Source organism: Flavilitoribacter nigricans DSM 23189 = NBRC 102662, from assembly GCF_002646595.1.
GTDB lineage: Bacteria > Bacteroidota > Bacteroidia > Chitinophagales > Saprospiraceae > Flavilitoribacter > Flavilitoribacter nigricans.
The window spans coordinates 1-57,671 of record NZ_PDUD01000050.1; the positions used below are offsets into that span (position 1 = coordinate 1).

Below are 57,671 nucleotides of genomic sequence, written 5' to 3' on the forward strand. Positions count from 1 at the left end.
TTGCCGATAGCTAGTACCTCCAGCTTTATACAGTGCTTTGATCTGTTTTCGCTGACTTTCGGTCAAGCCTGCATTCTTATGTAATCCCATTGTGGTCTCTTTTGATCACAAATTTAATATAAGTTCTTTTGTCATTACATCTACTCTCTACAATTCAAGATTCGATACTTGAATTAAATAATTTTTTTAATTTGTCCATTATTCGCTCTCTTAACACATAATGATGACTAAAGACCAGGTTTTAGAAACGGCCAAGTCCATGTTTCTTCAGGATAGCCGTAGAAAAGAAGTCCTTGATTTTATGACCCAGAACGGGCTATCCGGCACAGAAGCCGAGATCATGGCATCCAATGCTTACCAGGCCATTAAAGATGAACGTCAGGCCTTAATTCAGGAACAGAAGAAGGAAGAGAAAAAAAGCGGGTGGAACCGCATTATACTGGGAGCACTGATCGTGCTGGTCAGTGTGATCGTGCTATTTGCTACCGGAAAGTTCTATTACTTCATAGCAATCGGCGGTATTGTTCTGATCGTGCAGGGTTATAACAAGCTGTCCTGAGCAAAAAGTCCGGTATGTAAGCCGGACTTTTTCCTGAATCCCGTTTGGAATCCATTCTCTTTTGAGAAATTTCCAAACGGGATCTCCATACCTCTCCTGGCTAAAGCTAGGGTCTGACCGCATTTTCTTTCCAGAATAACTGCTCTGCCCTCGGTTTGAGTTGATGACGCAGATAAAAAGCGGCCTGCATTAATTTAACCAGATTGTTCTTTTTGAATGACTGGCGCAATAATTCGTAACGCTGGTGGGCTTCGAAGAAGTGCTCTGCTACCTCCAGTACAACCGCTTCCATGAGACTGGTCAATACCGGATCCTGGATCTGATAAGCGTCAGATCCTTTGAGTTTAGCCTCCAGCAGTTCCTCTGTATTTTCATCGGTGATACTGATCCGGGCCCGGGTGGATGTTTTGTCGGAATGTTCCGGTACGTTGATCCGCCAATCGTAAAGCTCATCCACTTTCAGGGGCAGTGATTTCAGGTTGACCTGCGCCCAGTTGTCCTTCACCTCACCGGAATACACGATCCCTCCCGATCCGTCCAGGATTTCCAGTACATAGGACTGGCTGACCTGTGGCTGCGACCACTGAAAGATCACGGGCTGTGCCGGTAATTTGCCGAACGGCAAAATAGGAACGATACGGCCTTCTGCATCTCCCCAACCGTCTCCACTCTTTTTCGAACCGCTCAGTTCCCCCCAGCCATCGCCGCTCTTTTTGGAGCCACTCAGTTCACCCCAGCCGTCACCGCTTTTTTTGGAACCGCTGAGTTCGCCCCAGCCGTCACCACTCTTTTTGGAGCCACTGAGTTCTCCCCAGCCATCACCGGAGCCTTTCGAGCCACTCAATTCACCCCAGCCATCACCGGAACCTTTCGAGCCGCTCAATTCGCCCCAACCGTCGCCGGAGCCCTTTGAACCGCTGAGTTCGCCCCAGGCATCGCCATCACCGGCATGGACGGCCAGATCGATCGCCGCCATTAGATAGCGATTGAACTGGGTATCGAAATTCAGTTTTTGCATACCTCCTTCCGGCACGATGTCCGAAAGCCGGTGCTCTCCGGCCTCGTCCAGTCGAATATATTTTCCATTGCTGAAGATCAGGGCCGAAGCGCTCGCAGAGAGTTTTAACGTACCGCTATTCAGCAGTACCGCACCGGCATTTACTTTTTGTTTATCCCCTTCTTCGGTATGGTATTTTACCCGTCCGTATTTGCTGATCAGAATGCTGATCGCGGACATAGATTTAGATGAATTACCCAACATTAGTAAAGGTAAAATAGAGACGGTGGATGTTTTTCCCATTTTTTTAGATCTAGATTTTTGAAAAGGCTCAGTAGATAAACAGCACCGCAAGAGGAGTTTAAAGCGGCGACCATTCCGAGGACAGGGGCAAGCACGTAGCTACAGGAACTGTTACTCCCCAAATATAATGATATTTTCCTAAACTGTGAACCTAGAATTTCACGATCCGTCCGCTATTCCGGTGACCGTCAATATTCCAGCGCCACCAGTACAGACCGGCCGGTTGGGCAGTAAGGTCCAGCTCAAATGGCGTTTGGTTTACCTGTTTTCGTTCCACCAGTTTTCCGGTACTGTCAAAGATCTCCAGCACGGAACCGCTGCTGTTGGTGTCGGAAGTAAAACGAAGCAGCCCCCGACTGGGATTCGGGTAGACCTCAATGCCGAGATCTGCCCGGGGCGTATTCACCGGCGATACCTGCCGGGCGCGCTCCACGGCGGCCAGAGCATCGATCCGGCCATAACCGGTCATGGGATTCGGCACATCCGTATCCGAATACCCGCCGCAACTGACCCGGTCGTAAGCCGGCACGGTGCTTTCCCGCATGATCTGTTCGATCAGGGCCACCTCTCCCGCGAGGTCGGGATTGGCTTCAATGATCAGCGCTACGATACCCGTCACAAAGGGTCCGGCCGCACTCGTGCCCGAAGCGGCCATAAAACCGTCGTTGCGCCGCGCAGAACGGATGTTCACCCCGGGAGCCACCAGATCCGGTTTTATGCGGCCACTCCCGTCGATGGTTACCGGGCCGCGACTACTGAAACCGGCCAGCGTATCGGTGGCGTTGGTGGCTCCTACGGCAAAAGAGCCCGCAAAAATGGCCGAAGGATCGTTAACCGATCCGCAGTCGGGGCCGTCGTTACCGGCCGAAACCACTACGACTACTCCGGCGGCCCGCAGGTTTTCTACCGCCTGTTCCAGAATTCCCCAGTTCTCGGCACTGCAGCCTTCCATGGCCGGGCAGCCCCAGGAATTGTTGATCACGTGGGGGGCCAGTTCCGGCCGGGGATCATTACCATCCAGGTCCGTTGGCGCCAGAAACCACTCAAATCCGGCCAGATAGGTAGCCGGGCTACCGTAGCCGCGTTCCATATTCCGGCAGGCGATCCAGCGGGAAGCAGGGGCTACTCCGATCTGATTGCCCTGCTCGTCATCCCCTACCGAGATGCCCATCGTATAGGTACCGTGGTCGTTATCATCACAGGGAAAATCTACCGAAAGTCCGCAGGGGTTGTTGCTGGGGTCGATCTGCTCGTCGTTGTGCAGGGGGCTGATCTCCGTGATGGCGTCAAACCAGTTATAAGAATGTTCGACCTCCGCTTCACTACCCTGCCAGCCCCGGTATTTTTCTTTCAGTGTGGGATGGGTCCATTCCACGCCCGTATCCTGATTACCGATCACCACACCGGTACCGCGGATGCCCTGGGCCCAGACTTCCGGCACATTGATCAGATCCAGGCCCCACTCCACAGGGCTGCGTCCGGAGGCAGTATGGCCCGGAAGGGGTCTCCACGCGAGCATATCTATCCAGGGATTTGCCTGGATCCGTAGCACTTCCGGCCGAGCGGCGATCCGCAGCAGGAGTTCGCGGTCCAAACGGGTATGCAGAGCGTTGACAATGAGAAAAGATTGGAAAGGACGGCCCGAAGCGCCTATTATACGCTGTACTTCCTGCTGGCTTTCCCGGGAGACTGTTTGCAGTCGTTCGTATACCAGTCGGCCCTTTCGCTCTTTGCCGTGTATCCGGGAAAGGTCATTCAGATCGGCAGTATTCCTGAACAGGATCAGGCACTCTACCTCGGCACTATTTTGGCTGTCTTCCAATAGAGTGGCGGCAATCTTTGCGGCGGGTGCCTGGGCCTGAATGGTAATTAGTATCAGTAAGCTGGCTACGGTAGCCAGGAGCAATTTTTTGTGCATTTGGTTCATAGGGATCCAATCATGTGGGTTACAAATATCGTGGTAATAATGTCGTTCCCTCCGTTTTTGTTCGTGTTTTGCCGGACAAATAACCCAAAACGGAGCCGACAAATATAAACTAATAATAATTTTTGGCTAAAAACTTATGTAACTCAAAGATTTCTTGTAATTTAGGACTTTCCCATCCTACATATCGCACATCCACCAAGTCATCCCACAAATTTGCACTATTTGAACAATGCGTTGCTAACCTCAGCTTAATTCTCTTAAAAATCGCCATCTGTGAAAACACGCTAACATGAGCAACGAGACAGTCTATTACAATGCCTACTCGGGGATGCCCCTCAGGGATAGAATTGCTGTCGTGCAGTTTTTAGAACAGCATGAGAAAACAGAGAAAAAGGAAAATATCTGTGAAGCATTGGACTATGCCCTTAAAGTAAAACCTTCCTTTGGAGGGTTCATCCTGGTTGCCCGAGAGAACGGCAAGATCCGGGGAGTGATCGTATCCAACTGCACGGGTATGACCGGCTACAACGCCAGCCACCTTTTCGTTTTCGCTACCTATAACCATAAGTCCGACTGCGATCGGAATACCATGCTGGGTCTAATGCGCGAAGCTATTCGCTACGCCAAAGGGCAGGTAGCTATGCACATTTCTCCCGACCATCCGGCACTAACGCTTTTCCAGCAACTCGGATTTAAATCTGAACTACTCGCGCTAAGGCTCGACAGCACCGTTTCTATGGCAGTAGCCTAGCACCGGAGTATTGCGGGCCTCTCCATATTTGTAACCCAACTTAAAGACGCTATTTTGAACCGGAAATTACTTTATTTCGGTCTATCAGTTCTGGTAGCCGCTTTCTCTGCTTGTGGAAACAGTTCCGAAACGCCCGACCCGGCCTACGTGCAGGAGGTCGATGCCTGGCATCAGGACCGGGTGGCCGCACTGATGGCCCCGGATAGCTGGGTAGCCCTGGCCGGCCTGTTCTGGCTGGAACCAGGAGATAACCCTTTTGGCAGTGCTTCCGGACTGCCAGTGGTTTTTCCGGAAAAAGCACCGGATACTCTGGGCACTTTCCGTCTGGAGGGAGATTCCGTTTCCATGATCATGGCTACGGGCTTACCGGCTCAGGTAGACGGCCAATCCGTGCAGCGCTATACCCTTACCGGAATGGAAACCTCACCGGTAGTTCACTTCGAAGATCTGAGCTGGATCCTTATCCAGCGTACGGACAAATACGGGATCCGTCTCTGGGACGGCAAGCATCCCAAAATTGCGGATACCGTACACATTGAACGTTTTCCGATAAATACCGATTGGCGTATTTCGGCCCGTTGGATCCCCGACAGTACCGGCCAGACCATCCGCATGCGCAATGTGTTGGACATGGAAATGGATATGGAGACCGAGGGGCGGCTCCATTTCGAGTACCAGGGCCAGAGCTACGAGTTAACCGCACTGGACGGCGGCGAAAACGAGTTTTTCATGGTCTTCGCCGACGCTACCAGTGGAGCGGAAACGTATCCCGGTGGGCGTTATCTCTACGTAGACCGGCCGGACGAACAGGGCAATACCTATCTGGATTTTAACAAAGCCTATAATCCGCCCTGTGCATTCACTGAATTTGCGACCTGCCTGCTGCCACCGGCCGAAAACCGGCTGGACCTGGCCATCACCGCCGGGGAACTCAACTACGGCGATCACTGATCAACTGACCTGCAGGATCATTCCACTTTGTACGGGGCCGTTGCCCAGCGCATTCAGGTAAATGAGCTTTTGCACGGTCGTCCGGTATTGCCGGGCGATGGTGCTCAGGGTTTCCCTTCTACTGACTTTGTGATAAACTTTCCGGACCAGCGTGGGCTGCGGCCGGGCATTCACGCCGGCGCCGTGGTCAGCCGGTAGGTAAGCGGCCAGCACAACTGCCGGAGATTGGCCGGAAGGAGCAAACTGGTCGTTATCAAAACCTGAATCAATCTTTCCCGGGTAGGGCGTGTACCGGTTCCCGGAGCTATGATCGGCCGTCAGCGCTCCGGAACGGTTTGCGGTCTGATCGTGCCGGATCCCGTAGTGCTCATTGGTCTTCTGTTCGGAGTAGGCCAACTGGTGATCGTAGGTGCCGGTGGACGGATCCCGGTACTGGTACCCGAATTCCGACCTAGGCTGAGCGTTCATTCTTTCCACGGAAGGGATCTGGGAATGAAAAACGGTCTCGTCGTTCGGTTCATTGGTGGATAGCGCATCGTTCATCGCGGTGGTTTCGACCACGTCGGTGGTCCAGTACCTGGCCGGAAGGCTGCCTTTCATGTAGAATATGGCATCATAACGATACAGGCCGTAGTCCTCAATGGTCCGGATCAGTTTTTCGGCGTACGCGCCACCGTTGGAAAAACCGGTCAGTTGCAAACCGTTGGCCCACCCGTAATAGTCGGTAGTGGCCAGTTGGAACAACATCCGGTACCGCTGGATCTTATCCGGTGCAATGATAAGATTGGAGTGATCCCGGAAGCTGGCGGCTGCGTTGGGGTACACCCGAAAGCAACCCGGCTCCAGTTCACCGTCTGCATTGTACGTCAATTGGGAGAAGGTGGACCCGGTCCAGCTTTTTCCGCACTGAATACCGAAGTGGTTGTTGGCGGAAAGGGCCAGTTCGTTATGCCCGGCTCCGGATTCCAGCAAGGCCTGAGCGAGAATAATACTGGCCGGAATACCGGTGCGCAGCATTTCCCGAACGGCGATGTCTTTGTGGTTTTGAAGGTAATCTAACTGAGTAGAATGTGGTTGTGCTGAAAGGGTGGTGACATGGCATAGTAGCCACGCCATCAGGTAGATGCATGTTTTCATTGTATACGGGGTTTGTTCTATTTCTCCATCAATTTAATAAAACCGGACCACTAAATCAAGTTACTTCAGACGGAAGATCATATTAAATCGACTTTGAATAGAACGCATTTTACAAATGAATGATTCCCCCTAAACCCCGGATAATGAATTTGTTAGCGATATTAAAATAAAAAGTGATAAGATGCCGGTAGCTATCCTGCACATCTTATCACTTTAAATTTTAACCTGTAAGATCCTCTTCAATAATGATTTAAATACACAATATGGTTTCTTCGATGATTATCATTACGGTCGGTCAGCGGCTGTCGACGTACCGGTTAAACTACGAGCTACCAATTGTGGGAGGATCCGTTTTTCGCAGCGGAAAATTGATTTATTCCTCTTTGCGATTTTGTCGGTTATGTCGGCTCTTTTCCAGTTTCTCCATTTGCTCTTCCAGGGCTTCCATTTGCTCTTCGAACCTTTTTTCCAGAGACTCCTGCAATTTTTCCATCTCCACCTCCATGGGTTCGAACCGGGCTTCCATCAGTTTTTCCATCTCTTCGCTCATCGCGTCCATCTGCTCCTCCAGGGCTTTTCTTTCCGGACTGTTCTCGTAGGCCTCCATCTCTTTTTCCAGCGCTTCGAAAGCCGCTTCGTACTGCTTTTCGAAGGCTTCGTGCTTTTCGTCAAAGATATTGGAAAGGGAATCCATTTTATGCTCCAGCATTTCCGGATTATTTTCGAATTTGCGTTGCATCTCTTCGGCCATCCGGGAAAAATCGCCGGACATGCGTTCCATTTCCGCCTGCATTTTCTGGAAACCTTCGGACTGCATCAGTTCCTGATGTCGTTTTTCCACTTCCTGCATGACCTTCTGCTGTTCCTGCATCAGTTTTTCGTAGCCGCCCTGTTCCTTCATCAACTTCTCCTGCATCGCCTGCATTTCCACCTCGTATTTTTTGGTGAGTTCCTGAATGCGCTGCATTTCCTGGCTGCTCATCATTTCCTGTTGGAGCTTTTCCATTTCAAGCTGTAGCTTCCGCATCTGCTCCCGGTATTTCTCATCCGGAATGGTATCCCGGAAAGACCGCAGTAAAGCCAGCGTCTGGGTCGGCAAGGCCCGTAAGGCAGCGGTTTCCAGTTTTTTCAGTTGGGCTGCTCCGGGCAGAGCAGCGACGATGTTACTTACCGGATTCGTAGCCTGGGCTAATACCGCTGCGGTAGCAGGTTCCACCTTTTTCGTGGGTTTCTGCTGCACATCGGCGATTTTTGGTAAGGTCTGCCTAACATCCAAACGCTCCACGGGATCGAGATTTTCAATACCGATATTTTCCCAGTAGTTTCCCGGCTCGGTCACTTCTTCGCTGTTGCGGAAGGCCAGCAGACCGGTAGCCATGCAGAAAAACAACAGACTCCAGAGTCCTTTACCGATGATCCGGACACTGCTTTCTCCTCCCAGTAGCCTTTGTACACGGCCGAGGATACCCTGCGGGCGTCCGTTGAAAGCCAGGCCCAATTGACCGCCCTGCATTCTCCATTCTTCCAACTGCGCCAGCGTCTTTACCAATGTCAGACGGTCTCCCGTAATATTTACGGCCAGCTCATCGCAACAGTGTTCGCGTTCTTCCCGGATCTGGGCGGAGATCCACCAAACGGCCGGATTGAAGAACAACAGCACTTCTACGGCAGATTGAATAAGATTGACGAGGTAATCCATGCGGCGAACGTGGGCCAGTTCGTGCGCCAGCACACATTCTACCTGTTGGGGAGACAAGCCAGATAGCATACCGACCGGCAACAGGATCACCGGTTTAAACCAGCCGACGAGCATCGGGCCGCTGACCCGCAGGCTCTCCCGCATCTCTACGGGTTGCAATATGCCCATCTGCCATTTGAGGCTGTTGAGTTTTTCGCTCCAGCTATTGCTTACCGGCTGGGTATTGACCGATCTCAGTCGTTGCAGATAAGCCAGTTCTCCCAGCATACGGATCGCCATCAGGGCTACCCCCACCAGCCACACCTGCAGCAGGATAGGAAATAATTTGCCCAGATAACCGGATTCGGCGGGAAGCTGCGGGGCCGATTCATTTAGGAAAAAAGTTCCGGGTCCCGCACCCTTTCCATCTGCGATAACATTGGAAGCGGAGGCCGGCTCGTAATAAATATAGAAGGTACAAATAACGGAGCCCAGCAATAAAAGAAGGGCGCCTACACTCATCTGGTACCGCAGTGCGGGTGAGTGTTGCCGGGTTTTTCCCAGCATAAAAGCTAACAGTAGGGTGATAATGGCACCTTGCCAAAGAGAATGTAAAATGGTCCAGCCTCCGGCTTGCACCAATGCGTCGGGTAATATTTGATTGAACATGCTTATTGCTCTTTTTCGAGGTTTTCGATCATTTTTTTAATCTGATCCAGATCTTCGGCACTGGTAGATTTACTGCCCAGTGCGTGCAGGACCAGTTTGAGGGGCGAACCTGCGAATACCGTATTCACTACCTTATCTACCATATCTTCACGGATCATTTCCGCTTCGATGACTGCCTGGTAAATGTGGGTCTTCCGGGAAGTATCCCGTTTCAGAAAACCTTTCTCGGTCATTACCTGCATGGTCTTCAAGGTGGTTGTGTATACTACATCCCGTTGTTCGCTGAGTGCTGCGTGTACTTCACGTACACTGGATGATCCGTTTTGCCACAGTACGGCGAGGATATCCAGTTCCGCATCAGTAGGTTTTTTCATGGTCATTAGATTAATCTACGATAATTATCGTACGACAAATATATACGATAACTATCGTAGATGCAAGGTCTCTCTGTTTTTTCTTGCGAAAACCAAAAAGAAAACAAGTATAAAAAACTGGTTTACTGACTATTACAAAAATATACGAAATTATAAAATGAATGGATGAAAGCTTTAAAAGAGGTAGGTTTTGATGAAAATCATTAGGATAGATAGGACCTTTGTGATCTTTTTGAGATCAGTTTTCTTCCATAGTATTCATTCGGTAGTGATCACGAACAATGCTGCGCAAATATGATTGGCTTGGGAAGCCTCACTTAGCACCTTTTTTGATTGCTTCAATTTTGCTCGACTTTAGCATTTTATTTTGCGTCCAGTAAATAGAGTAGGAAAACGGACACTATAGATCAATATATGGCCAGGGCTAAGCCCTTCGATGTAAAATCCGTTACTGATCTACAGATATTTTCGCAGCTACGCCGCTGACATGAGTAAGGGCATCGCCCTGTAATATTTGTAGCTGCATGATGGAGATCAGATCGGGGAAGGGCATCGCCCTGGAGATAAAATGGGATTTCCCCACCAAGTGCAGGGCTGTTCAGTTCTATAAAAACGCAATGCGAATTTTTCAATTACAATGTCAAGCACAATAGCAAGCAAAAGGCAGCTTTCTGCTCCGATTTTGACCTTTTCGCCTGATTTTGAGTTATTGAAATTGCTATTGCCATTGAAATTGCCATTTTTTATATTCAATAATTTGAGAACTGAACAGCCCTACCCCACCAAGTGAGATATCGCTTTTCCACCCCCTCCGCCCCCGCCAGCGGGGGAAAGTCCTCAATTGGCTCCTTGTACTCCAAAAAATAATTTACATAGTTTTATTTCCTACGGTACCATAGCCCCACAGCATTACATAATCTAATCATCATAACATCAAATCCTCAACCTATTCCCAGGAATAGATCAAGTTTAACTCCGCCGAGTTCCCGAAAGCCGACCGGTACACCCCAAGCGGAATATCGAAGCCGATCCCGATCTTAAACTGCCCGGCATAAATATTCAGGCTCTCCCCCAGGATCATACCCGTTTCCAGATGCAGTCTGGCCGAAAAAGCCGCTCCGGTGCCACTACCCGCACCCAGGCCTACCCAGTAAAAATCACTGATCTGATAACGCAGGTTAGCATCTATACTGACGGGGCTCCCCGGTACATAGCGGATCCAGGCGGAGGGTTCGAGGAATGAGGCCTCCGTGCCGAACCAACTCACGGGGATGTAACCGCCGACCACACCGTACATATGCTGGATCCGCTGGATATTGAACTCATTATTGGTGGTATCCCGGAAAGTCGTATTGAGGCCGAATACCTGGGGTACGGAAATGCCGGCGTAAAACAGGTCACTGTGGTAATAAAAGGCACCCAGACTGAAATCGGGGTGATAGATCAGGTCCCGTTCCAGTGGCCCCAGTTCGGCATCGGCAAACTGGATATCCGAAAGATTGGCCCGGTACTGCACGATGCCTGCGTTCAGTCCGAAAACCAGTGCCTGTTCCGTTCGCCGTCCCATCTCGATGCGGTAAGCGAACTGGCCGTACAATCCGGTTTGATCGATCAGTCCGGTCTGATGCCGGATGATGTGTCCTCCGGTTACGATCTGATCGTACTCGGGTAGCACCGCTTCAAAATTAAGCACCTGGGTATTCGGGCTTCCTTCGGCATTCCACCACTGCTGCCGGTAGGAGGCCCCGGCCGAGAAGTACCATTCGTTCACCAGATAATTATTGGACAAACTGGCCGGATTGATCACATTCCAGTGATCCCGGTAAATGGTAAAGGCCGGTAACTGCTGAGCTTCAGCCCGGCAAAAACAAAACAGCATCGCGATGAAGAAGAGTTGAGTGATGCCGATCTTATAAGGAGCAAATAGGTTTTTCATGATCTTGGGTTTTGGGTATGTATGGATCCGAACCGGGAGTTTACACGCCGGCTACGGATCGCAGGCAGTCGGTTCCACCTGATTACCTGACGACGTAAACTGTTTGGGTTCGTTCAAAACTGCCTTCCGGCACAATGGTTTCCAAATGACAGTAATAAGCGCCCTGCGGCACCGGCTGTCCTTTAAAGGTTCCCTTCCAGGGATCGGAGTTTGTATAATCGTTGGATTGGAAGATGATCTCTCCCCACTGATTGGCAATGGTCAGTTGCAGTCGCAGGTCTGAATCGCCGGGCGTATAGCCCAGCACGGTCAGTTCATCGTTGCGACCATCGCCGTCCGGAGTAATGCCCTCCGGCAGATAGGGTAAATTGAGTACTTCAATATTTACCGTAGCCGTATCGCAGGCTCCCGCGCAGCTTCCTCCCAGATAGCAGACCTGGTACACAAATTCGACGGTTCCGCGCCGCTGCTCATTTTCGTAAAAGCGAAATCCGTTTGGTAAGGTTTCCAGGATACCGAAGGCCGGTTCCGTCAGTGCGGTCAGCTCGATATCGGCACCGGCAGCGATATTGTCGTTTTTCAATACGTCCATGAAGATCTCCGTGTTGGCCCTTTCCAGCACAAAAGCGTCCGGTTGGGCAAACAGGGCACTCTCGTACACCACCCGCACCGTATCACTGCCAACCGAGCCGCATTCGGAAATTTCTACCGTCCAGACAAACAGATTCTCTCCGGGTACCAGATCGGATACCGTAGTGTTTGCACTGCCGGAATTATTGATACGTGCTCCGGATAAGCTGGTCCAGAAACCCGTGCCCGTTCCGGGGTTACAGGCCTGCAAACTCGTCACCCGTTCGCAAACGGTCTGATCGTCCCCCGCACAAATGGTCGTACCGACCGGCAGGCCGTTTACGATCAGGGTGAAGGGGCCGGTTTGGTCGTTCAGGCAATCTCCGTCCCGGACCATAACGTAGTAATCCCCGGCATCGGCCGTCTGGATGTCCGGCAGCACGACCATCGGTTCGTTGGTCCGGAGAGTATCCCGATTTGGGGTGATCCAGAAGTAATCCACACTACCGAGGTTGTTGGTACTCAGGATCAGTTCTTCACCCTGGCAAAGTTCTTCTTCACCCTGCAGGAAATTCAGTACACCGGTCAGGCTCTCCCGGAATATGATGCTTACACTATTGGATTCACTCAGGCAGGGATCGGCGGGATCCACCGCTCCGGCCGGACCGGTCGCATTGCCCGCCCGGGCCGCCGCCAGATACTGGGTATTGAGCGACATCGAAGCGGGATCATAGGTAAATACCGGTTCGTTATAGGTTTTAATTACCACTCCGGACATTTCTTTCAAAACGAAGACCAGAGCATCATTGGGGTCCAGGAACTGATCTCCGTTGTGAACCAGTTCAACCGGGCTGCTGCTACAGGCCTGCACACCTCCCCCGAATACTTCCTCCAGACTACCCGCATCGGTCGTGCATTCGCCGCCACCCGTGAGGGTGATCCCGATCCGGAAGCGGACCGTGGTCGAACAGCCGTTGGCGTCATTCAACTGCAGCGAATAATTACCGCTTTGCAAGCCGTCAACTACCGCATTTCCGGCGGCTGCCTGACTGGACGTACCGGCGGATGGGCCCGTCCAGCTGTAATCATACGGCGGCTGTCCTCCGTTAACACTGAATTCCGCCCGCCCGTCGGCAGCACCGGCCATAGAGGCGGAATCAAGTTGCACGATAGCCACGGCCGGTCCCGCCAGAATAGTGACCGTTACGGCCGCGGAAGCTGCGCAACCGTTCGCATCCGTCACCTGGTACAGGAGGTCGACGGTACCCGGCTGGGCCGATCCGGCATCGATATTGAGCGTTTGGAAATTATTATTAGACAAGGTATAGTTACTGGCCGAACCACTGGCCTGGTCGAACCATTCGTGGGTATATGGCTCGGTGCCACCGGTAGGAAGTCCGGAAATTTCTCCGGTATTGCCCACGCAGATCGAGATCGGGTTGGCACCCGCTCCCGGTCCGCCGGGGCTGCTAAGGGTAACCGTAGCGGAAGGGCCGCTGCAGCCATTTCCGTCGGTAATCACGATATCCGTGTAAACTCCATCTCCCAAATTATCTACCCGGATCTCCCCCGCAGCGGAAGCATCCTGCGCAATGGACACGACTGCACCCGCAAATGTATAACTCCCGTCGTAAGGCGTACCGGGATTCAATCCGCTGATCACAATGCTACCGTCCGGATCGCCGCAGGTACTCGGATTAATGCCCGTCACGGTGTAGTCAGGAGCTGGAATGATACGAAAATCCATATTATCGGATACCGGGGGACAGCCGGCACTTCCGTTCGTAGTCAGCGTAAGCGTCGCACCCTGGCCGCTGATATCATTGGGGCCGGGTGTATATGCGGTAGTCGGATCGTTGCTGTCCAGGAAGGTGCCGTCTCCGTCGGTGCTCCACTGGGCGCTGGTTGCCGTTCCACCGAAACTTCCCGCCAGGTCTACCGGCTGTCCTTCACATACGATCTGGGACGGACCGGCATCAACCGTAGCATTATTTTCCGAATAGGTAATCGTCATCTGATCCCTCACATCGGGGCACTGTCCGGTGGGATCCACGCCCAACAGCGTCAGCACTACGCTGGTTACTCCGGTGGGCGGTGTGTATTCCGCATTGAGATCCAGGTTATCCGGCGTAAAGGTACCACCAGGCACCGAGGCCGACCAGCCGCCGGATACGCCGCTCCCGCCGATGACTCCCGCTAAAGTAGTGGGCGCATCCGTGCAGACCGTTTGATCCGGGCCGGCATCAACCGTCACCCCTTCGGTATAGGTAATGATCATGTCGTCACTGAGGTTCGGGCATTCCGCTGTACCGCTGGTGGTGGTTAAGGTTAGGGTCACCGTGGTGATGCCCGCCGGAGGCGTATAGGTGGCATTCAGGGTGTTGGCATCCGGCGTAAAAGTTCCACCGGCCACCGAGGCCGACCAGATGCCGGGACCAGCCGGATCACCGCCGACCGTGCCCTGTAGATTGGCCGTCACTCCGGCGCAGAGGGTTTGGTCCGGGCCGGCATTCGGTGCGTCCGGGCTGGTGTTGACGCTGACCTGCACCCGGTCCGTAGCCGTACAGCCCTGCGCATCCGTTACCGTAACATCGTAAATGGTCGTAGTAGCCGGACTAACCGTGATGCTGGCGCCGGCACCGCCGGGTTCCCACTGGAAGGTATAGGAGCCCGCGCCGCCGGTAGCTACTGCCGTGAGCGTAATTTCTTCTCCGGCGCAGATCACCTGATCCGGTCCGGCATCCAGAGTCGGAGCCGCCGTATAGGTGATCACCATATCGTCAGTGAGATTAGGACATTCGGCCGTCCCATTGGTCGTACTTAAGGTGAGGGTAACCGTAGTAGCCCCCGCGGGAGGCGTATAGGTGGCATTCAGGGTATTGGCATCCGGCGAAAACGTTCCGCCCGCAACCGAAGCCGACCACAGGCCGGGTGCCGCCGGATCTCCGCCGATCGTGCCCTGCAAACTCGCCGTTTCTCCCACACAAAGGCTCTGATCCGGACCCGCATCGGGCGTTGCCGGGCTGGGGTTGACACTCACCTGCACCCGGTCCGTATCCGTACAGCCCTGCGCATCCGTTACCGTAACATCGTATATGGTGGTGGTCGCCGGACTGACTGTGATACTTGCACCGGCACCACCGGGTTCCCACTGAAAAGTATAAGAGCCCGCTCCACCGGTAGCCACCGCCGTGAGGGTAATTTCCTCGCCGGCGCAGATCGCCTGATCCGGTCCGGCATCCAGAGTCGGAGCCGCCGTATAGGTAATGATCATATCGTCACTGAGATTAGGGCATTCGGCCGTCCCGTTGGTCGTCGTCAAGGTCAGGGTCACCGTAGTGGCCCCCGCCGGAGGCGTATAGGTCGCATCGAGGGTATTGGCATCCGGCGAAAACGTTCCGCCCGCAACCGAAGCCGACCAGACACCGGGGCCCGCCGGGTCTCCGCCGATCGTCCCCTGTAAACTGGCCGTTTCTCCCGCACAAAGGCTTTGATCCGGGCCCGCATCGGGCGGCTGGGGGGCGGCAACTACCCGCACGATCACCTGATCGACGTCCTCACATCCCTGGGTATCCGTGGCGGTAACGTTGTATACGGTACTTTCCGTCGGGCTGACGGTGATGGTTGTTCCGGCACCGCCGGGCTCCCACAGAAACGTGTACGGACCCGTGCCACCCGTTGCGGTAGCGCTGAGAGTAGTTGATTCTCCGGAGCAGATCGTCTGATCCGGTCCGGCATTCGCGGTGGGACCGGGTATTTCCAGCACATCTCCGGAATCAACGGCCAAACAGCCGTTAACATCTTCGATCGTTACAGTATAGACTCCCGGAGGAAGGTTGGAGATCGTTTGCGAAGTTCCTCCGTTACTCCACTGATAATTGTAGGGCGCGTCCCCACCGGTCGGATTCGCCGTCAGGCTGCCGCTATTGCCTCCGACGCAACTGGGGGTCTCATCGATATTTCCGAGTATGACGCCACAACTGATCGTCTGACAGGCCGCGTAATTGGAAGTAGTTGGGAAAGCGGCATTGGTCGTAATGGTGGCCGTCACTACATCCCCGTTACTAACGGAACCCGCAACATTCAGACTCCAGCTACCGTCGGCAGCGGAGGTCGTCACCCCGACGAAGGTCCGGCCCTGACAGGGGTTAGGCGTTCCGGCCGGGCAATTGGGATCCTGAATGAATACTTCTACCGTACCGCCGCCAATGCTGCTGGTACCGGCTATTTCCGCCAAACTGGCGGTGGTTATATCTAAGGTAATGGGACTGAACATACGGAGAATCCCGGCTGTAAAATTGCAAAAGAGACTGTTCCGGGAAATAGCCGTAGGAATACTCGCCGGTACCCGGATCCCCCAGGTGTTAAAGGCAATGGTATTATTGGTGATCGAACCCCGGCTGGTATTATTGGTGATGAATACCCCGCTGGCACTGTTGCCCAGGAAGAGCGTTCCGGCCGGATTGGTGCCGATCACATTACTGGAGATATTGAAAAAGACCTGACCGTCCGTTCGGATAGCATCACTGCCGTTACTGGCGATGGCGTTATCGGTCACATCCAAAGTGGGGATACCGGGCAGCAAGCTCGTATAGTTGATACCGGAGCCTCCATTACCCAGGCCGGAACTAAAAGAAGGGTCGGTACCGATATAACTCCCGTCCACGACCAGGTCGGTATTGATCGGGATCAGGATACCGTTGTTCCCGTTATCCACAATAATGGAATTACTGATATCACAACTTATGGTTGCGAAGGTGACGCCGGCATTAATACCATTGCCGGTAAAATTCTGGATCCGTAAACCGCTGATCCCGGCATTATCCGCCATTAGGCTGAAACCGTCTACCGTGCCGGCCAGCAGACTTCCGTCGACGATGACGTCTCCCAGGCTGTAGCCGTTCCCTACCAATCCGTCTATTTGGGTATCGGCACCCGTAATCGGGGGCAGTGGGGTGCCTCGTACAAAGATGGTGTAAGGCGCCGCTCCCGCGCTGAATGCAAATCTGATGTTACTGGCAGTACCGTCACTATTGGCGGCGTTAATGGCCTCGCGGAGGCTACAGTCACCGGCATCACAAGAGCCGTTCGTATCCACCGTTTTGGTGACAATATACGTCATGGTCGGCTGGCTGTAAGCGACCGTACCCGCCATTAATGCCAGGACAAAAAATAGAGATCTGACCAAGATGGGTTGCACAAGTAAGGTTATCGATCGCATAGCTTTCCCGGGTACAAGTAGGGTTTTTGGATTGATGGTGTTCGTTTTCATTTTTTCGGTTTCTTGGAACGGGCCAGGTTAGGTTAGAAAGTCAGAGATCAAAGCGGGGAAAAAGCCAGGATGTTCCAAACTGTGAAATACTGCATACATCGCTGTAATTCACGCTTATAAACATCCTGACCTTCTGATTCCCTATCCATTATCCGCCGATCGCAAAAATGGACATGTTCGCCCGGTCCAGCTGGTTTTCCGGCATAAACGGTGTCTGATTCGTCGTAGCGTTCGGCTTCTGGGTTTTGATCAGGTTGGGTACCCGCCGGCGTAAAAAGTCGTACAGTTCTCCCAGCGTCAGGATGCTGTTGTTATCGATATCTGCCTGAAAGGCACCGTTTTCATCCATGCAGGCTTTGTTGGCAAATCCTTCCAGGATTGCCTCGGTAAAGGCACCGTTCTCCCAGCGCGGATCCTCATAGGACAATTCATTGGACCGGCAGGACGTCAGCGTGCTCATCCCCGGGTGCATCGCGGCCAGTTTGGTCAGTGCGTCCGCGCGGGCCACGTCGGTGAGGGATTTACTATCCGCTGCGCCACTGTGGCAGGCATCGATCATTACTACCTTTTTGCAGTTGATCTTCTCCAGTTCCTGTACCACATCCTGTTGGAAATTGATCGTCCGGGTCCTTTCGTAGCGGGGATCGTAATTGGATGGCAGGAGCAGGAATCCGCCCTGTCCGTTTTTACCGTGGGAGGAAACAAACACCATCAGTACGTCATTACTGAGAATGCGTTGGGCCGCCGCGGGATTCCGGTGCTGGTAGACCAGATCCGCAATGGCTTCCCGGATGCGGTCTGCTTCCGTTTCTTCGGTCGTTACCAGCTTGCGGATAATGACCTGGCCGAAAAGCTTGTCCGGACCGGCCTGCCCTTCAAAGGCATTGGCAAAATCCGCAGCATCTTTGGCCGTGAATTTTAGGTCCTGGTGGCTCGGGCCGATCGCCAGTACGTGCAAATTAGGCTGACGCGGCTCGTAGTAGATCAACATCGTTTTGGAGGTAAATTCGTTCTCCCCGGTTTTCACCCGGATCTGTACTTCATTTTCTCCCGGTTCCAGATGCACTTTGGTCTCATACACATAGATGTATTCGCCATTCTGGCTCTGGTTATCACTTTCGTAGAGGTCTACTTCATCCATTTTGGATCCGTCCAGCGCCTGGTTGTTCCGGTACACGGTAAAACTCTGCTGCTGCACCGGTACGGGCGCACTGACGCCCATCTGGATGCTGTAGATATTGCCTTCGGAGATGATGTTCTTGATGTCTGTTTTATTCTGGTTGGGCTGCGTCAGGATCATGGTCACATGATTGCCCGTAGACAACGCTCGGTCCAGGGTTTTCCGGTACTCTTTTCCGTTCATCCGCACCGTACAGACGATGCTCATACTGGAGGAACGGAAAGTGGACGTTCTTTTGAAACGCAACTGTGCTTTTTTCGAACCGTGCGGCGGGATACTTTCAATATTGGTGATCCGGGAGCCAACCGCTTCCAGTCCGGCCGGCAGATCAAAAATGACGGATACGGGCGTAGCCGCAAAGTCGCCCGGGTTTTGTAACTCAACGGTCAGGCTCTGCTCGTCGGAAGTTCGGCTTTCGGAGAAATCATAGTCCGCAAATTCAACGGCCGCATCAACCGGTTTTTTCGTTTTTATCTTGGTATCGAACTGACTCACCTGCGTGTTTCCGGCCATGATCGAAACGCCGAGCGTGCTCTCCCCCGTCTCCAACTGGCTGGCGGCCATAACCGGTATCCGCACCTCTTTGGCCCCACCGTTAGGCAACTCGGCCACATAGTTGCTTTCCCAGAAATTGAGGCCCGCCACGGTTTGCTGGCGATTTACCCGGATCTGCAGACCGTTGAGGTCGGCGCCGGTCCGGTTGGTCAGCGTAAAGGACAGGTAGGTCCGATCGTCTGGTTTCAGCTGTCCGTCGCTGGTGTGCAGCTTTGTTTGGGAAAATTCCAGTCCGGCCTGCTTGGCTCCGGCAACCGCCGAGCCGTAAACAGACTGCTGACTTTCCCAGCGAACCAGCCAGGCAGAATTACCTCCGGGTCCTTTGGAAGCCGTACGTCCGGCCATGACCAGACTACCATCGTGCAGAAAATGCACGTGATTGGCGAGATCTTCTTTATTATCACCGTAGGGGAATTCCGACTGACGGATCCCACCGGCATCCGTGCGCACCAAAAAGGCAACGTACTGCCGGGCGCCGGAACGGTGAGACTGCGTGCCTCCCCCGATGATCAGGTTCCCTTCCGGGCTTTCATCCAGGGTATTGGCCAGGTCATCATCCTTACCGCCATAGGTTTGTTCCCACTGCATGAATCCGGAGTTGCTCACTTTGACCAGCCACATATCCATGCCGCCGGCACCTTTGGAGGTAGTGAGTCCACAAAATGCGATGCCCCCGTCGCGGGTAACGATCACATCGGCCACTTCCTCCCAGTCGCGATCTCCGAAAAATTTCACCCAGCTCTGCGAGCCGTCGGGTAGGGTGCGCAGTACATAAACGTCGCCCTTATCGCCCAGGGAGGATTTCTGAGCGTTGCCAACCAGCACCACGCCGCCGTCCGGCATGAGGGCCATACTTTTTACCGCTTCGAAATTACCGCGGCCGAGTTCTTTCTCCCAGATGATCTGTTGGCCGTCGATCTTTACCAGCCAGATATCTCCGCTGCGGGCGTCGTTCTTATAACCGGCCGCCAGCACGGAACCATCGGGTAGCAGCACCAGCTTGCGGAACATATCCTCCCCACTGCTGCCGAAATCTTTACGCCACACTTCGCGACCGCGTTCGTCGGTCTTGATCAGCCAGGCATCGCCTTTGCCCTGGCCCGAAGATTCGGTATAGCCGGCCAGGAGAAAATGCCCGTCAAAGGTCTGGACGACATCCATAATGCGATCGTCCTTGCTGCCGCCTAAGCGGACTTCGGCGATCTTGCCGCCGGTGCTGAAATCGGCGATCACCAGAAAACCGTCCGTACCACCGGCGGTTTTCGAGCGGGTTTCCCCAACGGCCACGAGATAGCCGTTGGTAGCTTCAATAACTTTGTGAAATTCGTCATCGTTATTCCCGCCGTAGGTCAGCTCCCAGTCCGGATCTCCGGGCTGGGCCAACAGTAATGCAGGAATGATCAAGTTCAGGAAAAGGATTAGCTTCTTCATAGCGGTCATGACTATTGGGAATTTGGGGGTTACACATCCCTTTACAGCTTATCACTGTGCTGCCGCAGCAACAAGGGATAATCAAAATTAATTAACAAATGACTGGTTTTCAAATGGTCTTTCTGCAAACCAGAATTGCAAGCGTTGTGTGTGGATAGTGACAGGTAGAGGTCAGCGGGATTCGGCAGAATCCGCGATCAATATAAGGGGAACAATGTAGCCTTCCGAGCGTGTCCTTGCTGCAAAGATAGCGAGATTTTTCCCATACTCAATATCTGAAGGCGGTATTAAATGTTTTCCCATGAGCTGCTGAAGGCGTTGCATGGGCTGATCGTTGCTTTCTGCCATCCTGGTACAGATGAATTTCAGACCTCTTATTTTTCGTTTGGAGAACAGTATATACAGGACATCCCGGCCGGGTCGACTGATGCGGAGTGCCTTATTCGGCCCGGGAATAGTGACCCGGCTTTCGGGTTCTACCACCAGCGCCGATTCGTTGGTACCGGCAAATTTTTTATTCAGCGATCCCTTCCGCGGCCAGTGAATGTGTACCTGCCCCCCCTGATCTACCGTAAAAGCATAGAGATAGATATTGGAAGAACGGGTAGCCGCCGACAACTGGAATAGCTGTCCGGTCGTCCATTGCTGCCGGGTGCGGTAGAGGCCCTGCTCACCGGCCAGTGCCGTATTTTTGAAGATGGGCTCGCCGCCGCTGACGCCGGTCAGGTGTTTCAACTGACTGCTACCAGCCATTTTAACCAGTTCGCGTACCGGAGCGGGAGCATTGGGAGTAGTAGCTGTTTGGGGAGCACTGCCGAGGCTGCCGATCAGGATATAGGCGTATTTGCAGTATTCGGCAAAGTGCTCGTATTTCACCCGGATATAGCCCTTATCGCCCCAACTGGTGCCCCAACTGTTGAACAGCAGAAAAGCCTGCACTTCGTCGTCATAGCCTACTACCGTCATGGCGTGACCGCCCGCCGGATTGGTATTGCCGAGATCCGGCCACCAAAAAGTGGCATCACTCAACTGATAGAAATTCTGCCGGATCTCCATACCGATGATCACCGGTTCTTTCTGGGCCAGCGCCCGCTTTACTTTCCAGATCTTGGTCTGGGCGTTGTCTTTGCGTCCGAATAAGGTAAGATAGTCGCTGATGGTATCCCGGCGGGCCATTTCGATCACGGCCGGTGCCGGTTGTTTTTCACAATCTTCTACATTAAAATCAAATACATTGGCCGGGCAATCGCCGGTGGTTTGCAGCAGTTCCATTGCCGCCGACAAGCGGGAACCCTGGCGGCAGCTGCCTTCCCGGATCTGGTTGTAAATAAACAGCGCCGAATAAGCGTTAGCCGTGATGGTGGTCTTGTCCGTCCATCCGGCCCGGATGGCCCGGCGGATGGTCAGTGCACCGTAACCTACGGCCCAGCCCACGCAGGAAAAAATATCGCCCTGGTTGCGCACTTCCGGGCAAAACGGGGAAAGATCCACCCGCACGGGCAGATCCAGATCCTTGCTGCCGTCGTAGGCAGGCATACGGCTGAGGGTATCGTAAACTTCATCGTCAAACAGCAGGCCGGTGGCGGGTTCCTGGGCCATAGCCGGCATACTCAACACCAGTAGGAACAAGCTACTGAACCAAATAATCTTTTTCATGATAGCGTGGGCTTTTGCTGTTATGTGTTGGCAGGCATCGGGATGTACCCATGAAAAAGTTTTTTTTTGCCGGCTTCCCGCCATGACCTCAAACAAAAAGAGAGTGGAACCAATACCATCGGCCCACTCCCTGATCTATCTCCAATTCACAACTTTTTTATACCGCTACGGCAGGTCTTTCGTACTGCCGGATAAATTTGGTTTTAGGTACCTGACTTCTGATGCCCTGGGCGATCTCCATGCCGGCATCGTAAAGTGCTACGTACTGTTCCGGGCTTTTGCCGGCCAGCAGGATAAGGTAGTGATAGTCTTCATCGAAAGCCACCCGCAACCAGAGGCCGCTGAGCTTTTCGCCGCGCAGGGTGCACGCCACTTTCTGGCTGACCACACCTTCTTCGGTCTCGCTGCCGTGTCCCTGGGGATAGACCTGAATATCCAGGTCACCATCGGCCAGCGGTTTAGTTAATTCCAGCGCTTTTGCGGAGATTTTTTCTATATGTAGATAGCTGGATCCGTCATCCTTACCTCCGATCCAGACTTTATCGGTCCCAACATAAATCCGGAAATTCTGGGGTAAGCGTAAATTTATTCGGCTTATTCGGTCAAAAACCTCATTAAACCCTAAAATGTGTTGCACTACTGATTGATTTTTCATAATATTGGGTTTTAATGGCAAAACTAGTCTCAACTAGCTTACTCCGAAAGGCGACACGATCAGAACAGCCTTATTTTTGAGCGGTTGGTCGTTATAAATGATCGGACCGTTTCCGCTTTCTTTTTTTATCTAGACATCAATTACAATCAAAAGTTTGGCTAAAGCATAGCCTGAAAATGCGCATCCACGCAAGCTATGCACCATTATGCTGTATGCAGTACAGCTGATCATCATTTATTATTCAATAAACTAATGCAACATCCATGCACCTAGAAGGTACGCATTCACTTAACGCACCACCTCAAGAAATCTGGAATTTACTGATGGATCCGGAGACCCTCGCCCGCATCACCCCCGCCATTTCCCGACTGGAACCACTCGGGGACGACAAGTACAAAGCCGTAGCGGAAGTTAAACTCGGGCCGGTAAAAGGATCTTTCGAAGGACAAATGGCGGTGGCCGACAAAAAAGAACCCGAGCATTTCACGCTGCTCATCGAGCAAAAAAGCCGGATGGGCAACGCCAACGCAGAAGGCAGGATCCAGCTCAACCCCATTGGAGATAACCAGACTGAAGTCAATTTTACCGGAGATGCAAAACTTTCCGGCACCCTGGCCCGCATGGGACAACGCGTGCTGGGCGGCGTCGCCAACTCCATGGTAAAGCAGTTCTTTCAGAATCTGGAATCAGAACTTAAAGCAAACGCATAAAATCATTATGCCCTTTTTCAAATAAAAATCGATACCGATATGGCAACAACAATTAATGTCAGTGTAAATGGCAAAAAGTATCAGGATGAAGTAGAAGGCCGTTTATTACTGGTTCACTATCTGCGCGATAAACTCCGTCTGACCGGTACGCACGTCGGTTGTGACACCAGCAGTTGCGGTGCCTGTACCATTCTGGTCGACGGCAAAGCCGTTAAATCCTGCACCATGCTGGCTGCCCAGGCCGACGGCGCTACCATCAAGACCATCGAAGGCATGGCCGAAAAGGGAAAACTGCACCCGCTTCAGGAAGGATTCAAGGAAAAACACGGATTACAGTGCGGTTTCTGCACACCGGGCATGATCATGACTGCCGCCAATTTGCTGGAAGACAACCCGCATCCCAGCGATGAAGAGATCAGACACGCTTTGGAAGGCAACTTCTGCCGCTGCACCGGCTACCACAACATTGTGGAGGCGATCAAATACGCAGCCGACAAATCAAAAGGTGGAGATATAGAACACGCCGATGCAAAAGAGCTCGAAAAACCGCTATTCGAAGTACCATCGTGAGGTAAGCGGACGGGAGTAAAAGCAACTCCCGTTTAGGCCGGTCCTATCTGACCGTCAAATCGTCAACGGTCCGCCTAATTAAATTCCATTCATTAATCTTTTGACCTCAACTCATATGACTTATATAGGAAAATCTGTTAAACGCGTTGAAGACCAACGCTTTCTTACAGGCAAGGGAAATTACACCGATGATATCGTTCTTCCGGGTATGACCTACGCCTACATCGTGCGCAGTCCCTATGCACACGCAAAAATAAATGGGGTAGACACCAGTGAGGCTGCTGCCCTGGAAGGTGTGGTTGCCATATTTACGGGAGAAGACGTCAAGGAAATTGGCGGAGTACCCTGTGGCTGGCAGGTGAACTTCAAAAACGGAGACACCATGAAGGAACCGCCGCACCCCCTGATGGTAAGAGATAAAGCCCGCCACGTAGGTGATGCCGTTGCCATGATCATTGCCGAGAGCAAGGAGATCGCCCGCGATGCGGCCGACCTGGTAGATGTGGATTACGAAGAACTGCCCGCCGTGGTCAATGCGGCCGAAGCCGTGAAAGACGGCGCACCGCTGGTACACGACGATGTACCTAAGAACATGTGTTATGACTGGGAACTGGGTAATCCCAAAGAGGAAGTGGACGCCGCAATCGAGTCCGCCCACCACGTCACTACCCTCGAATTTGTCAACCAACGGGTAGCCCCCAATCCGATCGAGCCCCGTGCGGCTATCGGTCACTTCGAAGCTGCCCGGGATCACTATACCTTATATACGACTTCTCAGAACCCACACCTTACCCGTCTGCTGCTCAGCGCCTTTACCCTTGGGCTACCCGAGCATAAAGTACGCGTAGTAGCACCCGACGTAGGCGGCGGATTCGGCAGTAAGATCTTCCACTACACGGAAGAGGCACTCGTGATCTGGGCTTCCCAGCAAATCGAACGCCCGGTGAAATGGACCTCCGATCGCAGTGAGGCCTTCATGACCGACGCTCAGGGCCGGGACCACGTTACCAAAGCCGAAATGGGCTTCGACGAAGAAGGCAACATTGTTGGTTTGCGGATCAATACCTTCGCCAACCTGGGGGCCTATCTTTCGACTTTTTCTACCTGTGTACCCACCTGGCTGCACGGTACGCTCCTGCAGGGGGTATACACTACCCCGAAGATCCACATAGATTTGACGGCGGTGTTCACTAATACCGTAGCGGTGGATGCCTACCGGGGTGCCGGCCGGCCGGAAGCGACCTATCTACTGGAACGCCTGATCGACACCGGAGCGCTGGAAATGGGTATGGACCCCGCTGATCTGCGATTCAAGAACTTCATTCCTCCATTCGATGGTGTGGAGCAGGAAGGTTATATGACCCAGGTAGCTCTGCAGTACGACAGTGGTAACTACGAAGGGGTGCTGAAGCGTGCCCTGGAAATGGTGGGCTACGAGAATTTCCGCAAAGAACAGGAGGAAGGCCGCAAGAACGGTAAGCTGATGGGTATCGGTTTCTCCACGTACATTGAGGCCTGCGGTATTGCTCCGTCGGCAGTAGTGGGATCGCTTGGCGCCCGGGCCGGTCTGTACGAATCCGCGCAGGTGCGGGTACAACCGACGGGTAAGGTGAGCGTGTATACCGGTTCTCACTCCCACGGACAGGGTCACGAAACGACCTTCGCCCAGGTAGTTGCCGACAAACTCGGCATTCCGCTGGAAGACGTGGAGATCGTACACGGTGACTCCGAAGCCGTAGCCTTCGGTATGGGAACTTACGGTTCGCGAAGTCTGGCCGTAGGTGGATCCGCCATCGTTAAGAGTATCGATAAAGTATTGGAAAAAGGAGCCAAGATCGCCGCGCACAAACTGGAAGCAGCGGTAGACGACCTGGAATTCGCTGAAGGTAAATGGACCGTAAAGGGTACAGATAAGTCTATCGGTTTTGCCGATATCTCCCTCACGGCCTACGTACCGCACGACTATCCCGAGAATCTGGAACCCGGTATGGATTTCTCCAGCTTCTACGATCCGGCCAACTTCACCTACCCGTTCGGTGCCCACGTGGCCATGGTCGAAGTGGATAAGGACACCGGTAAAGTGACCCTCAAACGTTTTGTAGCGGTAGATGACGTAGGGAACGTGATCAACCCCATGATCGTAGAAGGCCAGATCCACGGCGGACTCGCCCAGGGTATCGGTCAGGCGCTTTTCGAAGAGACCATCTACGATGAGAACGGCCAGCTGATCAACGGTTCCTACATGGACTATACGATGCCGCGGGCGGATGATCTGCCTTCTTTCGAAGTGGACCGTCAGGTAACACCCTGTCCTCATAACCCACTGGGTGTGAAAGGAGCCGGTGAAGCCGGTACGATCGGATCTACTCCGGCGGTAGTGAATGCGGTCATGGACGCGCTTAAGCCCTTCGGCATTAAGAACCTGGCCATGCCGTTGACACCGGAACGGGTCTGGCGGTATATGCAGGAATGATGATGGGATGATCTAATGATCTGATCATTCAGTAATTGAATCATTAATTAACGAATCTTCTAATTCCAATATAAAATGGTAGCTACTTCATTTGATTACCAAAAGGCTACATCGGTAGAACAGGCGATCAGTCTGTTGCAATCCCACGATGGTGATGCCAAATTGCTGGCCGGGGGACACAGTTTGATCCCAACGATGAAACTGCGGCTGAACAGTCCGGCACTTTTAATAGATGTTTCCAAAATTGAAGAACTTCGCGGCATCCGGGAAGAGGATGGTCACATTGTGATCGGAGCCATGACCACGCATTACGAGATCGCTTCTTCCGATCTGCTGGCGAAAAAAGCGCCGATGTTCGTAGAGGCGGCCAAGGTGATTGGCGATATTCAGGTGCGCAATAAAGGTACCATCGGTGGTAGCCTCGCGCACGCCGACCCCGCTGCGGACTGGCCCGCCGTAGTGATCGCTTCCGGCGCCAAGATCAAGATACACGGCCCGGACGGTGCCCGGACGGTTGACGCCGACGATTTCTTTACCGGCTTCTATACTACTGCGGTCGGCGAAAACGATGTACTCACCAGTATTCACGTACCGGTACCGCCTAAGGGCAGTAAATCCACTTATGCGAAATTTCCGCAGCCGGCTTCGCGTTACGCACTGGTTGGTTGTGCGGTACAGCTGACCATGGACGGCAATAAAGTATCCGACTGTAGCATCGGTTTCACCGGTGTATCGGATGCCGCTTTCCGGGACAGCAATGCCGAAGCGGCCCTCAAAGGGAAGGAACTATCGGGTGAATCCATCCAGGCCGCTGCTGATGCCTGCGCCGACGGCGTAGATATCATGAGCGACCATTTCGCTTCGGAAGACTACCGCAAACACCTTGCCGGTGTATTCCTCAAGCGAGCGTTGGAGAACCTGAAATAAGATTTTTTCAACGGTAAACGGTTGATGGCAGATAATGGGTCGTAATTTACCCGTTGACCGCCATCAACCGTAAATTTTTCACCGTACATCGTCAACTGTCATTAATGCAACATCCGGAACTCGAGCGACTCCAGCAATTACTACAGGATCAGGCTTACATTACGGACCAATCTATTGTACTTTCGGTCTTTCTGGCCCGGCAACTGAATAAACCACTCCTGGTGGAAGGTCCCGCCGGGGTTGGTAAAACGGAGATCGCCAAGGTGATGGCCCGGGCCATGGATACCGAACTGATCCGGCTACAGTGCTACGAAGGGCTGGATGCTACCCACGCGCTGTACGAATGGAATTACCAGCATCAGCTGCTTTATCTGAAAATGCTGGAAAAGCAGGATACTTCTCCCGAAGAGATGGAACGCTCCCTCTTCGATGATCGTTTTCTGCTGAAGCGGCCGCTTTTGCAGGCCATCACGCACCACAAGGCACCCTTGCTGCTCATCGATGAAGTGGACCGGGCGGACGAAGAATTTGAAAGTTTCCTACTGGAGGTCCTGTCCGACTGGCAGATCTCCATACCCGAGATCGGTACTATCAAAGCGACCCATATCCCGCAGGTGATCCTCACCAGTAACCGGGTACGCGAACTTTCCGAAGCCCTGCGCCGGCGTTGTCTGTACCTCTGGATCGACTACCCGGATTACGACAAGGAACTGGCCATCGTCCGGCAAAAGGTACCGGATATCGATGCCCGCCTGAGCGAGCAGATCTGCGGATTTATGCAGGAAGTGAGAAAACAACGCCTGGAAAAAGTACCGGGCGTAGCCGAAACCCTGGACTGGGCCATGGCGCTCGCCAATCTGCACATCGATCACCTGGATAAGGAACTGGTGAGTGCTACCCTGGGTATCATTCTGAAAGACTGGCAGGATATCCGCCAGACTCAAATGTCTCTATCCGAATTATTCGAACGCGTAGGCGCTATTTCCAAACTGGATGTCAATGGATAGGGAGCTCATCGTCCGGCGCACTTCCCTCAGTGAAAATATTCTGGGTTTCTGCCGGTATTTACGCCACAAGGATTTTCGGATCGGTCCCGCCGAAGAGGCCGATGCCCTACTGGCCATGGAAACCCTGGGTCCATTCGCCAATCCGGATATTTTCCGGCTCAGCCTGCGGGCCGTTCTGGCCCGTACCCGGGCCCAGCAACTGGTATTTGACGAGCTGTATTCGGAATACTGGTGCGAACTGGAAAAAGCCGTCGATTCCAAGATCAAGGACGCTCCCGAAGAAAAACCCAAACCGAAACCCGCCGCCGGCAATTTTCAATCCATCAAGGACTGGCTCAATAAAAACAATAAGAAGGACGAAGAATCCGAGGCCGCGGCCTATTCTGCCCTGGCTACTTCCGGCAAAAAAAGCTTTGAAGGTTTTTCCGATGATGAATTGACGGAGATCATGCGGATCATCCGCCGGGCGGCCAAGCCGCTCACGCTGCAGTTCAACCGCAGAAAACAGCGTGCCCGACGCCCGGGCGATTTTGACCTGCGCCAAACTCTCCGCCGCAATCTGCGCCGCGGTGGCGACATCCTCGAACTCGTCTACAACAAACCGAAGAAACACCGGCCACAGCTCGTATTGCTGTGTGATGTCAGTAAATCCATGGATCTGTACAGTAAATTCCTGGTACAGTTCATGTACGGCTTTCAACGGGTGGTATCCCGGGTAGAAACTTTTGTATTCAGCACTTCGCTCCAGCGCATTACCAACCAGCTCAATAAAAATAGTTTTGAACACACGCTGGAAGAACTTTCCCTGACGGTACCCGGATGGTCCGGCGGTACGCGGATCGGTGAGTCCCTGCAAACTTTTGTGGAAGATTACGGTCGCCGGTTGCTCAGTCGCCGTACGCTGGTGCTGATCATGAGTGACGGATGGGATACGGGTGAGCCGGAAGTGATGGAAGCAGCGATGGCCTCGATCCACCGTCAGGCTTCCAAAGTTATTTGGGTAAACCCACTGGCGGGTAGCCCCGGATACGAACCGACCGTGCGGGGCCTGCAGGCTGCCCTCCCCTATATCGATCTGTTTGTGGCCGCTTACGATGTGGAAAGTTTGCGCCGAAATCTAATCATTTAGGATCGCTAAATTCAATTACTCGATCAACTGGTACAAACCGGGCAGGTTCCGGCCCAGACCGTTATAATCCATTCCGTAGCCCACCACAAAATCCGGTGGGATCTCAAAACCGACGAAATCGATATTTACCGGAAATTCATGCGCCTCCGGTTTACTGAGTAAGGTCGCAATGGCAATGGAAGCCGGCCCGAGTTGTTGCAGATCGGGTACGAACTGGTGCATGGTGCGGCCGGAGTCCACGATATCCTCGACGATGATCAGGTGCCGATCCCGTACATCGACATTCAGGCCGATGAGGGTTTTCACATCTCCGCTGGAGACGGTATCCTGGTAGGAAGACAATTTGATAAAACTGATCTCACACGGAAAATCGCAGGCCCGCAGGAGATCCGCGGCGAACATAAAGGCCCCGTTCAGGACCCCCAGAAAAAGCGGACACTTATCAGCGTGGGACTCCGCCATTGCGCCGGCCATTTCTCCGATCCGTTGTTGGATCTCAGTGGCGGTCAGATAGGGGCCAAACTCGAGTTCGTGCAGTTTTACCGTTGCCATAATAATGATTTTAGCCTACGGTCGGGTAAATGTGAATGTCCCCATTTACCCGATCGTAGACAGACTATGCTAATCCAATCCGTATTTATCCAACAGGTAGACCAGAGCCGTCATCGCTCCGGCTCCCAGTTCCATTTCGCGTTTGTTCACGGTCTCGAATCGATCCGCATCTGTATGGTGATAATCAAAGTACCGTTGAGAATCCGGGTAGAGCCCGAATAATAATCCTCCCTGACTCTTCAGGCCACTGATATCCGCTCCGGAGCCGCCGGGGCTCAGGGTGAGGCCATAGGGTTCCAGTAGTGGCAGCCAGCGGGTAGCTTTTTTGAATTTCTTCTTGAATACGTCATCGCGACCCTCCGCGGTGAAGCCCCGGGGCGTAAAACCGCCGCGATCCGATTCAATGGCCGCCATGTGGTATTCATTTTTATCGTCGGAAGCCTGCCAGTAGGTACGGCCGCCGACCAGCCCGTTCTCTTCGTTCATGAACAGGACGCAGCGGATGGTGCGTTTGGGTTGATAGCCCAACTGGCGCAGGGTTTGCAGTACGGCCATGGATTGCACGCAGCCCGTGCCGTCATCGTGGGCGCCTTCCCCCAGATCCCAGGAATCGAGATGGCCGCCGACCACGATGATCTCATCCGGGAATTCGCTGCCTTTGATCTCACCGATCACATTATAGGAGATCTTGTTGGACAACATACGGGAATCGGAATACATATACACCCGAACCGATTCGTTCTCCAGCAACTGGCTCAGCAGGTTGGCGTCTTTTGTGGTGATGGCGATGGCCGGTATGGCGGGATAATCCGGGTCATACCGCAGAGAGCCGGTATGTGGGACGTCATCCAGGCTGGTGGTCATGGACCGCACCAGTACGCCCACCGCTCCGTAACGGGCCGCGCGGGAAGCGCCGGAACCGCGTTGATCGACCGCTCCGCCGTAAGCGCGGAAGGTATTGATGTGGGTAGGATCAAGCGGGCGATTAAAAAATACGATCTTACCGGCCACTCCGGCTTCACCCAGTGCGTCGACTTCATCTAAGGTTTTTACTTCCACTACTTCGGCCGTGATGCCCCCAGCGGGAGTTCCGATGGAATTACCCAGGGCGACGCCCTTGAGCGGTAGGCTTCCGATCTGGCTGGAATTAACGACCCGCACGATCTCCTGTTTTCCACGCTCCCAGTGGGGAACCTCACAGGGCTGCAACCAGACCGAATCCAGTTGCAGGGTATCCATGATCTGCCGGGTATAATTGACGGCGGCGGCAGCCTGGGGCGACCCGCTCAGACGGGCCCCGATGCCTTTACAGAGATCGTATAACCAGTCATAAGCATTACTACTGGTGAGTGCATGGTCAAAGATGGACCGGATGTAAAATGCGTCTTCGTCCTTTTGGTTGCTCTGGGCATCAGCCAAAAGGGGTAAAATCAGGAATAGGCATAGTGTAAAATGCACCTTTAGCCGAAATTTTGACATTATTGTTCAGTGTTAGAAAAAAATTTAAAAAAAATCGAAAAAAAAGTTCCCGGAATTAAACAACCGGATATAAAGCAAAACCTCTAAAAGGCATTAAAAAATCATTTTACAAAATTCGTTTTTTCAGAATCTTATTTCATAATTCTTACAAAAACCGGTTTTTGTACCGAAATGCCGCACTGGTGTTTTTCCCTACCCGGGGCTCCCATTTTAAAAAATCTCGTTTCAATGGTTTTTTTTAAAAAAAATCGACTATTTTAGTAGACACAATTGAACGAGTTATTAATTTTTTTGCTAAATTTGTAATTGTAAAAATTACACAAAGTACTGGAAGCAGTACTTACTCAATACGAAAACAGTTCACTGTTAATAAATAATTTGGTTTTATTTGGTTAGGGCTGAGGTAGTGCTATGGTGGCGCTGCCTCTTTTTTTTTGCCCTTAATCGATTGGCCGTTGACTGCCAGATAGTTAGGGATTGGATTGGGCCTGGTGCAGGTTTAGTCGTATACTTTTCCTTGCCGGACCGCGATCATTTCCGGATCTCTACGTCGATCAACACCTCCCGCGGGTCCGATCCGATCGTCTTTTGCCGGCTTTCGATCCGGTAACTCCGCCCCGGGCGGTACCACAGATCCTGCTCCGTACTGGCAATAGCCGATTTGGAGCGGTTCCTGATCTGGATCTCTTCTACTTCATTATTCCGATAACTCACCCGCAGCAGTCGCGTATTCAGCGAGGTGTCCAATGCGGTATAGTTTACGATCTGTACACCTCCGTTTTCCCGGAGGCTATCCACCTGATATTTGTCTATCCAGGAGGGCCGGTTGATATCCGAACGACGGAAGATCTGGAACTCTTTTTGGTAATCCGTGGATTCGATCCGTTGCTCCTCGGATGCTCCGTCCACCGTGACCATCTTTTGCAAGGTTGGCTGCAGACTGTCCATACGGGCGATCTCGCGGTCAAAATAAGCTTCCAGTTTGAAGAAAGGGGTAGCGCTTACCTCCGGGGCGGAGCTATCGGTCTCCACACCACATGCGGCGGTAAGCGCTATCAGTAGAAATGAATAAAAATAAGCTTTCGCTTTCAGCATTTATCTATCGGTTAAGCAGTATTTGTCCGTCCATTTCCGGCGGGATGGGAATACCCATCAGAGTAAGAATGGTAGGAGCGATATCACCCAGTTTACCATTCTTCAGGTCCAGATTACGCTGATCTTTGCTCAGATAGAATACCGGCACCGGATTTGTGGTATGAGCCGTATTCGGTGATCCGTCTTCGTTGATCATATAATCGGAATTGCCGTGGTCTGCGATCACGATGGCCACATAATCGTGGGCCAGTGCTACGTCCATCAGTTCCCGCAGACAATCGTCTACCGTTTCCGCGGCAACTTTAGCGGCTTCAAAATCCCCGGTATGCCCCACCATATCGGTATTGGCGTAGTTCAGGCAAATGAAGTCCGGCTGGTGCTCGCGAATATCGGCAGTAATGGCCGCGGTGATCTGAAGGGCACTCATCTCCGGTTGCAGGTCATACGTTGCCACTTTCGGTGAAGGGATCAGGATCCTCCTTTCGTGCGGGAATTCATTTTCCCGGCCACCGGAAAAGAAAAAGGTCACGTGCGGATATTTTTCCGTCTCCGCGATCCGTACCTGGGATCTTTCGGCCTTTGCCAGTACTTCTCCCAGCGTATTCTTCAGATTATCTTTGGTGAATAACACCTGCACTCCCCGAAAAGATTCATCGTAACGCGTCATGGTTACATAATCCACGTTGAGTTTGTGCATTCCGTGTTCCGGCTTGTCACTCTGCGTGAGCACTTCGGAAATTTCCCGCGGGCGATCCGTCCGGAAATTAAAACAGATTAACAAATCTCCGTCCGCTAAGGTTGCGATCGGCGACTCCTGGTCGTCTACACAAACAATAGGCTTGATGAATTCATCGGTTTCGCCCGCATCGTATTTCGATTTTACCACCGCAACGGCGTCCTGCGTAGCTTCGCCTTCCCCTTTCACCATCAGGTCGTAGGCCAGTTTGATCCGCTCCCAGCGATTGTCGCGATCCATCGCGTAGTAGCGGCCGATCACGGACGCCAGTTGCACCGGCTGCCCGGTGATGTGCCCCTGAAGCTCCTCCAGAAAACCGGCACCGCTTTTGGGATCACAGTCCCGTCCGTCCAGGAAAGCGTGGATAAAGACGTTTTCCAGGCCCTGATTGGTGGCTACATCACAAAGCGCCTTGAGGTGATTGATGTGGGAGTGTACTCCGCCATCGGAGAGCAGGCCCATGAAATGAACATTGCTGCCTTTTTCCTTAGCTGCTTGCAGGGCATTAACGAGCGTTTCGTTCTTTTGGAACTCACCGTCACGGATCGCTTTATTGATCCGGGCCAGCTCCTGGTACACGATACGTCCGGCACCGATATTCAGGTGACCGACTTCGGAATTACCCATCTGGCCTTCCGGCAAACCTACTTCCTCACCGAAAGTGATCAGCTCGGCGTGGGGATAAGCATTAAACAGACTGTCAACATAAGGCGTATTACCCTGCGCAATTGCGCTGCGGGCGGGATCGGGGCCCAGGCCCCATCCATCCAGTATAACGAGAATTACTTTTTGTTTTTCCATGCGGGCAAAAATAAGGAAGTTGGCAGGATATACTAAGGCAAACGACTTAAAAGATGTTATTACCGGCCCCGGAGCAGGATCCGGTCCGAAATTTAATGTTCCCTTTACCTGCAGGCGCTTTTCCGGGCAGGCGGAGGCTGCTTTTCGGACCACTTCGGCGGCCCGGTCGGCCTTCCGAATGCCCGGCCCCGCCACCTTCCGGGACACTTCCCGGTCAATCTCACCGCTCAGCATGACCAATATCATTCTTTCCTTGCCGATAGAATTGGAATTTAGTAACCGATAAACGTGGCTATCCGGGTACTCGGTAATAGAGTCCGGACGGCCGCTGCTTATCGTTTTTGTCATCCATTTCTTCACTTAAAACACACCGCCATGATCAAGTACCTGGAAATAAGAGATCTCATGACCTATCCGGTCGTTACCGTTCATCCCAGCGATAAAATGGAAAAGGCCGCGGTAATTTTCGATAATGAGCCCTTCCATCACATCCCGGTAGTCGATGATGAGCGAAAGGTAGTGGGTATGATCAGCCGGCACGACTACAATAAGATCCTCAATGCTTTTACCGTATTCAATACGGAAAACAGCCGGCGATCCAACGAAACGATCCTGAAAGCCCTGCTGACCCGGGATGTAATGACCAAGCAACTGGCCACCATTAACGCGAACGATCCGATTGAAAAAGCAGTCGGCATGTTCCAGGAAAACCGCTTCCACGCTTTACCCGTGGTCAATGACGATAAACAACTGGAAGGCATAATCACTACCTATGACCTGCTGAATTATGCTTTCAATGAGAGATTGTGAGTGGGGAGATTTGGACTTTGAGGCGTTTGGATATTGAAAGAAATGCGTGAGCACTTCCCCTATCCTACCATCCAAACGTCCCAGGATCCAAACCTGCTATCCTCCTAACCTACTGCAAAACCATCCGCCATGAAAGCTACACGGAAAATATTAGTGGCGCTGGATGCGGGCCAATTCGAAGAAAGCCTGCAGAAACACACGGCGCTGTTTGCCAACAAATTAGGTGCCCGGCAAATACTGGGTGTCCACATTGTACCGGTATTGAAAATTGCCGATTCGGTCACGGTCGATGCCCGGCATCCACTGTCACCGGCCGCTCCGGCAGTAGAAATGATCCGGGAAAGAGTGGCCGCTCAGACCGATGTACTGAAAAAGTGTTGCCAACACGCGGAAGTGGGCATCGCTATCCGGGAAGGCCAGCCCTATCAATCGCTGGTCCGGCTGGCGGATGAAATGGATGCGGACCTGCTGATCATGAGTCGGAAGAAAGCCTCCAGCGGCAGCGGCATCACCTCCCGGAAAATTGCCCGGAAAGTCAGTAGTGATCTGCTGTTCGTACCCGAACGGATCTCGACTACGATCGAAAATATTCTGGTGGCGGTCGACTTTTCCGAAAATTCCGCCCGCGCGGTAGAAAAAGCGCTTTACCTGGCGGATCAGCTGCACCTGCAGCAGGCAATCAACGTACTCAACATCGTCGATATACCGCCTCTGAACCGGATCGGAGATCTGGATGTCTACCATCTGGCCGGAAAATCGGTGCTGGAAATCTCCCAGGAGCGCTACGAGCACTTTCTGGAAAAGTACGATATCGATCGCTCCCGCTTAAACCCCATCTTTGTAGAAAGCTGGGACGAAGACCTGGGACTTACTATTCGCTCCACCGCGCACGAACTCGGGGCGGACCTGGTCGTACTCGGCGCCCACGGGCACAGTGCCCTTCAGCGTTTCTTCCTGGGCAGCGTTACCGAAAACCTGGTTGAGCTGGATAAGCAGCACCTGATCTGGATCATTCGCTGATCGCTTCCGAAAAATAGTAATGGACCGCCTGATTGGAGTCACAGCAGTGGCTCCAGCAGGCGTACGATGGACTCCCGGATCTTATCCCGCCGGGGGCGTTTTTGAAATGCTTCCGGATCCAGTTGTTTGCAATTCACCAGATCTGCTTCCAGTTGTTGTTTGAGTTCCCGGGAAATGACGGGATCATACAGCAGCGCATTCACTTCGAAATTGTGTTCAAAACTCCGCTCGTCCACATTAGCGGTGCCGATGGAGGCCACGTCATCCGCAATGATGATCTTGCTGTGCAGAAATCCATTGTAGTAAAAGAAAACTTCCACGCCGGCCTCCATCAACTCTTCCAGATAAGCCCGCACACTCCATTTGAGGATAATGGAATCCGAATTGTAGGGTAAAATGAGGCGCACGTGCACTCCACTCAGCGCTGCAGTCTTCATCGCAAACAGGATATTCTCTCCCGGAATAAAGTAGGGTGTTGCCATGATCACGTAACGATGGGCACCGGTGATCATCGCAAAGTATTGCTGTTTAATATTCGCAAAGGTATTATTCGGGCCGCCGGCGATGATCTGCGCGTAGGTATTGCCCTGGGCCTGCAACCGGGGGAAGAGGTCGCCCTGCTCGATCAGATATTTTCCGCTGACAAAATACCAGTCGGTCAGGAAAACGAACTGTAGTCCGCTCACGGCGGGTCCTTCCAGGCGCAGGTGGGTATCCCGCCAATGCCCCAGCTCGGGGTCCCCGTGGATATATTTATCGGAGATATTGATCCCTCCGGTAAAACCGATCCGGCCGTCGACCACTACGATCTTGCGGTGATTGCGGTAGTTGATCTTATTGAAAAACCGCCAGATGCTCAGCGGCACGAAAGGATGGATATCTATACCGCTGGCACGGATCTTTTTCAGAAAGGTCCGACTCAGGAACCAGCTCCCAAAGCCGTCGAAGATCACGCGTACCACCACACCTTCTTTTTTCTTCTGGGCCAGCAGCGCAAACAGCTGATCGGCCATTTCCCCTTCCTCAATGATGTAGTACAGGATGCTAATCGACTGCTCAGCCTGCCGGATCGCTTCCATAATGGACTGGAAGGTCACGGTTCCGTCCTGCAGCACCTCGACCTTATTACCGGCAGTGAGCAGGGAATAACCGTTCTGGGCGAGCAGCGCGATCAGTCGGTTGTTGGCACGGAGGATAGGATCGCGGGCGATATCGGACCGGTCGTAATTTTCGTGCTGACTTTGTACATAACGGTGGAAGGCTTCGACCTCGGGCGAGTGTTTGATCTGGAACAGTCGACGCTTGCGGACGCGTTTGCCGAATAAAAAATAACTGCCGATCCCGATCACCGGAGCGACAATGATAAAAAGGGTCCAGGCCAGGGAACGGGCCGGACTGCCCCTTTCCAGCAAAACCGTGAGTATTACCCGGGCGAGTACAACGGCATAAAGCACAAAACCAAGGATCCGGAGTATCTCCATATATTAGCGTACGACCAGAATAGGAATTCCTTCGCAATAATCCACGAAGTCTTCGGTCACACTACCGTACAAAAAATGGTGCATAGCGGAATGTCCCTGCGCGCCGATAATGACCAGGTCCGGTTGTTCTTCTTCCGTGTATTCCCACAAGTGGCGGAAAACATTCCCGTAGTGGTCATCCAGAAAAACAATGGGCACTTCTGCTTCCGAAACCGATAATTGCTCCAGGATCTTATCGTAGGCCTTGCGGGCCGCCAGGAGCGCCTCGGCCCGATAACTGGCTACCTGGCTCAGGCCGTAGTAATGATCGGCGGTTAATGTACGGATCAGGTGAACCACCTGGATCCCGGCCTCCGGATAGTGTTTTCTCACCAGTAGCGCCTGCTCCAGTGCACGTACGGAGTTCTCCGAAAAATCCATTGGTACTAAGATACGGTTTATTGTGGAAGGCGGGTTTTCGGGGATCAAAAATAAGTTGCAGCCGACCTGCCGGGCGGCCCGGCGGGCCGTGATCCCACTGCCGGTGCTTTTTCTTTTTTTACCGAAGATGAGCAGGTTCGCATCCTTTACTTCGGCCCAGTGGGCCAGTTTCCGGTACGGTTTTCCCTCGATCACCTCAATCGCCGTTTCCAGAGACTTTCGGTGCCGGATATGCCGATCAATGGACTGTTGCAGCTTTTTTTCTACGGCCTCATCCACCGGCACATCGGTGGTGAACTTATTATGAAAGACCAGATCCGGATCTTGGGGTGCCCCGAAGTCCGGAATGATGTGGATAAAGTACAGTTTATTCAGTTCAAAAATATCCCGCGCCAGATCGGTCATTTTCAGGATACTCTGGTCTACTTCACTCATATCGAGGGCAACAACAGCTCTTTTTATCGGCTTCATGCTTGGGTTGGATTTTATGCCTGATCGTTAACAATAGCGGCGGAGTGGCCGCCTTTCCGGTTTTGTTTTTCCAGCGTCCAGTGATCGGAGGCGCTGGTCTGCATCCAGAGATGTCCGGACTGACGGAACACCTGTACGTTCAGACCGTAATCGTCAAAAAACAGTTTTTCCAGTTGCCGCACTTCCAGTTCGCCGTCAATCTGCAGATCACCTTCCCGGTGTTTGGACCGCACCTCACCGATGGTGAGCTGAGGGTCCAGCTTTTCTTCCGCCCGGGAGCCTTCGCCGGCCTGGTGCTGCCCCGCATAGAATTCGATCTTCAGGAATGGAAAATCCTCCTGAAATTCTTCCTGTACCTGGATCAGCCTTTTGTTATCCGTGATTTTCATGGCTTTTCTTTCAAAAGTAGCCGCCCTGCCGGGAGAATGTCATGATTTTACTTAACGGTATCCATGATCCTTATCACCTTTCGGCAATTGATAGGGATCATTCCCGGGAATGACCCAACTGATCACGTTTTAGCCGGATTGGGCGTACATTGAGTAAGTACCAAAATTTACAGCCATGTGGAGAGCCAACATCAAAAACCGAACCTTCGATCGAATGGGAGAAGAATGGGCTCCCGTCATCGACCCCAACCACTTCCTGGGTAGAAGTGCATTTGACATCCCTTATCCGGCAGATAAAAAAGTACCCGATGCCACCCTCCTGCGTAAGGATGATCTGCTGATCCTGGAAATCGCCTTACCTGACTACCGGAAGGAAAATCTGGAAGTTGAAGTACATAATGACCTCTTGTTCATTAAAGGTAAAAAAGAAGGCGTGATGGCTACCGTCACTTCCGAATACGTAGCTCAGGAAATGCAACGCGACAATTTCGAGCGGATCTTCAAGCTCGCCCCGTCTATCGCCCACGAAGGCGTGAAGGCCGAATTCCGGGATGGTCTGTTACGGATCAAATTTTACGACGTACCCGCAGAAGAGGAACGTACCCACCGGAAAGTAGCCATTCTTTAAACCCGGTATAACCCCTTATTGATACCTGCCTCACCACCGATGCCAACGGCCATCCGGAGTGGGGCAGGAAAATTATTCGTTCAAATAGCTCCCAAACAGATCCAGAAAAGTTCTCACCATCACCAGCTGCCGGTCCAGCTCCGGACCCTCCGACAGCTGCATCGCCTTAAATACATTGATCTTCAGGCGGACATTCGCCCGGTATAGTTTGTAGTACTCGAATAACTTTTCATCCGGCCCGTTATTGACACAGATGTAGCGCTGGTTGTAAGCCTCAAGCAGGCCGTCACTCAGGTCCGTTTGTCCTTTTGCATCCAGGTCCATACACAGGAAGGCCAGCTCGTTGAGGACATCCAGTTTTCGCAGGTGGTCGTTGAATTCTATGCAGTCAAAAATTACCGGTTTTTCGAGCAGAAAGATGTTTTTGGCGTGCAGGTCCCCGTGACCGTCAACGGTAAATCCCTCCAGGTGCCTTTCGTAGATACGGTCCTGCAAACTCTTCAGCACCTGTTTCGAATGCTCCTCTCCCTTGTGCAGCAGCAAAGCCGCATCCGCGCCCCAGTGCTTTTCAATAAACGGGGCCACCCGCAGGAAATCGGCAAAATCCTGGTGCATACTGTGAATGTTGGGGTGGGCCGTCACCACTTCGGTGGACATGTGAAAATCCGTCAGTTGCTCTGCCAGTTGTTCCATGTGCGCCATGGTGACCAGGTCATTTTCCAGCATCAGATCCATCTGCCGGTCCGAGTCCAGTCGTTTCATCTTTACCGCATAGTCGATCACCGTACCTTCCTCGCCGCCCAGACTGAGTACGCCGGTATAATCTTCCCGCAGGATCGGTACAACATCTAGATAGACCCCATCGGTCAGCCGGCGGTTCAGGAAGAGTTCCCGGTCGCAATAAAACTTGCGTTTTTCCAGCGTAGAAAAATTGAGGAAAGTATAATCAACCGGCTTTTTAATCTTATAGACATTTTTGTCCGTGAGGAGCACCCAGGAGATGTGGGTCTCTACCAGTTGGGCCTCCGGCAGCAAGCGGGGATTGCCCTGGATCAGGGCCTGTACATCAGCATGTTTCATAAGTTCCCTTCTTTGAGATAGCCCTCCGCCCGTTTCAGCATTTCCTCGAGGTTCAGGTCGTCCGAATACAGTTCCAAATGCGGTACTTCCAGGGGTTCGTAAGCTTTCTTTATTTTTTCGTAGACCGAAAAATCGGCTTCACTGTATGCCCGCTTTCGGTTTACCCGGCGGCGGATGAGCGTTTCATCGCTTTTTAATTCAATCCATTTCAGTATGTCGGCCCGGCTTCGGATCAACTCCAGATACGGCCGGCGATATGCTGCCTGGTGAAAGGTAGCATCCACGATCACGGTTGCTCCATCTTCCAGCAGGCGGGAGGTGCGGTGGAACATTTCGCGGTAGATGTCTGCTTTGGTTTCGGCGTCGTACCGGCCCCGCCTGTTCAATTCATCGCGAACCATATCACTATTCAGATGATGCACCGACAATCGTTTGGCCAGTGCCCGGGCCAGCGTGGTTTTGCCCGTCCCCGGTAGTCCACTGATGATGATCAACATAGTAATTCTATTTTCCGGAAAGTGTTCAAGCGTTCTCTGATAAGATCCATCTTTCTTAACAAATATACACCGGTAAATATCATACCCTTCGATGACTTTTCCAGCCAAATCCGTTTGGACCTGATGAATGATACCCTCCGGGCTGATATTCGTCATTACAACTCCTGGGCGCAGAGCCTACCTTCGTAACAACGAAAACCAAAAATGACTGTTATGGATATCAAGGCTCCCGTTTCTACCATTATGACCACAGATCTGGTAACCGTTGCACCAGAAGACAAACTGGCGGAAGTAAAAAATGCTTTCGACAATTTCCGGATCCACCACCTGCTGGTAGTGGATAGCGAAGAAAATCTGGTAGGCATCATCAGTAAAACCGATCTCTTACATTTTCTCGATTTTATTGATAAAGATAGCAACGAGCCCTATCTGACCGAATTGCGGCTGAAAAATTACCGGGCGGAAGAGATCATGGTCCGCGAGCCCTTCACGGTCAGTGAAAGCGATACCATTAAAGCCGTTTTGGAAGTGTTTAAAGAAAATCTCTTCCACGCTTTACCCATTACCAGGGCCGGTAAGCTGACGGGGATCGTCACTACGCACGACGTGATCAAAGCGTTGCTGGAAAAACACGCTTTGCTGACCAGTTGAGATTGATACCGGTTCCGAAGTAAATGCTCCGGCAGCCGGATAGAAAATACAGACAAGGTTTTTTAGTCAAGATGATCAGTTTGTAATAGTTTTTGAGCTAGTCATGATTGCAAAACATGAGTTGTATCCCGGGCACAGGTTTAGGATTAAGTGCCCGGGATAACTCATGTTTTTTTTTGGAAGGAGCACAGGTCAGGGCCGGCTGAACGCCACTCCACATCCTTTGCTCCTAATCCCGTCTGCTTAGGCAACAGCTTCTTCCTTTGGCTGTTTTTCCAGGTACTTTTCGATCAGGTCGGGTACTTTTTCAAAGGCAGCCGCCAGGCCCTTATTCGTCCGGGTACTCACAAAAGAGATGGAATCGCCCTGGCTGACCAGGAACCCGATGGGTTCGATGCCGATACCGGCGCCCAATCCGCCACCTTCGCCGTGGCCCTGTTGGGGAGCATCACCTTCACCACCTCCGGTACCGAATCCCATTCCGACCCGGATAACGGGGATACATTGGAATTCACCCAGTTGGAAAGCTTCACCGATCACCGTGCTGGTTTTCGCTTCGGATCTCATGAATTGGGTGATCTGGTCGATCATTTCTTTAAATTGGATTTCCATAGTAGGGGTATTTGATGAAACAATTCGGATGGCGGCTAATGCCGCAACCGCTTATTTTTCCGGATACCGGCTTTTTTTCAGAATGCGGTACGCAGCAGTGCGTAAACCAGCCGGTATAGTCGATTTTCTACGATCAGCAGCAGATCATTCCGTCCCTGGAAATTGATCCGCCAGTCCCGTTGACCGGCCGGATTGGTCACCCGGAAAAGTGGGAACAAATACGCGTTCCACACGTAATCACCGGTATCCAGCTCCCAGTGAAACCGGATCAGGTGAAAGGAGCGCCACAGGCGATAGACCAATTGCCGGGGGTGACGGGGTTTCCAGCTTTTTTTCCGGGCCTTTCCCTTTTTGGATTGATCTGCTTTTTTCCCGGACGTCCACCACTCCGCGACGGACCAGGAGCGGGTGAAGAACGGCGCTTCCAGGCGAAAGGCCCATCTACCCGCTTCGGGAGCCAGCCGGGCCCGGAGCAGCCCCCACCAGTGCAATTGCAGTACCCGGCGGGCATCGTTCCATTCAATGTGCAGATAGATCGGGGAAATAAGTATCCAGAGCAGAAAGGCAAAGAAAAGGCCGAAGAGGATGATCCATAACATGACGGGCCAATTTGGTTTTTGGAATTGCTCAGGAGCTGATCGGACCCGGTATCTGAAGTGGATGTTTGTTCACTTTTACCCTGATCTCAAAAACCAGATCCAAACAGCTTCTCAGCAAAAAACACTTTTAACGTGCTCTAAATTAAGGCCTTATTCTATCGAATGCTATGACCATTGCCCAATGGAGCACTGATTGCGATCATGGGACAAAGCGAAAAAAGGGTGATGAGCACCCATTGACGAAGATCAACCCTTACGTTGTGCGCCGTCATTTCGGCGGGGTGGTTTCCGGACTTATATTAGCCAGCGTAAAACCAACATTCCTTAACCAAAAAACCGAATACAATGAAAAAGGCTAATGGAACCGGTTTGGTACCTACCTTCAAATCCTGGATGGAGGATTTTTGGGGCGCCGACAATGTATTTGCCGATGATTTTTTCCGTCTGAGGAAAAACTGGATGCCGGCGGTTAACATCAAGGATGAAAAGAACTCCTTCGAAATTGACCTGGCCGCACCGGGCCTGAAAAAGGATGACTTTACGGTAAAAGTTGAGAACGGCATGTTGTGCATTTCCGCCGAAAAGGAAGAAAGCAAAGAAGAAGCCGAAGCGGATTATACCCGTAAGGAATTCAGCTATCGCTCTTTTGAACGTTCTTTCGCACTGCCGGAAAACGTCGATGCCGAACACATCTCCGCCAAGTACGCAGATGGTATCCTGAAACTCGTTTTGAAAAAATTGGTAACCAAAGCCGAAACACCTAAAAAGATCAAAGTAGGTTAAGGACATGTTTAAAATTCGTTTTTGATGGCGAAAGTGATCAGATAATGGTTCTCACGAAGGGATTTTTGAGCTTCATAGCAGCGCTACGGAGCGAAAAAATGCCAAAGTGAGGTTCATTAGATGGTCATTTGGAGTCCAAAGGATGAAATTTAAACATGTTCTAAATGGCCGGGCAAACTGACTGAGTTGTCCGCACCATAAGCTACTGTAATCCACCCGACTGAGGTGCACCGTATTTCACAACTCCAAAAGACCTTATTGACGACCGATGAGACCTTCGTTCGACGGGCTGCGGCAACGGACGAAGGCCTTGTTGTTTTTAGCACCTGCCTAGCGGTCAAAAGCATTTCCCGCCTCATCGCTTCGGGCCGCACGGACCGCAAACGGTAAGAATGACCGAAGCTGCCCGATATTTAGTTCCGGGCGCGAATAATTCGTAACTTGCGGCCGTTCTTATAGAGCATCCCCGGGATGTTTACTTCTCAAAAAAATCAATAAGTGTAAACATGGTATTGAGTCTGCAACGACTGATCATCCACGAACTGGAAAAAGAGGCCGAAGCTACCGAGGCAACAGTATTCCTGGCGGAAGAAGTGCAACCCCGCGACGAAAAAGCCCAGCAACTCGTCGACCGCCTGAACGGAGCATTTACGGGCAAAATGGATGTCCTGCAGGGCTATCTCAGTTCCCCGGAAGATGCGCTTTTCCCCGGCTATTTTCAGGAGTGGCTGGACAGCGGTCTGTCGGAAGCGGGATTTGTAGACTTCTCCAAAAATACCATGAACGCACTGCAGTTGGCGCTCCAGGGTGTTGTGGGCGCCAAAGGCGGTTATCTGGCTTACGCCGAATACCGTTATTTTGACACCCACTATCTGGGAATTTTTCTGGTGCGCAATACCGAAGGTATCGTTTTCCAGAAACCGGAAGAGGCTACCCGCTTTCTACTGGAAACGATCACTTATCTGAATATCGACAAACTGGCACTGGCCTGCCGCATCCAGATCGATGCGTTCCAGCAGGGAGAAAACCGCTGTGTAGAACTGATCAAACACGCCAAGAGCCAGAAGTCCATCTCCGATTATTTCGTAAACTGGATCGGCCTGGATCAGGCGGAAAGCAGCAAAAAACTAACCAGTGCCTTTCTGGAAGTGGTCAACCATCTTCCCCTGCCGGTAGACGAAGACAGCGGCCAGCCGATCACGGAGGGCGAGTTTCGGGAAAAGGTGATGAACTTTGCCCTGGAAAGCCCCCGTCAGACCATCGAAGTGGAGCAGTTTGACAAAACCTTCTACGGCAACCAACAGCCCACCAAAGAATACATGGAGGAGAACGAGATCGAACTGGATCAGAATTTCCGTTTCGACGAAAACACCCTGCGCAAATTCTACAATGGCCGCGTCTACGCCGACGGCATCGCCCTGAGTTTTAACCGCAGCCACCTCCAGCGCCATCAGATCGAAATTGAAGGAGACTCTATCATTATTCGTTCCGAAGCACTGGTGGAGAAGCTGATGCAGATGATGGAAGAATAGATGCGGACCGGTACCACCGGTTCGCCGACGCCCGAGTTTTCTAGCATTAGATACTGCTATAACCGATAATATCCGGGAACACAACAACCCATGCACAAGCGCGACTGGATCTGGTTCGGCCTCGCCTGGCTAACGTGTATTGTTTTGGTCAATCCGATCGGAGCATTTCCACTGAATGATGACTGGGGCTACGCCCTGGTGGTCAAACACCTGGTGGAAACCGGTGAGTACCGGCCGGGCACCTGGCCGGTAATGACGCTATTTACCCAGGTATGCTGGGGCGCCGCTTTTGCCTGGCTTTTCGGCTTTTCCTTCTCCATTTTGCGCATTTCTACCCTGGTGCTGGCGATCAGCGGCAGCTACTGGATCTTTCGGGAATGTCTGCGGTTGGGCAGCAGTCGTTACTGGGCGTGGATCGTACTGGCCGGTCTGGCGCTGAATCCACTCTACTTTCACCTGTCCTTTTCTTTTATGACGGATGTCCCCTTCACGGTAGCCATCATCGGGGCGATCCTGTTGTACCGCCGGGCACTCGAAACCGACCGGATCGGATACTGGCTGGCGGCCGGTCTGGCCACCATCGCCGCTACCCTGATCCGGCAACCGGCTCTGTTGCTCGCTCCGGCTTTTGGCCTCGCGGCTGTACTGCGACGCCCGGACTGGAGATCCCTTATCCGGACCATCCTGCTCGTCGGCCTTACCTACGGGGCGTTGCTCTGGTACGTTCATTTTGTGGGTCTGGAAGGAGAAACACCCGGCGCTCCCGGTTCCCTGCAGCCTTTGCTGCGCCGACTGCGCTTCCCACTTTTCTGGACACTCCTGACGCACCGGGGTGGCATGATCCTCTGGTACGTTTCGGTATTTTTATTTCCGCCGATCCTGCTGCGTAGCATTTCTCTGATCGCCGATTTCCGGACTACCAGAAAATGGGTGCCGTTGGGAGCCGCGCTGGTTACTATCCTTTTATTGGCCATTTTCTCCTGGCAGGAGATCCCCGTGGGAAATATTGTGGAATTTTTTGGACTGGGTCCTACGGCCATGGTCGGCCGCGACACGCGCTATATGGATGCGCCGGTCGTCTATTCCGCGATCTGGCCGCTTTTTCAGTTGGCCGGTTACGGCATCATGGCCTTATTGCTCTGGCTGGCCTACGACCGGCTACAACAGTTCTCGAACTGGCCGAAGTGGCCGGACAGAACTTTCTGGAAACTCGGGCTGGTGTTTTTCATTCTGGCCTACTCGCTTTATCTGCTGCTTGATAAATACCATTTTGATCGCTACCAGCTCGTCATCCTGCCGGCCTTGCTTTTATTGCTCACCCCCGGCCGGCCCCAAACCTATCCACGGTGGGCCAGGGTGGCCATCCTGGTCTTTCTGATCGCTATGGGCCTTTTTTCGGTAGGCGCCACCCGCGATAACCTGGCCTGGAATCGTGTACGCTGGACCGTCCTGCAATCCATGATCCAGGAAGAGGGCATTCCGGCGGATCAGATCAACGGGGGTATGGAATTCAACGGCTGGTACGCCACTGCGCCCCAGAACCCCTTTTCCTTTGATCACAAAAGCTGGTGGTTCGTAGCCGAAGATCAGTATGTGCTGAGTTTTTCCCGGGACCTGCCCTGCACGATCCGCAATCGGGCCTATCCGGTACGAAGCTGGTGGCCGGGGCCGGACACCCTTTATGTACACGAGCGCGCCCCGGTGGTGCGCCGGGATACGATCTTTTCCGACCTCGAACAGGTGGTCTCGGACAGTAATTACCTTCAGTCTAATTTTCCGGAATTCCCTCTGGCCGGGGTCGAAAACCGGGTGACCGACCGGCGCCACAGTGGCCAACATGCTTTCTTTCTGACGCCCCAAAACCCTTACGCCGGAAAGATCCGTCTGCAACCGGTACAGGCCTGCGAGGCGATCACCATTACCGCCTGGAGGCTGGGTAACGACCGATCAGCCGGGATCGTGGCTTCCGCTCCCAATCCGGATGATTTCCACACGTTTCAGAATATTTTTACGGAAAATGCCCGGGCCGACGGCTGGCACCGCCTGCGGCATGAGATCCGACTGCCGGAGGATTATCCTTCGGACCAGCTCGACATTTACCTCTGGAACCCGGTGATCGATTCGATCTGGATGGATGATGTTCGGGTGATCTGGAGACGTGTACAATAAGTCGGGAACTTATTTACTTTTCAACAGGTCAAAAATGTCCCGCTCAATGATCCCTTTCAGTACACTTTCATCCAGAGGTAGCTGTTCGCTCAATTCTTGAATATACTTTTCGCTATTACGAACCGGGTAATCGGAACCGAACAGGAATCGCTCCGCTCCGATAGCGGTGATCATTTCGGCCAGATCCGACAGGGGGCGTTCGCCCGGAATATCTTTATCGGAGACCGTGCCGGACAGTTCAAAGTAGATCCGGTGTTTGCCGCTGGTCTCATCCTCAGCAAAATAATCCCGGAAAACGGCCAGCAGATCGTGGGTATAGTCGAAGTAGGCTCCTCCCCCACCGGTATGGGCAAAAATGATGGTCAGAGGATCGGCATCTTTGAGCAAGTTGTCAATGAATTGCCGCGCGTATTCGGCTCCCGCCTGCAGGTCCCAGGCATTGTTGTGGATCAGCAGGGGAATACTACGGGCTGCAGCCAGATCAAAAATCGCTTTTAAGTGGTTGAGGTGCGTGGTATCGTCGAGCCGGATCCGGTTGCCCTGCAGGTGCAGTTTTATCCCGTGCAATTTCAGTTCTTCGTCGCATCTGACGATTTCCTGCAGACTAAAGTCCTGCAGTGGATGCACGCCATAAAAACCGATCAACCGGTCGGGGTAGCGGTGTACGATGGTGCTGAGCAGATCATTTTCCCGCTGTACGACCTGCTCGCTACCGGCCTTATCTTCCCGGTCGCGATCATCGTACGCGTAACCGGCGGAGATCAACAACATCTTGGCCCGGCTGTTTTGCTGCAGGATCCGGTCGATATCCCGGTAAGAGCTTTTGTCGGTTTCCAGGATCTGAAATCCCGAGCCCGCCATATCGTAGCCCTGCAGTTCCAGATTTTCCAGGAGGGCTTCGCTGAAGATATGGACATGGTAATCGACGATCTTCAGATCGTCGGCTGCCAGTTGCCCGTTACTGGTCTGGAACGAGACCAGATACAGAAAGATAAGCGCGAGGTATTTCATCGAGGTATAGTTTAGCTTACGCTATATCGGAATTTTGCTCCAAAAAACGAACCTTGTTAACCTTCCTAACTTTTCATTCACCCTTACCGATCATTCCCTTTCCTGGATATAGGAAAAGCCTTTGCCCGCTTCACCGAGCACTGTAACTTCAATTCGGTCGGCAGTTAAAAGCCGGTACTGGATCTTTTTCGGGAAATCGTGCTGCGCATTCTCGAAGGAAAAGCGGTCGGTCAGGGCTTCGTTCAGGCTGAAGCGGATAGTAGCGCCTTCATTCTGATCGGGAACCGTCGCTTCGTATACCAGCCGGCCATTTCGCAAGCGGATCTCCAGCCTCTCGGTAATTTGTTGCTCCGCTCCCGTTCCGCGGTAAGCGTAGCCACGGAAACCTCTTTTACCGTTTTTCTCCCATACTTCGTACTGCTCTTTACCGCTCACTTTCCAGGTGCCGGTCAGGAAATCCAGACGCTCCGTTTTGGCGGCAGAACAGGAAAGAAACAAACCCAGCCAGATCAGTAGTGAAAATTTCCAACACCACTCGGATCCGCTCCAGCCCGGCCGGGCAGTGGCGAGCACCCCATTCTTAAGGCCGGTCTGCTTCTGGTGTGGATATTTCATACTACCGATTCGTTGCCTTTCGGATCTGGACATTATACTCGATTATTTGAATCAAAAATTGCACTGCAAAAACTTGGCAGGAACTATTTTAAAGATAGCATATCTGTGCAATTATCCTGCGCCCTTCCGTATCTTTGCCCCATGGATGCCACCTATACCATTAAGTTGCCGCAGTTCGAAGGTCCTTTCGATCTGCTTCTGTTCTTTATCGAGCGCGATGAGCTGGATATCAACGATATTCCCATTGCCAAGATCACGGACGACTTTCTGGAATACATTCGCCACATGGAATCTATGGATATTGATCTGGCGAGTGAATTCATCCTGGTGGCCGCTACGCTCTGCCGCATCAAGGCCAAACTGCTGCTTCCGCGCAAACCCGTTGACGAAGACGGAAACGAGATCGACCCACGGGAAGAACTGGTACAACGCCTTCTGGAATACAAGCGCTACAAAAGTGTATTGGAGGAAATGCGGATCCTCGAAGAGAGACGGTCCCAGCAAAATGACCGGGGGAACATCACCCGGGAACTCAAACAGATCGCGACCAAGGCCCTGGTGGACGTGGAATTGGAGTCTGTCACTCTCTTTGGCCTGCTCAAAGCTTTCGAGCGGGTGATGCAACGCTTCGATGATAAAAACCCCGGCACCATCCACGAGATCGTACAGTTCAGCTATACGATCGAAGAACAACAGCAGCACATCTTTTCCCAGATCACCAGCAACACCCGGGCTTCCTTCAAACAGGTCTTCAGCGAATGCCGCAACCGCATCCACGCCATCGTTACTTTTCTGGCCATGCTGGAACTGCTGAACATGGAAAAGATCCGGATCACCGTCGGCGAAGGCGTCAATAATTTCTGGCTGGAACCTATCCCGGAAGGGATTGAAGAAGAGGTGGAGGTAGAAGAGGAAGAAGAGACCTACCAGGGACCGGCCAACGAAATTTCCTCAGACGAAGAAGAATAAGATTACCTTCCTGAAAAAAAATAATCAGCTTTCGACCGGGCGGTCAAAAGCTGATTGTGTACGACTTTAGATTGCAGGGAAGATGGGAACAAGAGAAGATGACAGCAAAACGATTTGATTTGATGACACAAAGGTCGCCAGACTCTTTTAACTGTAGATTAAGCGAATTTTAAGTTTTAGTGATCATCCAAACCGGGCCGAAGATCCGTATCTCCCCTTCCCGGTACGCTTCACCTTTACTGTGTATTCTTCGCCAGACGGGCCAGCCCCTGCTGAGCTTCCGTGTAATCGGGAGCCAGGTTGAGCGCATGCTGGTAATCGGCTTTTGCCTGGCCGGTATTCCCCAATAATTCCGCGGTAAGTCCCCGGTAGTAGTAGCCCTTAATGTAAAGCGGATAGACTTCCACTGCAATATTGAAATGTTCGTATGCCTTTTCTATGGAATCCTGTTTCAGGTAAATCACGCCGGTATTGAAATAGCCTTCCTCGTACTGCCGGTCGAGGCGGTTGATCTGTTTGTACAGGGCTTTGGCCGCTTCGAGTTCCCCCTGGTCCCGCAGGTAGTCCGCTTTAGCGTGCAGCGGAATGATGGCTCCGGGGCCGGGAGGCGCTTCATCGATGGCATTGTTAAAATAACGTTCCGCCAGCGGACTGCCGATCGAAGCGTGGAGCTGGCCCAGACTGATCCAGCCGTCTACCATTGCCGGTTCGATCTCCACCGCCGTTTGGAAGCTGTTGATGGCGCGGGTGGTATCCCCGGTCTCCTTGAGATTCATGCCCATCATAAAAAAAGCATCCGGATTGCGCGGCTCCAGTTTTAATACCTTATCCAGCGTGGAAAAAGATGCCTCGTATTGCTTCAGGATATACTGGAATTCGCTTAATTTCAACAGGGTCGGTATTCGTTCCGGGTAGAGCGCTGCGGCTCGCTCCATCGTACGCAGCGCCAGTCGGCTGCGGAAATAATCCATGTATACATCCGCCAGCATATGGTGGTAAACTACATTGGTCGAATCGATGCTCAAAGCCCGTTGCAGGTCCTGAATGGCTTCATCGTAGCCTTCTTTTTCGTAATACAGCTCTGCCCGCTTGGCGTACAAACTATGATCGTCGCCCCGCTGGGCGATCAGTGCGCTGACATCATCGATGGCCGGATCACCGCTCGCAACCGGCGCGGTAGCGGGCGCTTCGGAAGGTGCATTATTGCAGGCCACTGCGAAAAAAGTTAGCAGAACAAACAGATATCGGAAATAACTCAAGTGCAATTTATTTTTGTTGTGTGATTGAAACGTACCGGCCGGGAATTCTCGTATAATTTTTTCCCGAACCGAATAAGGGTATATCATCCTTCAGGGGTATTATCAGTGCATCAGTGGAGCCATTGAACGCCCAATGCACTATTGAGCATGTTCTGTCCCAGCACCAATTATACCATCACTGAATATTCAAGAAAGAACTACAATGAAAGCAATTCCTTCGTTTTCCGTACCGCTCCGATCTTTCATCGGCATCAGTGTGCTTTTACTCCTGACACTATCCGCCTGCCGGAAAGATCCGGATATGACCACGCCGGATCCCGATCCGGAACCGGAAGGACTCTATTTCCCGCCGCTGGACGGGAATGATTGGGCCACCCAGTCGCCCGCTTCCCTGGGCTGGAATACCGCAAAAATACCGGATTTACTTCAATTCCTGGAAGACGGCAATACCCGGGCATTTATCGTGCTGAAAGACGGAAAGATCGTGCTGGAGGAATATTTTGGTAAAGACCTGCTCGGCATCGCCGATTTTTCGGCCGGCTCCAACTGGTACTGGGCTTCGGCGGCCAAAACGCTGACGGCCTTCACCGTCGGACTGGCGCAGGAAGAAGGGCATCTGAACATCGCGGATCGTTCGGACGATTATCTCGGGGAGCAATGGGCCGACATCAGCGACGTCCAAATGAAAGCCATCACCGTTCGTCACCATCTGACCATGACCACCGGCCTGGATGACAGCGTGGACAACAAGGATTGTACGGAGCCCGAATGTCTGGTTTACCTGGCGGATGCCGGCACCCGCTGGGCCTACCATAATGCCCCCTACACGATCCTGGATCAGGTGGTAGAAGGCGCCACCCAACAGAATTTTGACGACTATTTCCACAGTCGGCTCACGAGCCGGATCGGCATGGACGGTTTCTGGACTTATGTGGACTACAATCACCTTTATTTCAGTACCGCCCGTTCCATGGCCCGTTTTGGATTGCTGAATCTGAATAAAGGGAAATGGGACGACACTCCGATCATGACCGATGCCAACTACTACGAGGAGATGGTTAACACTTCCCAGGACATCAACCCCAGTTACGGTTACCTCTGGTGGCTCAACGGAAAATCCGCTTATAAACTGCCCGGCTTTCAGATCCGGATCAACGGCAGTATCGCCCCCGATGCTCCGGCGGATATGTTTGCGGGGCTGGGGAAGAACGGCCAGTATCTGAATATCGTTCCCAGTCAGAATCTGATCGTCATCCGCATGGGAGAAAACCCGTCCAATGCACTGGTTCCGATCGTCTACCTAAATGATTTGTGGAAAATGCTGAATGAAATTATCCGGTAGCCAAAGTCAAAACAACTTCCCCTGGATGGCGTCCGGCAACAGCCGGAAAGACCGCCGGTGGTGCACGGTAGCCCCGTGCGACAGAATGGCTTTGCGGTGAGCCGCCGTTGGGTAGCCCTTATTCCGGTCCCAGGCGTACTGCGGGTGGGCATCGTGTAATTCCCGCATCAGGTCATCCCGGTAAGTTTTTGCCAGGATGGATGCGGCAGCTATGGACAAAAAACGGCCATCGCCCTTGATCATACAGTGGAAGGGCAGATCCTGATAGCGATGAAAACGATTACCGTCGATCAGCAGGCTCTCCGGCCGGACCTTTAACTGATCCAGCGCCCGGTGCATAGCCAGAAAGGAAGCATTCAGGATATTGATCTCGTCGATCTCCCGCGGGTCTACCTGTGCCACGGCCCAGCTCAGCGCACTTTCTTCCACTACGGTACGGGCCGCATAGCGTTGCTTCTCACTGAGTTGTTTGGAATCGTTCAGTAGCGGGTGTTCAAAATCTTTGGGCAGGATAACCGCCGCCGCAAAAACCGGCCCGGCCAGGCAGCCCCGACCGGCCTCGTCACAACCGGCCTCGATCATCGATTCGTCGTGAAATGGAAGTAAGGAGGCCATAATCAAGGTTTTACGGAGCCATGGATAATTCCGGACCTACCGGCCGCCCTTCGCCGTGGCTCCGTACTGCTAAAACTCGCTGGTAAAGTGGAACTGGATCTTGGGATGATTATCCTGAGCCATTTTCAAGGCCCAGGCCGATTCCGCCAGAAAAACCAGCTGACCGTGCGTATCGTGCGCGATGTCGCGTTTGCGCCGCTGCAGGAATTCTTTCAGGGCCGCATCGTCATCGCAGCTTACCCAACAGGCCTTGTGGAGATTGACCGGTTCGTAGCTACAACTGGCGCCGTATTCATTTTCCAGACGGTACTGAATGACATCGAACTGCAGCGCTCCGACCGTACCGATGATCTTGCGACCGTCGCTATCACGGGTAAACAGCTGTGCGACCCCTTCGTCCATCAACTGATCCAGACCTTTGTTCAGTTGTTTCGATTTCAGGGGATCGGCATTATTAACGTAGCGGAATTGTTCGGGAGAGAAACTGGGTATACCTTTGAAGTGCAGCTCTTCGCCTTCGGTGACCGAATCTCCGATCTTGAAATTGCCGCTGTCGTACAGACCTACCACATCACCCGGATAAGCTTCGTCCACTACCGTTTTTTTGGAGGCCATAAAGGACGTAGGGTTGGAAAATTTCATCTTCCGTCCCTGCCGTACGTGCAGGTAGTTGGTATTGCGCTGGAATATGCCGGAACAGACCCGGAGAAACGCAATACGATCCCGGTGCTTGGGATCCATATTGGCGTGGATCTTGAATACAAAGCCGGCAAACTGATCTTCTTCGGGGCGCACCATCCGTTCTTCCGTAGGCCGCGGCAGCGGCGTGGGAGCGATCTCCACGAAACAGTCCAGCATCTCTTTCACTCCGAAGTTGTTGACCGCACTCCCGAAAAATACCGGAGACAATTCGGCATTGACGTAGGCTTCCCGGTCGAAGGCCGGATAAACTTCCTCCACAATACGCACTTCTTCCCGCAGTTCTTCGGCCGCCGATTCTCCAACGTAACGATCCAGCTCCGGATCGGACAGATCCGTGAATTCGATCACCTCTTCCTCTTCTTCCTGTTTGCCGTGCGGACGGAACAGGACCAGTTTGCGCTCGTAAAGATTGTATACACCTTTGAAACGTTGGCCCATACCGATTGGCCAGCTCAACGGCCGGACATTTAGTTGGAGTTTTTCTTCGACTTCGTCCATCAGGTCGAAACCATCTTTACCTTCCCGGTCCAGTTTGTTGACGAAAACGATAATGGGCGTTTTGCGCATCCGGCAAACTTCAACCAGTCTTTCGGTTTGTTCCTCCACCCCTTTCGCTACGTCAATGACCACGATCACGGAATCCACCGCAGTGAGGGTCCGGAAGGTATCTTCGGCAAAATCCTTGTGACCAGGGGTATCCAGAATATTGATCTTAAGGCCACGGTATTTAAAAGCCATTACAGAGGTAGCGACCGAAATACCCCGTTGGCGCTCGATCTCCATAAAGTCGGAGGTAGCGTGCCGCTTGATCTTGTTGGATTTGACCGCCCCGGCCACCTGGATGGCTCCACCGAATAGCAGTAGTTTTTCGGTGAGGGTGGTTTTACCGGCATCCGGGTGACTGACGATACCAAAAGTCCGCCGTTTATTGATCTCTTTCAGAATTTTACTCATTCGCTATGCCCATTTTTGCGGCCGCAAAGCTACGCAATTTATAGGATAATTCACGAAACCGGAAAAACACGGGATTTTACTGGCACTTCATTATCAGTCAGTTGATCAGTTGTCGGCACCGATACTTCGCGACCTCTTTTTTTCATTCGGAACGCGGACTGCCCATATTGGGTGAAACCCGCGGTACCCGGGCCGCAGCAAGCATTTTTTCTTTTGTAAAAGAATAACAAACTGGCCACACCAGTCCGACGGTGATCCTGGTCATCGGATCATTCCCCGGTCGTTTTTAGCTTGCACTCCGCTCAGGGAAGTGCGCAGTTTACTCAAAATGACATAACCTTAACACAATCAGACTTGCAGAACTCGGCTTCCCGCTGTACATTTGTCCTTGTTTAGAATTTGTCTAATTAAAGATAAACAGCAGACGCAAGCCATATGAAGGCCCGAAATATCACTACTACTGTTGGTTACGGACTGGAAGAACTTACCGCTTTACCCTTTCCCCTGCCCATCATCCAGGGCAAAAAGCTCAAAAAGAAGTGCTGCAAGAAATTCAAGAAAGGGAAACGCTGTAAAAAGTGCCCGGGAAATAAGCACAAGTAAATTCCATCTTTTCTATTTTGGCTGGTTGTGCTCGAATTTTTCGTAGAGCCAATGGGGATGGTTATTGAAGTGCTCCCAATCAGCCATAAGGTTTTCGAATAAGCGATCCAGATCGTCTTTCCATTCCAGTTTATTGTACGCTTCCGGATAGGCCCTCAATTCACACAGATATACGAGTAGGTTATAACAAATGGTAAACTGGCCGTCGGTCACCAGATCTTTGAGCCGATCTCCGTGCTTCACTCCAATCCCACGGTCCTCGGGTGTAAACCATAGCGTTGTCCCCATATCGGAGGCATTCTCGGCTACCTCCTGCAACTTGGGTGAAGGCTGCCTCAACACATCGGGGTATTTAATCACCGGTTTTCCTTCTTCCGCCCGTTTTTTATTATCCCGGTCCAGAAGGTTCTTTTTCACTTCCGAAGGTCTTAGTTCGTATACGATATTGGCAATGCGCCGGTAATCCCAGTTTGCATCGTCGTAAATTTTGGCATAGGTCAGCCGGCGGATCTGCTTCAGAAAAATGTCGTTCACCATTTTCAGAACGGAACTGATGCGGTCCCTCAACATCGGCTCCAGCACATAAACCCGCAGATGGGTAAAGTAATGAAGATACTTTTGGAAATAGGCCGGCACCTGCTGCTTGATGATATTCCGATTGAAATAGCGGATCAAAAGCAGCAACAGGAGCGCGATCGTTCCGACCGCTACCCCCGGGACCAGCAACAGGAATTTCACCGGATCGGAAAGCTCGATCAATTTGAGTCCACTCAAAATGACCGGAATGATCAAGAGCAGAGCTAAAAGGCCAGTCAAGGTCAAAATCTTATACAAGCGCTCAATGCTGGAATTTTGAATACCGGTAAAGACCTCATCTTTGCGGGAAGCCAGCTTAAGCGGCACTAAAAAGGGACTGGCTACATCGGAAATGATGATCAGGTCCAGTTTACGATCCTTCTCACCGGTCAGCGTCATCGAATAGACCGGGTCGGTAAGATCTTCGGTGTCCAGCTCCTGCGCCCGACGCTTCTCCGAAAGGATGATACTCTCGACGCCCTGGTTATCGACGATACCACCGTCCATCAGGGCCATCGGCTCGGGATAGATATAGGCTTCCGGTTTATCATCCATATAACGGTCCGATTCTATTTCCCTGGGGATCTCTTTCAGGGTTTCGAGACTCCGCAACCTGGTGAGGTATTGATTATCCGGTCCGATATAATCCTGCGGAAACGCCAGCGGCGCGAAACCGGCCGGGAAGCAGGAGGAGGAAGCGATGATGTCCCCCAGACGTAATTCCTTGGCCGCGGCCGAAGGAATTCGCCGAAACCAGTTGCCGATGATCCCTTCGTCATCCAGTGTTTTCTGAAAGCGGAAGGCCAGACCGTAATCAAACTCCGTAGCGTTAAAAATTACTTCTTCCAGGTGCGTCTTGCCCTGATAGAATAAATTGAAGGAGCGATTTTCACTGAGTCCGAAAAGCTTTTCCTGGTAGACTTTGGCGAAAGAATTGATCACATTACGTCGCCGTTCACTCTTCCATTCCTTGCGGTCTTTCAGCTTATTCAGGCCGGCTTCGATCAGATCCTCATCGGCCATAAAATCCTTCAGAGCGTGGTAAAATGTAGCAAATTCCTCGTCGGTCTGCAAGCGGGTATCTCCTACCACATTTTGGGATTCCCAAACGGAATGAGCGTACAGCACTCCGGTGAAGGAGCCACCGGAAATGGTGGACAAGACTTTTATATACTCAATTAACGGCCGGTCTCTGAAATGGATCCGGCGCAGATAGGAAAGTGTTCCCAAGTGAAAGGAAGCAGCCCGGTATCCGCCTCCGGAGAGACAAATTGCAGTTTGCTTAAAGGGCATAGTAGGGTATTCGGCGGAGGCCATAAACTGGAATGTTTAGTAGTTAAATTAAAAAAATACTTTTTCAGTGCTACCGGTGCCCAGCCGTTAACGATACGGTCAGGCGAAAGAAAACGCGGCTGGAACTTTTTACTGTAGAAGAAACGGCCATTAGTCAGGCCGGAGAGGCATGTTGGACAACAGGCATTAAATGTAGTGCCCAAAATCGATTTTAGGAAAAAATGAACAAATTTTATCGCCGGATTTTCGCTTCAAAGTATTCTACTTAATTTTCAGTCTGCTTATTTCTAAAACGCTAAATTACCGAAGTATGTCCGCTCAAGCCATTACCGAAGCCCTCGTAACCGAGGTCAATTTTCGCTTATTTGAAGAATGCGTGCCGAGGATCAAAAACTGCCTGGAGCGTCTGCCGGACGAAAAGATCTGGTGGCGTCCCAATACCTCCTCCAACAGCATTGGCAATCTCATCCTGCATTTGTGCGGTAATGTCCGCCAGTGGATCATCAGCGG

The 57,671-nt window shown here is 52.3% G+C and carries 48 protein-coding genes (1 of these 48 running past the window's edge); 21 read left to right on the top strand and 27 right to left on the bottom strand.

Features of this window, described 5'->3' with window-relative positions; translation table 11 throughout:
* Window positions 1-220: 220 nt before the first annotated feature.
* Window positions 221-559 (top strand): hypothetical protein, encoded by a 339-nt coding sequence (locus CRP01_RS35575; protein ID WP_143473688.1) that lies wholly within the window; start codon window positions 221-223, stop codon window positions 557-559.
* Window positions 560-665: 106 nt separating this feature from the next.
* Here CRP01_RS35575 and CRP01_RS35580 read toward each other — a convergent pair whose 3' ends face one another.
* Together CRP01_RS35580 and CRP01_RS35585 are read right to left on the bottom strand one after the other, a co-directional pair.
* Window positions 666-1,796 carry a hypothetical protein gene (locus CRP01_RS35580; protein ID WP_099154861.1) on the bottom strand — a complete coding sequence of 377 codons (1,131 nt, stop codon included), beginning with the start codon at window positions 1,794-1,796 and terminating at the stop codon, window positions 666-668.
* 214 nt (window positions 1,797-2,010) lie between these two features.
* Window positions 2,011-3,786: a S8 family peptidase gene (locus tag CRP01_RS35585; protein ID WP_099154862.1), complete on the bottom strand. Its 1,776-nt coding sequence runs from the start codon at window positions 3,784-3,786 to the stop codon at window positions 2,011-2,013.
* Between the two features lie 289 nt (window positions 3,787-4,075).
* On the opposite strand from CRP01_RS35585, the gene CRP01_RS35590 reads away from it, so the two are divergent.
* Both CRP01_RS35590 and CRP01_RS35595 read left to right on the top strand, forming a co-directional pair.
* On the top strand, window positions 4,076-4,537 hold the full coding sequence (locus tag CRP01_RS35590) for a GNAT family N-acetyltransferase (RefSeq protein ID WP_099154863.1): 462 nt from the start codon (window positions 4,076-4,078) through the stop codon (window positions 4,535-4,537).
* 54 nt (window positions 4,538-4,591) lie between these two features.
* Window positions 4,592-5,488: a DUF1684 domain-containing protein gene (locus CRP01_RS35595; protein WP_099154864.1), complete on the top strand. Its 897-nt coding sequence runs from the start codon at window positions 4,592-4,594 to the stop codon at window positions 5,486-5,488.
* Here CRP01_RS35595 and CRP01_RS35600 read toward each other — a convergent pair whose 3' ends face one another.
* From CRP01_RS35600 to CRP01_RS35635, 8 genes are all read right to left on the bottom strand, one after another.
* Window positions 5,489-6,625, bottom strand: coding sequence for a glucosaminidase domain-containing protein (locus tag CRP01_RS35600; RefSeq protein WP_099154865.1), 1,137 nt, complete (start codon window positions 6,623-6,625; stop codon window positions 5,489-5,491).
* Between the two features lie 373 nt (window positions 6,626-6,998).
* Window positions 6,999-8,972, bottom strand: coding sequence for a M56 family metallopeptidase (locus tag CRP01_RS35605; protein WP_099154866.1), 1,974 nt, complete (start codon window positions 8,970-8,972; stop codon window positions 6,999-7,001).
* Window positions 8,973-8,974: 2 nt separating this feature from the next.
* Window positions 8,975-9,346 (bottom strand): BlaI/MecI/CopY family transcriptional regulator, encoded by a 372-nt coding sequence (locus CRP01_RS35610; protein ID WP_099154867.1) that lies wholly within the window; start codon window positions 9,344-9,346, stop codon window positions 8,975-8,977.
* A gap of 946 nt (window positions 9,347-10,292) precedes the next feature.
* Window positions 10,293-11,282 carry a PorP/SprF family type IX secretion system membrane protein gene (locus tag CRP01_RS35615; protein WP_099154868.1) on the bottom strand — a complete coding sequence of 330 codons (990 nt, stop codon included), beginning with the start codon at window positions 11,280-11,282 and terminating at the stop codon, window positions 10,293-10,295.
* 82 nt (window positions 11,283-11,364) lie between these two features.
* Window positions 11,365-17,052, bottom strand: a complete 5,688-nt coding sequence (locus CRP01_RS35620; RefSeq protein WP_170110682.1) for a T9SS type B sorting domain-containing protein — start codon at window positions 17,050-17,052, stop codon at window positions 11,365-11,367.
* A gap of 220 nt (window positions 17,053-17,272) precedes the next feature.
* Window positions 17,273-20,290, bottom strand: a complete 3,018-nt coding sequence (locus tag CRP01_RS35625) for a caspase family protein (protein WP_170110683.1) — start codon at window positions 20,288-20,290, stop codon at window positions 17,273-17,275.
* A 171-nt stretch (window positions 20,291-20,461) separates the two neighbouring features.
* A complete protein-coding gene (locus CRP01_RS35630) occupies window positions 20,462-21,946 on the bottom strand; it encodes a C1 family peptidase (protein ID WP_170110684.1) in 1,485 nt (494 codons plus the stop codon).
* A 157-nt stretch (window positions 21,947-22,103) separates the two neighbouring features.
* Window positions 22,104-22,601, bottom strand: a complete 498-nt coding sequence (locus CRP01_RS35635; protein WP_099154872.1) for a hypothetical protein — start codon at window positions 22,599-22,601, stop codon at window positions 22,104-22,106.
* Window positions 22,602-22,864: 263 nt separating this feature from the next.
* On the opposite strand from CRP01_RS35635, the gene CRP01_RS35640 reads away from it, so the two are divergent.
* From CRP01_RS35640 to CRP01_RS35665, 6 genes are all read left to right on the top strand, one after another.
* Complete coding sequence (locus CRP01_RS35640) at window positions 22,865-23,311, top strand: CoxG family protein (RefSeq protein WP_099154873.1); 447 nt, start codon at window positions 22,865-22,867, stop codon at window positions 23,309-23,311.
* A gap of 39 nt (window positions 23,312-23,350) precedes the next feature.
* Entirely contained in the window at window positions 23,351-23,881 is a 531-nt protein-coding gene (locus CRP01_RS35645) for a (2Fe-2S)-binding protein (protein WP_099154874.1), read from the top strand.
* Between the two features lie 115 nt (window positions 23,882-23,996).
* Window positions 23,997-26,354 (top strand): xanthine dehydrogenase family protein molybdopterin-binding subunit, encoded by a 2,358-nt coding sequence (locus CRP01_RS35650; RefSeq protein WP_099154875.1) that lies wholly within the window; start codon window positions 23,997-23,999, stop codon window positions 26,352-26,354.
* Between the two features lie 75 nt (window positions 26,355-26,429).
* Complete coding sequence (locus tag CRP01_RS35655) at window positions 26,430-27,281, top strand: FAD binding domain-containing protein (RefSeq protein ID WP_099154876.1); 852 nt, start codon at window positions 26,430-26,432, stop codon at window positions 27,279-27,281.
* A 104-nt stretch (window positions 27,282-27,385) separates the two neighbouring features.
* Window positions 27,386-28,288, top strand: a complete 903-nt coding sequence (locus tag CRP01_RS35660; RefSeq protein ID WP_099154877.1) for an AAA family ATPase — start codon at window positions 27,386-27,388, stop codon at window positions 28,286-28,288.
* Window positions 28,281-29,417: a vWA domain-containing protein gene (locus CRP01_RS35665; protein ID WP_099154878.1), complete on the top strand. Its 1,137-nt coding sequence runs from the start codon at window positions 28,281-28,283 to the stop codon at window positions 29,415-29,417. Before CRP01_RS35660 ends, CRP01_RS35665 begins: the two co-directional genes overlap by 8 nt.
* Before the next feature lie 15 nt (window positions 29,418-29,432).
* Here CRP01_RS35665 and hpt read toward each other — a convergent pair whose 3' ends face one another.
* The 4 genes from hpt to gpmI form a co-directional block, all read right to left on the bottom strand.
* A complete protein-coding gene (hpt, locus tag CRP01_RS35670) occupies window positions 29,433-29,969 on the bottom strand; it encodes a hypoxanthine phosphoribosyltransferase (RefSeq protein WP_099154879.1) in 537 nt (178 codons plus the stop codon).
* 69 nt (window positions 29,970-30,038) lie between these two features.
* Entirely contained in the window at window positions 30,039-31,427 is a 1,389-nt protein-coding gene (locus CRP01_RS35675; protein WP_233752820.1) for a M28 family peptidase, read from the bottom strand.
* A gap of 552 nt (window positions 31,428-31,979) precedes the next feature.
* Complete coding sequence (locus CRP01_RS35680) at window positions 31,980-32,543, bottom strand: hypothetical protein (RefSeq protein WP_099154881.1); 564 nt, start codon at window positions 32,541-32,543, stop codon at window positions 31,980-31,982.
* 4 nt (window positions 32,544-32,547) lie between these two features.
* Window positions 32,548-34,080: a 2,3-bisphosphoglycerate-independent phosphoglycerate mutase gene (gene gpmI / locus CRP01_RS35685; RefSeq protein ID WP_099154928.1), complete on the bottom strand. Its 1,533-nt coding sequence runs from the start codon at window positions 34,078-34,080 to the stop codon at window positions 32,548-32,550.
* Window positions 34,081-34,455: 375 nt separating this feature from the next.
* Here gpmI and CRP01_RS35690 point away from each other — a divergent pair, with 375 nt between their 5' ends.
* Both CRP01_RS35690 and CRP01_RS35695 read left to right on the top strand, forming a co-directional pair.
* Window positions 34,456-34,890, top strand: a complete 435-nt coding sequence (locus CRP01_RS35690; protein WP_099154882.1) for a CBS domain-containing protein — start codon at window positions 34,456-34,458, stop codon at window positions 34,888-34,890.
* Between the two features lie 129 nt (window positions 34,891-35,019).
* Entirely contained in the window at window positions 35,020-35,910 is an 891-nt protein-coding gene (locus CRP01_RS35695; protein WP_099154883.1) for a universal stress protein, read from the top strand.
* 38 nt (window positions 35,911-35,948) lie between these two features.
* Here the strand turns inward: CRP01_RS35695 and cls are convergent, their stop codons facing one another.
* Genes cls through CRP01_RS35710 form a run of 3 tightly spaced genes read right to left on the bottom strand, consistent with a single transcriptional unit; the run spans window position 35,949 to window position 38,671 of the window.
* Complete coding sequence (cls, locus tag CRP01_RS35700) at window positions 35,949-37,391, bottom strand: cardiolipin synthase (protein WP_099154884.1); 1,443 nt, start codon at window positions 37,389-37,391, stop codon at window positions 35,949-35,951.
* Between the two features lie 3 nt (window positions 37,392-37,394).
* The gene (locus CRP01_RS35705; RefSeq protein ID WP_099154885.1) at window positions 37,395-38,282 is read right to left on the bottom strand and encodes a universal stress protein; all 888 of its coding nucleotides are present in this window, start codon (window positions 38,280-38,282) and stop codon (window positions 37,395-37,397) included.
* Window positions 38,283-38,296: 14 nt separating this feature from the next.
* Complete coding sequence (locus tag CRP01_RS35710) at window positions 38,297-38,671, bottom strand: hypothetical protein (protein WP_099154886.1); 375 nt, start codon at window positions 38,669-38,671, stop codon at window positions 38,297-38,299.
* A 175-nt stretch (window positions 38,672-38,846) separates the two neighbouring features.
* Here CRP01_RS35710 and CRP01_RS35715 point away from each other — a divergent pair, with 175 nt between their 5' ends.
* Window positions 38,847-39,299 carry an Hsp20/alpha crystallin family protein gene (locus CRP01_RS35715; protein ID WP_099154887.1) on the top strand — a complete coding sequence of 151 codons (453 nt, stop codon included), beginning with the start codon at window positions 38,847-38,849 and terminating at the stop codon, window positions 39,297-39,299.
* A gap of 72 nt (window positions 39,300-39,371) precedes the next feature.
* On the opposite strand, the gene CRP01_RS35720 is transcribed toward CRP01_RS35715, so the two are convergent.
* Together CRP01_RS35720 and CRP01_RS35725 are read right to left on the bottom strand one after the other, a co-directional pair.
* Window positions 39,372-40,379 (bottom strand): phosphotransferase, encoded by a 1,008-nt coding sequence (locus CRP01_RS35720; protein ID WP_099154888.1) that lies wholly within the window; start codon window positions 40,377-40,379, stop codon window positions 39,372-39,374.
* Window positions 40,376-40,876 (bottom strand): AAA family ATPase, encoded by a 501-nt coding sequence (locus CRP01_RS35725; protein ID WP_170110685.1) that lies wholly within the window; start codon window positions 40,874-40,876, stop codon window positions 40,376-40,378. The genes CRP01_RS35720 and CRP01_RS35725 overlap by 4 nt, the downstream gene beginning before the upstream one ends.
* 213 nt (window positions 40,877-41,089) lie before the next feature.
* Here CRP01_RS35725 and CRP01_RS35730 point away from each other — a divergent pair, with 213 nt between their 5' ends.
* Entirely contained in the window at window positions 41,090-41,527 is a 438-nt protein-coding gene (locus tag CRP01_RS35730; protein WP_170110686.1) for a CBS domain-containing protein, read from the top strand.
* Between the two features lie 243 nt (window positions 41,528-41,770).
* Here CRP01_RS35730 and CRP01_RS35735 read toward each other — a convergent pair whose 3' ends face one another.
* Together CRP01_RS35735 and CRP01_RS35740 are read right to left on the bottom strand one after the other, a co-directional pair.
* The gene (locus CRP01_RS35735; protein ID WP_099154891.1) at window positions 41,771-42,139 is read right to left on the bottom strand and encodes a GerW family sporulation protein; all 369 of its coding nucleotides are present in this window, start codon (window positions 42,137-42,139) and stop codon (window positions 41,771-41,773) included.
* 77 nt (window positions 42,140-42,216) lie between these two features.
* Window positions 42,217-42,738, bottom strand: coding sequence for a hypothetical protein (locus tag CRP01_RS35740; RefSeq protein WP_099154892.1), 522 nt, complete (start codon window positions 42,736-42,738; stop codon window positions 42,217-42,219).
* Between the two features lie 345 nt (window positions 42,739-43,083).
* Between CRP01_RS35740 and CRP01_RS35750 the strand changes: the two genes are divergently transcribed.
* From CRP01_RS35750 to CRP01_RS35760, 4 genes are all read left to right on the top strand, one after another.
* Complete coding sequence (locus CRP01_RS35750) at window positions 43,084-43,521, top strand: Hsp20/alpha crystallin family protein (protein WP_099154894.1); 438 nt, start codon at window positions 43,084-43,086, stop codon at window positions 43,519-43,521.
* A gap of 225 nt (window positions 43,522-43,746) precedes the next feature.
* Entirely contained in the window at window positions 43,747-43,911 is a 165-nt protein-coding gene (locus CRP01_RS42580) for a hypothetical protein (protein WP_170110687.1), read from the top strand.
* 116 nt (window positions 43,912-44,027) lie between these two features.
* Window positions 44,028-45,053 carry a nucleoid-associated protein gene (locus tag CRP01_RS35755; RefSeq protein ID WP_099154895.1) on the top strand — a complete coding sequence of 342 codons (1,026 nt, stop codon included), beginning with the start codon at window positions 44,028-44,030 and terminating at the stop codon, window positions 45,051-45,053.
* A gap of 90 nt (window positions 45,054-45,143) precedes the next feature.
* On the top strand, window positions 45,144-47,222 hold the full coding sequence (locus tag CRP01_RS35760; protein ID WP_099154896.1) for an ArnT family glycosyltransferase: 2,079 nt from the start codon (window positions 45,144-45,146) through the stop codon (window positions 47,220-47,222).
* 9 nt (window positions 47,223-47,231) lie between these two features.
* Here CRP01_RS35760 and CRP01_RS35765 read toward each other — a convergent pair whose 3' ends face one another.
* Both CRP01_RS35765 and CRP01_RS35770 read right to left on the bottom strand, forming a co-directional pair.
* Window positions 47,232-48,233: an amidohydrolase family protein gene (locus CRP01_RS35765; RefSeq protein ID WP_099154897.1), complete on the bottom strand. Its 1,002-nt coding sequence runs from the start codon at window positions 48,231-48,233 to the stop codon at window positions 47,232-47,234.
* Window positions 48,234-48,323: 90 nt separating this feature from the next.
* Window positions 48,324-48,848: a DUF6265 family protein gene (locus CRP01_RS35770; RefSeq protein WP_099154898.1), complete on the bottom strand. Its 525-nt coding sequence runs from the start codon at window positions 48,846-48,848 to the stop codon at window positions 48,324-48,326.
* 141 nt (window positions 48,849-48,989) lie between these two features.
* Between CRP01_RS35770 and CRP01_RS35775 the strand changes: the two genes are divergently transcribed.
* Window positions 48,990-49,817: a segregation and condensation protein A gene (locus CRP01_RS35775; RefSeq protein ID WP_099154899.1), complete on the top strand. Its 828-nt coding sequence runs from the start codon at window positions 48,990-48,992 to the stop codon at window positions 49,815-49,817.
* 236 nt (window positions 49,818-50,053) lie between these two features.
* Here CRP01_RS35775 and CRP01_RS35780 read toward each other — a convergent pair whose 3' ends face one another.
* A complete protein-coding gene (locus tag CRP01_RS35780) occupies window positions 50,054-51,076 on the bottom strand; it encodes a tetratricopeptide repeat protein (RefSeq protein WP_099154900.1) in 1,023 nt (340 codons plus the stop codon).
* 202 nt (window positions 51,077-51,278) lie between these two features.
* On the opposite strand from CRP01_RS35780, the gene CRP01_RS35785 reads away from it, so the two are divergent.
* Entirely contained in the window at window positions 51,279-52,418 is a 1,140-nt protein-coding gene (locus CRP01_RS35785) for a serine hydrolase domain-containing protein (RefSeq protein WP_170110688.1), read from the top strand.
* Window positions 52,419-52,424: 6 nt separating this feature from the next.
* Here CRP01_RS35785 and CRP01_RS35790 read toward each other — a convergent pair whose 3' ends face one another.
* The gene (locus tag CRP01_RS35790) at window positions 52,425-53,033 is read right to left on the bottom strand and encodes a ribonuclease HII (protein ID WP_099154901.1); all 609 of its coding nucleotides are present in this window, start codon (window positions 53,031-53,033) and stop codon (window positions 52,425-52,427) included.
* A 69-nt stretch (window positions 53,034-53,102) separates the two neighbouring features.
* Window positions 53,103-54,689 (bottom strand): peptide chain release factor 3, encoded by a 1,587-nt coding sequence (locus CRP01_RS35795; RefSeq protein WP_099154902.1) that lies wholly within the window; start codon window positions 54,687-54,689, stop codon window positions 53,103-53,105.
* Window positions 54,690-55,124: 435 nt separating this feature from the next.
* Here CRP01_RS35795 and CRP01_RS42585 point away from each other — a divergent pair, with 435 nt between their 5' ends.
* A complete protein-coding gene (locus CRP01_RS42585) occupies window positions 55,125-55,292 on the top strand; it encodes a hypothetical protein (protein ID WP_170110689.1) in 168 nt (55 codons plus the stop codon).
* A gap of 12 nt (window positions 55,293-55,304) precedes the next feature.
* Here the strand turns inward: CRP01_RS42585 and CRP01_RS35800 are convergent, their stop codons facing one another.
* Window positions 55,305-57,161, bottom strand: a complete 1,857-nt coding sequence (locus tag CRP01_RS35800; protein WP_170110690.1) for a patatin-like phospholipase family protein — start codon at window positions 57,159-57,161, stop codon at window positions 55,305-55,307.
* Between the two features lie 310 nt (window positions 57,162-57,471).
* On the opposite strand from CRP01_RS35800, the gene CRP01_RS35805 reads away from it, so the two are divergent.
* A protein-coding gene (locus CRP01_RS35805; RefSeq protein WP_099154904.1) for a DinB family protein crosses the window boundary here: on the top strand, window positions 57,472-57,671 show its 5' end (the start). 304 nt of this gene lie beyond the right edge of the window; 200 of the gene's 504 nt are visible here — the first part of the coding sequence; the start codon lies at window positions 57,472-57,474; its stop codon lies beyond the right edge, outside the window.

Excerpts from the sequence above, each read along its gene's own strand:
- CRP01_RS35575 (WP_143473688.1), top strand. The coding sequence starts at position 221 with ATGATGACTAAAGACCAGGTTTTAGAAACGGCCAAGTCCATGTTTCTT.
- CRP01_RS35580 (WP_099154861.1), bottom strand. The coding sequence starts at position 1,796 with ATGTCCGCGATCAGCATTCTGATCAGCAAATACGGACGGGTAAAATAC.
- CRP01_RS35585 (WP_099154862.1), bottom strand. The coding sequence starts at position 3,786 with ATGAACCAAATGCACAAAAAATTGCTCCTGGCTACCGTAGCCAGCTTA.
- CRP01_RS35590 (WP_099154863.1), top strand. The coding sequence starts at position 4,076 with ATGAGCAACGAGACAGTCTATTACAATGCCTACTCGGGGATGCCCCTC.
- CRP01_RS35600 (WP_099154865.1), bottom strand. The coding sequence starts at position 6,625 with ATGAAAACATGCATCTACCTGATGGCGTGGCTACTATGCCATGTCACC.
- CRP01_RS35605 (WP_099154866.1), bottom strand. The coding sequence starts at position 8,972 with ATGTTCAATCAAATATTACCCGACGCATTGGTGCAAGCCGGAGGCTGG.
- CRP01_RS35610 (WP_099154867.1), bottom strand. The coding sequence starts at position 9,346 with ATGAAAAAACCTACTGATGCGGAACTGGATATCCTCGCCGTACTGTGG.
- CRP01_RS35615 (WP_099154868.1), bottom strand. The coding sequence starts at position 11,282 with ATGAAAAACCTATTTGCTCCTTATAAGATCGGCATCACTCAACTCTTC.
- CRP01_RS35625 (WP_170110683.1), bottom strand. The coding sequence starts at position 20,290 with ATGAAGAAGCTAATCCTTTTCCTGAACTTGATCATTCCTGCATTACTG.
- CRP01_RS35630 (WP_170110684.1), bottom strand. The coding sequence starts at position 21,946 with ATGAAAAAGATTATTTGGTTCAGTAGCTTGTTCCTACTGGTGTTGAGT.
- CRP01_RS35635 (WP_099154872.1), bottom strand. The coding sequence starts at position 22,601 with ATGAAAAATCAATCAGTAGTGCAACACATTTTAGGGTTTAATGAGGTT.
- CRP01_RS35640 (WP_099154873.1), top strand. The coding sequence starts at position 22,865 with ATGCACCTAGAAGGTACGCATTCACTTAACGCACCACCTCAAGAAATC.
- CRP01_RS35645 (WP_099154874.1), top strand. The coding sequence starts at position 23,351 with ATGGCAACAACAATTAATGTCAGTGTAAATGGCAAAAAGTATCAGGAT.
- CRP01_RS35650 (WP_099154875.1), top strand. The coding sequence starts at position 23,997 with ATGACTTATATAGGAAAATCTGTTAAACGCGTTGAAGACCAACGCTTT.
- CRP01_RS35655 (WP_099154876.1), top strand. The coding sequence starts at position 26,430 with ATGGTAGCTACTTCATTTGATTACCAAAAGGCTACATCGGTAGAACAG.
- CRP01_RS35660 (WP_099154877.1), top strand. The coding sequence starts at position 27,386 with ATGCAACATCCGGAACTCGAGCGACTCCAGCAATTACTACAGGATCAG.
- CRP01_RS35665 (WP_099154878.1), top strand. The coding sequence starts at position 28,281 with ATGGATAGGGAGCTCATCGTCCGGCGCACTTCCCTCAGTGAAAATATT.
- hpt (WP_099154879.1), bottom strand. The coding sequence starts at position 29,969 with ATGGCAACGGTAAAACTGCACGAACTCGAGTTTGGCCCCTATCTGACC.
- CRP01_RS35680 (WP_099154881.1), bottom strand. The coding sequence starts at position 32,543 with ATGCTGAAAGCGAAAGCTTATTTTTATTCATTTCTACTGATAGCGCTT.
- gpmI (WP_099154928.1), bottom strand. The coding sequence starts at position 34,080 with ATGGAAAAACAAAAAGTAATTCTCGTTATACTGGATGGATGGGGCCTG.
- CRP01_RS35690 (WP_099154882.1), top strand. The coding sequence starts at position 34,456 with ATGATCAAGTACCTGGAAATAAGAGATCTCATGACCTATCCGGTCGTT.
- CRP01_RS35695 (WP_099154883.1), top strand. The coding sequence starts at position 35,020 with ATGAAAGCTACACGGAAAATATTAGTGGCGCTGGATGCGGGCCAATTC.
- cls (WP_099154884.1), bottom strand. The coding sequence starts at position 37,391 with ATGGAGATACTCCGGATCCTTGGTTTTGTGCTTTATGCCGTTGTACTC.
- CRP01_RS35705 (WP_099154885.1), bottom strand. The coding sequence starts at position 38,282 with ATGAAGCCGATAAAAAGAGCTGTTGTTGCCCTCGATATGAGTGAAGTA.
- CRP01_RS35710 (WP_099154886.1), bottom strand. The coding sequence starts at position 38,671 with ATGAAAATCACGGATAACAAAAGGCTGATCCAGGTACAGGAAGAATTT.
- CRP01_RS35715 (WP_099154887.1), top strand. The coding sequence starts at position 38,847 with ATGTGGAGAGCCAACATCAAAAACCGAACCTTCGATCGAATGGGAGAA.
- CRP01_RS35720 (WP_099154888.1), bottom strand. The coding sequence starts at position 40,379 with ATGAAACATGCTGATGTACAGGCCCTGATCCAGGGCAATCCCCGCTTG.
- CRP01_RS35725 (WP_170110685.1), bottom strand. The coding sequence starts at position 40,876 with ATGTTGATCATCATCAGTGGACTACCGGGGACGGGCAAAACCACGCTG.
- CRP01_RS35730 (WP_170110686.1), top strand. The coding sequence starts at position 41,090 with ATGGATATCAAGGCTCCCGTTTCTACCATTATGACCACAGATCTGGTA.
- CRP01_RS35735 (WP_099154891.1), bottom strand. The coding sequence starts at position 42,139 with ATGGAAATCCAATTTAAAGAAATGATCGACCAGATCACCCAATTCATG.
- CRP01_RS35740 (WP_099154892.1), bottom strand. The coding sequence starts at position 42,738 with ATGTTATGGATCATCCTCTTCGGCCTTTTCTTTGCCTTTCTGCTCTGG.
- CRP01_RS35750 (WP_099154894.1), top strand. The coding sequence starts at position 43,084 with ATGAAAAAGGCTAATGGAACCGGTTTGGTACCTACCTTCAAATCCTGG.
- CRP01_RS35755 (WP_099154895.1), top strand. The coding sequence starts at position 44,028 with ATGGTATTGAGTCTGCAACGACTGATCATCCACGAACTGGAAAAAGAG.
- CRP01_RS35760 (WP_099154896.1), top strand. The coding sequence starts at position 45,144 with ATGCACAAGCGCGACTGGATCTGGTTCGGCCTCGCCTGGCTAACGTGT.
- CRP01_RS35765 (WP_099154897.1), bottom strand. The coding sequence starts at position 48,233 with ATGAAATACCTCGCGCTTATCTTTCTGTATCTGGTCTCGTTCCAGACC.
- CRP01_RS35770 (WP_099154898.1), bottom strand. The coding sequence starts at position 48,848 with ATGAAATATCCACACCAGAAGCAGACCGGCCTTAAGAATGGGGTGCTC.
- CRP01_RS35775 (WP_099154899.1), top strand. The coding sequence starts at position 48,990 with ATGGATGCCACCTATACCATTAAGTTGCCGCAGTTCGAAGGTCCTTTC.
- CRP01_RS35785 (WP_170110688.1), top strand. The coding sequence starts at position 51,279 with ATGAAAGCAATTCCTTCGTTTTCCGTACCGCTCCGATCTTTCATCGGC.
- CRP01_RS35790 (WP_099154901.1), bottom strand. The coding sequence starts at position 53,033 with ATGGCCTCCTTACTTCCATTTCACGACGAATCGATGATCGAGGCCGGT.
- CRP01_RS35795 (WP_099154902.1), bottom strand. The coding sequence starts at position 54,689 with ATGAGTAAAATTCTGAAAGAGATCAATAAACGGCGGACTTTTGGTATC.
- CRP01_RS42585 (WP_170110689.1), top strand. The coding sequence starts at position 55,125 with ATGAAGGCCCGAAATATCACTACTACTGTTGGTTACGGACTGGAAGAA.
- CRP01_RS35800 (WP_170110690.1), bottom strand. The coding sequence starts at position 57,161 with ATGCCCTTTAAGCAAACTGCAATTTGTCTCTCCGGAGGCGGATACCGG.